Origin of the sequence: Paenibacillus sp. NPDC058898, assembly GCF_049316025.1 — a bacterium.
Classification (GTDB): Bacteria; Bacillota; Bacilli; order Paenibacillales; family Paenibacillaceae; genus Paenibacillus_AQ.
The window spans coordinates 113,831-171,501 of sequence record NZ_JBMOSM010000011.1 but is presented as its reverse complement, the minus strand read 5'-3'; the positions used below and the strand labels follow the sequence as shown (position 1 = coordinate 171,501).

Here is a 57,671-nt window from a genome sequence, read left to right as displayed (position 1 = left end):
CCCTGATGCTTGGTGGATCGTGCGAATGCCAGCACCGCGCGGTATATCTCCTCATACCCAAACAATAAAGCATACAGCGAACGGCCTGCCTTGATCCGAATGGACAGGTCGTCAAACTTGGGTAAGGTAAGTCCAGCCAGCGGCCTGGCTGGGGATAAGGGCTTCTGGGCAGGGCTTTCGCCCGACTCTGTTCGATGGACTTGACCCAGCGGAAACACGATTTGATTCAACCGGGTCAGCTCATGCATCCGAAAGAAGGGATCCTGTAGAATATGCTGTAGGTAAAAAGGGTGTCTCGCCACACGCCCCTCAATATAGTTCTGCTCATTAATGATCAGGGCTACCGTAAGCAGCGAACTGCTCTGATCCTGCCAGAACTGCTCCCAGAACGGTGTCATGAACGATGAAACATGAAAGTGGGGGAGCAGATGAAATAGGGGCTTACCTTTTTTTCTACTGTGTATATAGAGCAGCAGCTGGGGATAGGCGTCCTGGAAGATCAGTGCATTGCAGCGCTCCAGGAAGCGATACAGGTTGTTCTTAAATGTCGGATTCATAAGATCCGACATCAATCCACCCTTCAGATCACTCATATTCCACCCGGCATTACGCGATACCATGTGGGCCAGAAAGGCCCAATGCAGCTCAGGTTGTGATACATAGCAGTCCCAATAGGCTTGCGTACGGGTCACGTTGCTTCGGTTGGCTGCAGCTGTGGCCTCTTGAATATGATGAATCAACTCCTGCTTTTCTGGAGATAGCTGAACATCTGCACCGGCCTCATGAATCCGAATATCGTTATACCCTTGCATGGAAGGGAGCGGAAACGGGTAAACACTCTGCTGCAGATAGGGATGGGAGGAGAGGATATCCTTGAGCTGCCTGCGAATTGTTCTAACGGCTGTGTAGTCCCAACGCAATTCGTTGCTGCTTGTCCGGAGCTTTAAGGAGAATCGCCACGATGCGATCATCCCCGACCATGATTCGGTCAGGGCTTGCGGAATAGCTGCCGTCCATGACCATACATCCTTGCCCCGGTTTTTATTATCATTGACTCCGTTCGAGTGCATTCGGGGGTCACCTGCACTTTCTGAGGGTTAATCCCAGCCTGTGAGCATCATAATGTCAGTATGCTCTAAAATTTGACTTCCACTCAACATTTTGATTCACTAAGGGTGAAGGAACTCGACGTAAAGGGGAGATAATCAATGGAAAAAATCACTTCAGAAGCAGAATTTCAGGTTGCAATCCAGTCTCCGCGACTGACTGTTGCCGTATTTAAAGCAGACTGGTGCGGCGATTGCAAGTTTATCGATCCATTCATGCCGGAGGTTGAGACGAAGTTCTCAAACCAATTGACTCTGGTTGAGGTTGACGTCGATGCTGTCGGTGACGTGAGTCAGCAGCAAAATATTATGGGTATCCCCAGCTTTGTTGCATACTCCGATGGACGCGAGTTGGTTCGCTACGTTAACAAACTCCGCAAATCGCGCCAGGAGATTGAAGAATTCCTGCAGCGTGCCGTTGACGTATACAGTACGATTCATAAGTAAGAGTGACTATAGCACCGCCGCCTTGATCTATAACTGGCGGCGGTGTTGTTTTATATATCAGATAGAGGTAGGGTGAAGAAGTCAAGTACCTGTATCATGAAGGTTTTGCTCATTTTTGAACATTTTGTCACAATCGCTCAAGTGACCGTAGCGGTAGAATCAGGTATAATGAAATGTGGACTGTGTACGATGCGATCCCGTAAAGGTTTAAATAGTGAATGAATATGAGCAGCAGGTGAGATAAGTGAATGATAAACAATTAAAATGGCTGAGTTACATAACATGCTTAATTATGTTCTTCGCGACGTTCGGAGGCATGGTTGTGACAAAGACGGGCTCGGGACTCGGTTGCGGCCAGGAGTGGCCGCTGTGCAACGGTAAATTTGTTCCCGCTTACACGGTATCCTCCATGATTGAGTATTCCCACCGGGCTGTCAGCGGGATGGCGGGGTTGGCCGCGCTGGCTTCGCTGATTGCGTTCTGGAAGTACAAGCGGGATCGCCGGGATTTGATGGCTTATGTTATCGGGACCTCGGTATTCGTTGTAGTGCAGGCGATCATGGGTGCGCTTGCGGTTGTTAAACCTCAATCGGCTGCGATTATGGCGCTGCATTTTGGCTTCTCGCTGATTGCTTTTGCTAGCTCCGTCATGCTGGCTCTGGGGATGCGGCGGGTAGAACAGGTGAAGGGGCCCGTAGACTTGGAACGTCTGCCTCGGGTAAGCAAGGGTTTCCGTAATTTAGTCTGGGGCACAACCCTGTATAGCTATATCGTCGTTTATATTGGTGCATTCGTCAGCCACACCGATTCTAGAGAAGGTTGCTCGGGCTGGCCGCTGTGTAACGGAGAAGTGATCCCGGAGCTGAGCGGTGGAGTCGGCATCGCTTTTATGCACCGGGTGGCAGCGCTTCTGCTGCTGGTCGTGGTTGCGGTGATGGGGCATTTTGCATATTGGCGCAACCGCGACAACCGGGAGATACAGATGCTGGGCATCTCGGCAACCGTGCTCTGCTTGCTGCAAGTGTTTAGCGGTGCCCTCATTATGGCGACGATGCATAACGAGGAAGTTTACGTATTCTCCGCGCTGGGACATACCTTGCTGATCTCGGCCTTATTCGGCGTACTCTGTTACTTAAGTGTCAGGGTATGGCAGCTCGGCAAGCCGGTTAAAGCCGAAATGCGGCCGGGTCATAGCATGTCTCGTGAAAAGATTGTATAAAAAAGAAGCGAAAATCATTAAACGAAAAGATCGAATTTAAGGCAACATCGTTTATGCAAAGTCCCCGAACCAGCGTTCGAGGGCTTTGTTGTATAGTGAGGAGGGAAGTGGATGATAGCCAAACCTTCCGCTCGACCTGTCCGATATAAGGAGACGCTGGAAGCAGTATTGAAAAGGTTTGATCCCGCAACGGATTAGTTTATATTTATTAAGATTGACGAAGGCGATATCCTGGGGCATATCTGAAAGTCGCCCCATTCTGTGGGTTGTCTGGCCGTTTCGGGGGCATCCTATAAGAACAATCCTCTGGTCATGAATGCACGAATGAAATCGGGATACCCGGGATGAGTTATTCCCGCGTGAGGATATCGTGAAGACGGTTAAACGCGGTGGAATCACTATTTCGATAAATAGCGGTCAAGAATGAAGATTAATTTGATGACTCGAGGGGGTAACGCCATGCTTCGTGTGTTACTTGGGGAACATCCCCGGCACAATAACGGACTGCTTGAGGAAGCCATCGAATCGATGGTCAAGACAACCCGGCTGCTGCAGAAGGAAATGGAGAAAAATCAGGATCCGACGCATGACTTTCGCAAGCTTGAGATTTGGACCCGGGGGTTGATCGTTTCCCTGGATGAGCTGGAACAGAGCTGGAATGCGGCAAGGCATTTCAGTCAATCGGTCAAATCGGGTTACATCGATGACATGTCGATTCAGGAGCAAGGGGAATATCAACGATATGTGTATTTTTACAAAAACGGCTTCATACGGGTATTCTCGATCCTTGACAAGCTGGGGACGGTGCTCAACGATTTGTACGATCTTCATACCTCCAAGGTGAAGGCGCATTTCTCTTATTTTACGGTCCTGCGGCAGTTTAAATTCCTGAAAGCCCACGGAGAGCTGGCCAAAGAGCTGGAAGCGATCAAGGAGCGTTACAAAACACCGCTGAACACACTTCGGAAACGGCGCAACGCCGAAATCCATTACATGAATTCCGAGATGCAGGATGATTTATGGCAGCGTCATCAAGGGCTGTCGGACAAGATCGAGCTGGAGGATATCGATCAGCACCTGGACGATCTTAAACAAGGTATCGATATGGTATGCCGGACCCTGGCGGCCTCTTATCAGTATACGAACGAGCTTTGGGCGAAAAATGGAGTGAGGGCTTAGGCACAAAATCGCCATGAAATTCCTTTTGACAAAAACCTGAAAAGAATCTATACTAACTATTGCATTCATTAAATGTTATTAAATCAGATCAAATTAATCGGAAAAATTTCATATCGATGTTTTCTTATCGAGAGAGGCGGAGGGACAGGCCCGATGAAGCCCGGCAACCGACTCCAGCGTGTAATTGCTTAACGCAGTGACGCTTGGAGTGACATGGTGCTAATTCCTTCAAAGCTATAGGATATCCCTTGGCTTTGACAGATGAGAAAAGGCGTTGACTTTTACGTAAAGAGGGCCCTTTTTGATTCTACAAAAAGAGGCTCTTTTCTTTTGGGTAAATAGATATGAAGCTACGGAAAAAGGAGGGTTATCGGATTGATTGAGCTCAAGCAATTGACGAAGCAGTACGGAAAAGCCGGAACCTTAACCACTGCGTTGTCCGAATTGGATTTGTCGATTGAAAAAGGAGAAATCTTCGGAGTCATCGGACACTCCGGTGCAGGTAAAAGTACATTGATCCGTTGTATCAATTTGTTGGAGCGTCCCACCTCGGGCGAGGTGTGGGTGAACGGTAAGAACTTAACGTCGCTTGGCAAGAAGCAGCTTCAGACGGAACGCCGCAAAATCGGCATGATTTTTCAGCACTTTAACTTGTTATCTTCCGCGACGGTGTACGATAACATTGCGTTTCCGCTGCGTCTGATCAAGACACCAAAGGCTGAAATGGAACGCAAGGTATCCGAACTGTTGGCTTTGGTCGGCTTGGAGGCGCATCGGGATAAATACCCGTCCCAGCTATCAGGCGGGCAGAAGCAGCGGGTCGGCATAGCCAGAGCGCTCGCAAGCGATCCCGAAGTGCTGCTGTGCGACGAGGCCACTTCGGCGCTTGACCCGCAGACGACCGATTCGATCCTGCGCCTGCTGCTGGACATTAATAAAAAGTTTCATCTGACGATCGTGCTGATTACCCATGAGATGCATGTGATTCAGAGCATATGCGACCGGGTCGCCGTCATTCATCAGGGCGGCATTGTGGAGCAAGGGCCGGTAACGGAAGTGTTCCTGAAGCCGAAGCATGAAGTGACCCAGGAATTTATCCGCCAGGAGATGGACAGCGGCGAAGCGCTGCGGCTGGCCATTCAGGGCCAGGCGAACGGACCTTCGAGGGCGGTGCAGATTACTTTCCTTGGATCGAAAACGTACGAATCGATTCTGTCCCATACCGTTCATGAGACGGGCGTGAATTTTGCAATTCTGCAGGGCACGATCTCCACGATCAAAGAAACGCCGTATGGCCAGCTCATCGTCCGTTTCGAAGGGGAAGAGCGTGCCATAGAAGATACGATCCGGAAGCTGCTGGAACAAGGATTAGACGTGGAGGTGATTCATTAATGTTCGGGCTTGATTTTACCCAGATCGACTGGAAAGAGATATGGACGGCAACATTGGATACCCTTCGGATGCTGGGGGCTTCGGCATTGTTCAGTTTCATCATCGGGCTGCCGGTTGGCGTGCTGCTCTACATGGCTGCAAGATCTACATCCGGTTTGGTGCGCTTCGGTTACACGATCCTGTCGTTCATTGTGAACATCCTGCGTTCGGTTCCGTTCATTATTCTGATCGTTGCGATGATCCCGATTACGAAGTCGCTCGTAGGTGTTTCGTACGGCGTGCTGGGAACCATTCCGCCGCTCGTGATCGGCGCTGCGCCATTCTTCGCTAGGCTCGTAGAAACGGCTTTGAATGAAGTGGATAAAGGCGTGATTGAGGCGGCTCATGCCATGGGCTCCTCGACAAGCCAAATCGTATGGAGGGTTCTCCTCCCGGAGGCACGTCCGGGCCTGCTGGCGGGGATGACCATCACGATTGTAACCCTGGTATCTTATACCGCGATGTCCGGTCAAGTCGGCGGCGGCGGTTTAGGAGATTTGGCCATCAAGTATGGGTATTACCGTTATGAGACCGAGATCATGATTCTGGCCGTCGTATTAATGATAGTGCTGGTACAGTTGCTGCAAATGGCAGGAGATCGTCTGGTCCGACATTTTACAAGAAAATAACGGGTTGACTGAGGCATCAAGGAAGACAATATAAAAAATAATATATTTTCGGAGGGAGCGTTTTTAGAATGAAAAAATGGACATTGGCATTGATCAGCTTGACATTGGTTACGGTGCTGGCTGCGTGCGGCAGCAAGCCTGCGGATAAAGCAGCTGAGCCAGGGGGAACAACAGGAGGCGGCGCTCAAGAGGCCGTAACCTTGAAAGTAGGCGCTTCGCCTTCACCACACGCCAAAATTTTGGAGCATGTTAAACCAGCGCTTGAAAAAGAGGGCGTGAACCTGGAAATCGTGGAATTCACGGATTATGTTCTGCCAAATACGCAAGTGGACTCCAAAGAAATCGACGCGAATTTCTTCCAGCACAAGCCTTACCTGGATAACGAAATCAAAGAGCGTAAATTGAATCTTGAATCCGTGATCGCGGTGCATGTGGAGCCGCTGGGTGCTTACTCCAAAACCATTAAATCTGCGGATGAGCTGAAGGATGGAGCGGTTGTGGCGATCCCGAATGATCCTTCGAATGCAGGCCGTGCATTGACCCTGCTGTCCAAGAACGGAGTCATTAAGCTGAATGATGAAACCAAGCTGGAAGCTACTGCCAAGGATATCGTGGAAAATCCGAAGAACCTGGAGTTCAAGGAAGTTGAAGCCGCCATGCTGCCGCGTATGCTGGATGAGCTGGATCTGGCTGTCATCAACACGAACTACGCGCTTGAAGCGGGACTGGACCCAACAAAGGATGCACTCTTTATCGAAGACAAAGAGAACCCTTATGCCAACCTGCTGGTAGCTCGCCCGGACAACAAGGACTCCGACGCCATTCAAAAATTGGCCAAAGCGCTGACTTCCGAGGACGTGAAGACCTTTATCGAAGAAGAGTACAAAGGTGCTGTCATTCCGGCATTCTAATTCGAGCACCAAAGGCTCGATGATGCTGTAGATTAGTTCATCGTATCCGTGAAGAGAGGGCATTATCCAAAGAGACCTATCGGTCTTTATGGATAAGCCCTTTCTTTTTTTTTTGTGGCGGCCATCTATGCCGGGTTGCAAGTTGTTAGGCTTTATCAAATCTTTTATACTGAAGGAAGGATATCCATCTGAGGAGGGAAAGCCTTGAAGGGAAAAGTGGCGCTGATTACAGGCAGTGCGACAGGTTTGGGGAAAATGACGGCGCTGTCGTTAGCTCGGCAGGGATGTCATTTGGCTATAAATTATGTAAACAGCAAGGATGAAGCGGAGGCGCTCTCCCGTGAAATCGAGGGGTTTGGCGTGAAGTCTATTGCGATTAAAGCCGATATCGCCAGCGAGCGTGAGCTGTATTCATTGGTGGATCAGACGGAGGAGCAGCTGGGAAGCGTCGATATCCTGGTGAACAACGCAGGCCCTTTCATTCGGGAGCGTCGTCTGTTCTCAGAGTACAGCCGGGACGAAATCGTCCATATGGTGAATGGCAATTTAACCGGCGTCATGCTGCTGGACCACCGCGTTCTGCCTGCCATGCGGGAGAAGAAGTGGGGACGCATCATCCACTTCGGATTCGGACATGCGGGAGAAGCCCGCGCGTGGCCTCAGCGTTCAGCCTACGCGGCTGCTAAAGTGGGCCTGGTCTCCTTTACGAAGACGCTTGCGGTGGAAGAAGCACCGTATGGAATCACCGTGAATATGATCTGTCCTGGGGACATCCGCGGAGCCAATAAAGAGAAGACCATCGATGAAGTTTCGGGCATTCAAGATGGGCTGACCCCGCGCGGACGATCGGGAAGCGGGGAGGACATCGCCCGGGTGATCGAATATTTATGCCTGGATAATTCGGATTTCATTACTGGCAATATCATGGATATATCCGGTGGGCTGGACCCGATCCGCCCGTTGATTAAGCCGGAATAACAAACATATAAATGCGATTAAAGAATGGCTTACGCTTCGCTGAAAACTTATTCATTCTTTTATCTCAAAAAAAGAGTCTTGGTTCCACGAGGGAAACCAAGACTCTTTATAGTTAAAGAAGATTTAGAATACTTGAACTACTTCTTGAATGCCTTCTACTTCTTCAACCAGGGCGCGTTCAATCCCTGCCTTCAGAGTAATGGTGGAGCTAGGGCAGCTACCGCATGCACCCATCAATTTCAGCTTAACGATGCCGTCTTCAACGTCAACCAGTTCCACGTCACCGCCGTCGCGCTGCAGGAACGGACGAAGTTTATCAAGCACCTCAGCCACTTCATCATATACAGTGGTTTGCGTGTTTTCACTCATCTTGTTCAACTCCTTTCCTCCCTATATTATAGTACATAAACCGGCAAAATAAAATGCCAATCTTAAGGCAGGTCTAATCACAATGTCCATAATCATTGAGTTTTGCACAAGCAATTCCTATTTTGGCACGGATAAAGTTCTACAGACGCTTGAAGCCAAGTATGATTGTCAGGTCATCGAATACGGCTGCCTGACCAGCTGCGGCCAGTGCTACCTGATGCCCTTCGCTTATCTGGATGGCGAATGGGTCGAGGCTCCCACGGCTGAAGAACTGCTTGACGTTGTCATAGCGAAACTGGAAAGCTTTCAGGACAGCGAAGAGGAAAGCTGAGCCTGATTCCTGGCATATTCCTTCCATAAGGATCTACAAAGCGCCAGCATCCTGCTCAGTGCTAGTAGTGACGCTTGGATTTCCAGAGAACGCCGCTCTTCAGTATCCTTGGTACCCGGCCCAGAACCGAGGTGCTGCCCATGAGTCCAAAGCCTGCATGTTTGCCGAGGGAACCGAGGGTTCCCTTGAGCTTCAGCGGAGATACCTTTGGCGTATCATCCCGCCATAAAGCTTTCATGACATGTCCCACTTGCTCGGCTTGAGCCCCAGCGGCTTGGGCGCTTGGGACGAACGGGAGGCTGGCGCAGTCGCCGATCACGTACACTTCCGGATGGGAAGGAACCTGATACCACTCGTTCAGCATAATGCGTCCGCTGCGGTCTTTTGGCAGATCCAGATCCTGTACGACCTTTACGGGCTGAATACCCGCCGTCCATACAGCCAGGTCGGTTGCGATTGGCACATCCAGATTGTACACGGCGCCCTTCTCAACTCGGGATACGGAAACGCCGCTGTGGATATCCACATGGTGTTCCTCAAACCAGCGATGAATATAAGCAGACAAACGGTTAGGAAAAGAAGAAAGTACCCGTTGTCCTCGGTCCAAGATGGCGATATTAAGGTCAGGCCGGCTTTCACGAAGATCGGCAGCGAGCTCGATGCCGCTTAAGCCTCCGCCAATGATATGAACATGACCATAAGGTCTGAGGTTGTTCAGGTGCAAATAGGTTTCCCGGGATGCAGAGAAAGATTGCAGGCTGAACGTGAATTCTTCAGCACCCGGTACTCCATGATAACGGTCCGTACATCCCAGAGCAATGGCGAGTTGATCGTATTCCACGGGATCGTTGTTCGTCAGGTTAACAAGCCTCTTCTCTAGATCAATGGATGTGACTTCACCATATACAATTTGGAGGCGGTCATACACCGGGAATTTAACACGAACGGCGGTATCGGCTACGGTGCCTGCTGCCAGCGCGTAATATTCGGTTTTGAGTCCTTGGTATGGCATGCGGTCGATGAGCACGACCTCCACGTCCGGAGGAAGATAGCCGCTGAATAATTCTTGAATTAGGGCAAGACCACCATAGCCTCCGCCGAGAATGACGAGCTTTTTCATAAATTTCTTCCTTTCTCAAGAGATAAGAAGGTGAGCGCCGATTCGCAAGAAAAACGCCGCTGGAAGCGGCTTAGGTTACCCACGCTATATTATCTCTTTAACCTGTTTTCCGTTTTTTGGAACGTCTCTCGTTTGCTTAAATCCCTGCTGGTAAGATTTATTCGTAAACCTTGATCTCGTTGTAGAAGGTATCGCGTTCAACCGGAATCCGGCCAGCGCCTTGGATGAGCCAGACGAGCTCTTTGCGTGTCAGCCCTTCCGGTGTTAAGGCTCCTGCAGCATGGCTAATACGTTCCTTGAGGATCGTACCATGGACGTCGGAAGCTCCGAAGCTGAGAGCAACTTGAGTTAATTGCGCCCCGATATTAATGAAGTACGCTTTGATGTGATCGATATTATCGAGCATCAAACGGCTGATGGCAATGGTTTTCAAATCTTCGTAGGCCGAATTGCGGCGCATGATGCCTGCATTCTTATTCTTCGGCTGCATGGATAGGGGAATGAACACCATGAATCCGTTTGTTTCATCTTGAAGATCCCGAATTTGCAGCATATGGCGGATCCGGTCCTCGTGGCTCTCGATCGATCCGTACAGCATGGTGGTGTGTGTCTTCATGCCAAGCTTATGCGCGGTACGGTGAACGTCGAGGTATTGATCCACGTTCGCTTTGTCCACTTTCATCTTCTGACGATATTGGTCAGACAGAATCTCGGCGCCGCCGCCTGTTAAGGATTGAAGACCTGCTTTCTGCAGTTCCTGGAGTACTTCCTTTGTGCTAAGCCCACTAATGCGAGTGAAGAATTCAATCTCCGCCGCCGTATAGGCTTTTAGCGTTACTTCCGGGAAACGCTCGTTCAATGCCTTCAGGGAATCTACATAGTACTGGAACGGCACATGGTTATTATGTCCGCCAACGATGTGAAATTCACGAATGCCGGGATGAATATGCTGCTCGACATATTCAATCATCTCAGCGCCGGAGAGGGTATAGGAGCCTTCCTCGCCTTGATCTTTTCGGAAATTGCAAAAAGCGCAGTAGGATTCGCATACATTCGTGAAATAGAGACTCATGTTCTCTATGAAGTAAACTTTCTTCCCGTTCTTGCGCAAATTTGCTTCATTAGCCAGCTGCCCGAGGGTCAGCAGGTCATCGGTTTGGTACAAATACACACCGTCTTCAAGATTCAGGCGTTCGCCGCTTTGGACTTTCGCAACGATCTCGGCCATTCTCTGATCGGTAAATGGTGTCACAATTGTGGACATGTTCAATCCTCCTGTTCACACTTGATCTGCTTAGAAGATTCTGCAGAAAAGCGATCATAAAGTGAATCACTCCCCTAAGGGAACGGTCCGTTTATAGTGGTATAACAACAACATCAATAATGGGCTGAATAAATAAATAAGTTTGTGAAAAAATATACAACTGTGGACCAGCCATAACCTTTGCCGCTTTTTAGCTGAGGGATGTGACAATTATCCAACAGTTGCCGCCCATGTTCCTTCCCTATTATAAACCTGACCCCGCGGGGTAGCAATACAAATAGAGGAATTGAAAATAGGTTATTCATTACATGTCAAAAGCCATCATAACAACCTTGAGCGAATTCGCGAAGAGGAGTATACTTAAGAAGTGAACGAAAAGGAGGGTGACCTATGATTACAATCAGCGACTCAGCTGCAGAACGTTTAAAAGAAATGCTTGCTGAACAGGAAACGCCCAATATGTTCCTTCGACTGGGTGTCACTGCCGGCGGTTGCAGTGGTTTTTCATATGCAATGGGCTTTGACGATAATGAAACGGAAGCTGACGTATATATGGATCTGCAGGATATGAAGGTCGTTGTCGAGAAGGACGATCTGAAATACCTGAATGGTCTGGAAATCGATTTTGAGGAATCCGGCATGACCGGGGGCTTCACCATCCACAATCCGAACGCGACCGTAACGTGCGGCTGCGGTTCGTCATTCCGTACGGCAACGGATGCGGGCAAACCGAACGAAGAGCCTTGCTAATAAGGACTCTCTAGAGGGTTAAGCCTGAGTCCAACAGTGAAAGACCTCTCCAGACAATCTTGTCGGGGAGGTCTTTTTTGCGTTATCGGGAAAATCCGCTATAGACATAAGAACCCGAAAAAGCAGCCAACTCCGCGATAAGAAGAGGCTGCTTTTTCGGGTTCTTCATAGTTCAGACCGGGAAGAAGAAGGTATCGTTCAGCATCAGCACGATCATGCCGGCGGCCACAAGCGAAAATATGATGCAGCCCGCTCCGAGTCCTCTGCGCTTATCCTTGATGAACTTGAAGCCCATGGCAAAGATAAGAACGGTTACGGCTGCAAGTGCAATCGACATGCCGACAATGGCGATCCAGTATAAAACTTCAAACAATGCTGCCAAGGTGACAAAGCCTCCTTTATCGTTATCCAAGGTGATGGATTTATTACGGACAAAGCTCTGTTCTTACTATACGACAGATCACATCATTTGCAAAGGGAGGCTGTCATGAGGCCACAAGAACCCCAATTATTAGGCATACCATCACGGACAATCATCCAAGACAAAGTGCGGATAGGGGAATAGGATAACGTATGTCATGAATAAAAGGAGGCGAAAGCAGCATGGCGGGAAGACAACTGGCCAGCAAGTGGTTGAAAACGGAAGCGCTGCTGACCGATCCGCAGGTTGCTCCCTACATTCCGGCTACTCAGTCGTATGGAGGGGATACCCTGGTCTCAATGCTGGCAGAACACGAAATGGTCGTGATCAAGCCGATTGTAGGAACCGGTGGTAACGGAGTCATCCGAATACAGAAAGACGGAACGGGATACTTGGTAACCCATAAGAGGCGTACTGTTCATGTAGATACATTGAATTCCCTGTTATACGTACTGAGCAGAATAAGACTGAGACGGCGCTACTTGATACAGCAGGGTATTCATTTGGCTAATATTCAGGGACGTCCGCTGGATTACCGTGTAAAGGTAGTCAAGGATCGAGGAAGATGGAAAATTCGGGCCATGCTTGGGCGGCTTGCGAACCCAGGGCTTTTTGTGACGAATATTTGTAAAGGGGGGACGCTGCTTCGTTGTGGTCATGCACTCCGGCTGTCACTGCCCGATATTAATGCGATGGAAAAGCGCAATGAAATGCGCCACGTAACCAGGCAGTGCATAGGAATATTGGAAGCCCATTTTCCAGGGATCGGCGAACTGGGATTTGATTATGGATTAGACAATGAGGGCAAGATTTGGATTTTGGAGGTTAATACAAGACCAAGCTGAATTTTTGTTTAATATTCCCAAATGCAGCCGTTTAATGATTTTTTAATAGGGTAATAAAAAAATAACGATAATCTACCGATATTATAATTGATTAATTTTTTTTATAGTAGATTTCCCCAATATCCTGTGTATAACATTTATCCCCATAATCCACTTTGATATGACCCTGTTTTTTACACTTACCAACAAATTATACACAGGATTTCCACAAGAGGTTGTGGATAAGCGAACAGTTGTTCCGTTTTGGTATGTCTGATATGATAGATTCAGGAAATTTGAGGAAGGGGTGTGAGAGGGATGGCTATGTTGACGGATGAGATGCTTCTCGATTCCTATCATATGGCTATTGAGTTGAAGTTGGAGCGAGAGTTCATCACTCTACTGCTAGCCGAGATTCATAAACGGAACTTGGACACCGATTCCGGCAGCATCCTGCATTAATCAGATTTTTCGTATATAGAATAGATAACTTACGACATGATACGTATATAATGTGGGAGCTTTCAACCAAGTTCTACATATGGTTTGAAGAATAGAAAAGGTATCTTCGATTCCGGGGCGGTGCATACCCCCTCGGAATGAAGATACCTTTTTTTCTATGAATATAGATGTATATGAAGTTAGAATCCGGGCTGTCCTTACAATTTCATGTTACTGCTGTGGCCCGGAGCCAATCTGGCCTCAGGATCGAAGTAAACCTTGGCATTGTTTACGGCGGTAGGTGCTTCGCCAAATCCAACAGCGATCAGTTTGACCTTGCCCGGATAGGTGGTGATGTCGCCGGCTGCAAAAATACCGGGGATACTTGTTTCCATACGGGAATCCACCACAATGGAGTTGCTTTCGATGGCGATGCCCCATTCGGAGATCGGACCGAGGGAGGACACAAACCCGAAATTGACAATGACATCGTCCACTTCAATCTCTTGCGTCTCTTTGGTCTTAATATGCGAAAGCGTAACCTTCGTAATGGTATCATCACCATGCAATTCGGTGATCTCGGTTGGCGTAATGATGTTCACCTTCGATGCCATCAGCTGTTCAACACTATGCTCATGGGCACGGAATTTATCACGGCGATGAACCAGTGTAACTTGCTCGGCGATCGGCTCGATCATGAGCGCCCAGTCTACCGCAGAGTCGCCGCCGCCGCTGATGAGAACCTTCTTACCTTTAAAGCGGCTGAGATCGTTGACGAAATAATGAAGGTTGGACTTTTCGTATGCTTCTGCCCCTTCAATCTCCAGTCGACGGGGTTGGAACGCTCCTACACCGGCTGTAATGATGACAGCTTTGGCGTGGTGTTCACCCAGATTTGTTTTTACGACAAAATGATGTTCTTCGAGTTTTTCCACAGCCTGTACTTTCTCTTCAAGACGAATGTCCGTTTTAAAGAGCTCCATTTGGGCAGACAGATTGTTCACAAGCTCTTGAGCGGTTACTTTTGGAAAGCCTGCTACGTCATAAATATACTTCTCAGGATACAGCGCAGCTAATTGGCCTCCAAGCTGAGGCATGCTCTCGATAAGTTTTACCGAAGCTTGGCGCATTCCGCCGTAAAAAGCAGCAAACATACCTGCAGGTCCGCCACCGATAATCAAAAGATCCGTCATATTGCTGTCTTGTGGCATCGTTGTCATGCGGTAAGCACCTCCATAAAATGAGTTTATATTCGAATCAGACAGACGTTCTTGTCCGGATAAAGCTGATTCATGAATTCCTTACCTATTATAATCGTCCCGAACCGGCATGAAAAGACGAGAATTGAGTTAAAATACCTAACATTGGAATGGATGCGCTTACTTAGTAAGTAAGGGAGAAATGGCGGAATTATTTGCACATTATATGGCAAAAAATTTCTTGATATTTGCATGGTTTATGCATATGATTAACGTGATAACTTGCGTTCATTACAGGGTAGTCCCATATATTATCAACTGCAGCAGCAGTAAGGAAACTTAGTGTTTCAGCTGTTTTTGAACCTTAATGAACCTTCAGGTCAAATGATGAAACGGGCTCTGATAAGGGCTCTTCTCTTTTTTTGGATGCATTTTCACAGAATGTTAACATGTGTACCATACTGTATATATAAAGAGTAAGCTGGAAGGAGCAATAGAATGAGCAGCATACCGAAGATCGTAATCCTTGGCGCGGGTTACGGGGGCATATTGACAGCGCAGCGGCTGCAAAAAGAGCTGAATTATAATGAGGCTGATGTTACATTGGTGAATCGCCATGATTATCATTATATTACAACGCATTTGCATATGCCGGCAGCAGGAACAGACAGCATTGAGAACACCCGGGTATCCATTTCCAAGTTGATAGACGAATTCAAAATCGACCTGGTCAAATCCTCGGTTCAGGAAATCCGCCTCCACGATAAGAAGGTTATTCTTGAAGATGGAACGTTATCCTATGACTATCTTGTCATTGGACTCGGCGGTGAGCCGGAAACCTTTGGCATTCCAGGACTCGCAGAGCATGCGATGACGATCCGAAGCATCAACTCGGTACGATTGATTCGTGAGCATATTGAGTATCAATTTGCTTTATATAAAAATGAGCGCAGACCGCAAGAGCGCATTAACTTGGTGGTTGGCGGGGCCGGATTCAGCGGCATCGAGTTTGTAGCCGAGCTGGCGGACCGAATTCCAAGACTGTGCAAGGAATATGACGTGGATCCGACGCTGGTGAATATCTATAATGTTGAAGCCGCGCCTGCCGCGTTACCTGGGTTTGCACCGGAGTTGGTGGAGTACGCCATGAACGTTCTTGAGAAGAAAGGCGTTACCTTCAAAATGGGCATTGCGATCAAGGAATGCCTCCCAGGCGGAGTCGTTCTGAACAATGGTGAAGAGATCCGGGCGGCAACGGTGATATGGACCGGCGGCATCCGTGGGAACCGTCTGGTGGAAGCAGCTGGTTTCGAAACGATGAGAGGTCGCGTCAAGGTGGATGAATACTTGCGCGCTCCCGGATATGAGAACATTTATATTATCGGCGATAACTCCCTGATTTTTAATGAGGAAGGCAGACCTTATCCACCGACCGCTCAAATGGCGATGCAGCAGGGCGTGTGTTGTGCCCAAAATATCGTTGCGGCGATTCGGGACAAGTCCATGCGCAAATTCGAGTTCCACAATAAGGGCACGGTTGCTTCCCTCGGCCGGGGCGAAGGCATTGCGGTAGTCGGCGATAAGAAATATCAGGGATGGAAAGCGGCTCAGCTGAAAAAATTGGTTGATCTGCGCTACCTCTTCATTATTGGAGGGATTCCGCTCGTCCTGAAAAAAGGTAGGTTTCTATAAATGAGACACTGCAGCGTTCAAGTACGGGGGCTGCTCACAAGAGATGAGCTGGATCGATATAATGCGCTGATGGAGGTCGGCTCCTATTTGGAGTCGCAAGAGCGGTACGATCTGGCTTACACCATTCAGCAGGAGGTCGACATTCTCATACTTCCTGCAATTGAGCGGCTCAAGGATAAAGGACGTGCCCGGGACCGGGCAACGGCTGAATATCTTGAAACCTTGCGCAAGCAAGAGCAAGATGAGGACGATAGTGAGTAATAGAAGAAGGGATGCTCTCAGTGTTGAGAGCATCCCTTTTTTGACATATTAGAATTTATAAGTTTTTTGGGGTCCCCGCAAAGTATTTGGAATAAACATCGTAGCATAGGCTCCACTTTGTGGGGGTTTGTACATGCTTTTTATGTGCAGAAGGAATTATACCTTCATTAAATCTGTAAACGAAGCCTGATCGAGCAGGTTGCCGACATAGAACGGACCAAACTCGCCGAAACGCGCACTTACCTCGTCAAATCTCATTTCGTACACGAGCTTCTTGAACTGAAGCGCGTCGTCACTGAACAGGGTTACGCCCCATTCCCAATCGTCGAATCCAACGGAACCGGTGATGATCTGTTTGACCTTGCCGGCATATCCGCGGCCAATCATCCCATGGCTCTTCATCATCGATTTGCGTTCATCCATGCTCAGCATATACCAGTTGTCCGACAAATCCCGCTTTTTGTTCATCGGATAGAAGCAAATATGCTTCGATTTAGGCAGAGCCGGCTTCAGACGGGCAATGACATGCGGATTCTGCATCGGATCCTCATCGGAGGAGCCAGCCAGGTAGTTGCTCAGCTCGACAATGCTTACATACGAATATGACTTGATGGTGAACTGGGCGAACGTTGTTTTGTTAAAGGCGTTCTCGATCGCGTTCAGCTCTTCGAGCGTCTCGCGCAAAAGCATGAATACGAAATCGGCTTTCTGACCGACGATGGTATATACAGCGGTACTGCCTTTCTGGGCAGCTTCGACGGCATCCCATTCCTCGAGGAACGCATTCAGCTCGTCCAGCGCAAAAGCACGTACTTCTTCATCTGCAGCTTTCCAGGCCGGCCAATTGATGGTGCGGAAATCATGCAGCGCATACCAGCCCTCAAGCGTCATTGCAGCTTCGTTCATGTGATCACTCCTAAACGTTATGTTCGTTATTATAGAAGCGGATGGCCGCTTGCATTAACTTCCTATATTGTACTGTAAGCGCAGTCGGAAGGGCAAACGCCGACACAATGATTTCACGATTGTTCGTTGATCTGTGACATTATTTTTAGTAAACTAGCTATTAGCTAAAGCTTGGTGTGCTGTTTCTTGCTGCAATAAAGTAGAATAGCTGCTACGCGTAGGTGATAAAGAAGAGGTGAAAACAGCGATCATGCTTCAATTTATTCCTGTGCTCGTGCTGATGATTTTGTTTTTTGTCATGATGTTCGGTATCGGTTTTATCCTCAATATGTTGATGAAGACGACCTGGTTTCCTTGCTATCTGTTTGTGATTGTCATTTTGCCGGTCGTTGTATACAGCTTGTGGGATCGGGGCCAAATGTCGTTCTGGACTCACGTCGGATCATTCCAATTGGTGGATTACTTAACGGGAGTTGCAGGTCTGATTGGTGCCTACTTGAGCGGATGGACCATTAAGACATTGCGTATTAAAGGCTTTAGAATGTTTTAAGGCGCGTGGCGCAAATTGAATGTAGTGTTGATGGCGGCTCTGCAATACCCGGGGGCCGTCATTTATTATTTATGGAAGCATGCAAATGGCGGGTGCACGAATTCCAGAATTTTTGATGCGAAAGAACCGACTTCGAAACGACGGATTTATGATAGAATAGAGGAAGTCTATTTTTGGGCGACAGGGGGAGCATAAACGATGCGCATGACTAATTTTTTACATTTTACAGAGAACCACCGTTACTGCGTATACCGTGACTTCTGCTTAAGCGGCCTGGATGACAAAATGCTTGGTTCGATATATCAACCGATGGTTGGCGCGTTTGCGATCAGTCTGTACCGTCTTCTCGTATCGCATGTGCCGGTGGAGAAGGTGGGTTACTCGGCTATTGAACAGCAGCGAAGATTATTTCTGACATTAGGACTTGAGCCTAGTGAAAAAGGACGCCGCTTTCTCATTGAGCAAACCTCTAAGCTGGAAGCGGTAGGTTTACTGCAGACAAGCCGGATGTTTGTCCCGGAAACGGACGACCATATCTATGAATATGAGCTGCAAGCACCGCTCAGTCCAGCGGAGTTCTTCAACACCCAGCATCTGACGCTGCTGCTTCGCGACAAGGTGGGGAAATTCGCCGTTCTGTCGTTAAGAGAAGAGCTCTGGAGCAAGGAACCCCTTGAATGGTCCGGCATTTCCTTCAACAAGGAGAACATTTCGGTTCCCTTTTATGATATTTTTGAGCTGAACACGCATGTCATTGATTATGAACTGGAGCAAGCGCTGGAAGAGGTCGCGGTGTCACGGAAGTCAGTGGTGCCGCCAAATCCGCAAGGAGAGGGTCTGAACTATGCGGACATTATTCTCCGTTTCCCGCGTGAATCCCGCAATCGGGTCTTTGTGGAGCGTCTTCGCTACGACCATGAACAGATGGGCATTGTGAATTACGTGGTGCGCAAATATGATCTCAGCACGCAGGATTTGTGTCGCCTGCTGGATGAGGACGGCATATTTACCGAGCATGGTGAGGTCGTGCTGGATGATCTGCAGCACAAGGCCAGTCTTCACTTTAGGCAGGGAATGAAGATGCAGGAGAAGCGGCAGATTACCGCGGGCAAGGTCGTTGCCTTGCATCAGGAGATGACGGCCGATCCGGAAGAGCCAGCACAGGAGCATGCCGTAGAGATGGAATACTATGTAGAAGTTCCTGCCCAGTTCCAATCGAAATGCGATATTCACCAATATAATATGATGCTCCGGAACGAGCCTTATACCCGGCTGCTGCAGACTTTCTTTCCCGGCTCGGTCCCAGCGCAGTTCCTGGACATCTTCGAAAAGATCGACCTGAGCTATAAGCTGCCGGGTGAAGTCATCAACGTGCTCATTCATTATTTAATGTCACTCATGGCCGCAGGCGGCGAGCAGCGCATCAACCGTAATTTTGTGGAGGCCATTGCTTCCAATATGCTGCTGAAGCAGATTAACAGCTATGAGAAAGCTGTTCAGTATATACGTGATCAAGCCAAGATGAAAGGCAAGCAGAAGGCAACCACACAACGTACGCGTACATACGCTAAAGGCGGAAAGGTGAAGCCGGAAATTCCAGTGGCTCTGGAGTCCGATCAGGCGGAGGCCGTATCGGATGAGGAATTCGAAGAAATGATGCGATTTGCGGCAGAAATGCAGGCTGGCAACAAGAAGGGCGGATAAAGAAATCCTGCTGAAGAGAGGAGGGAACAAGAGATGGAGTCCCTTGGTGAACTGCTGGAAAGCATGAAAAGTCCTGCGCTCCGGCGCAGAACGGAACAGATTACGGAGGATTTGCTTAGGAATCCTCTGATTCAAGCTCTGCGGAGCGAATACCCGGAGATCGATGATCGGGTCATACGATTGAATTTAAGCAAACTGTATCAATATGCGGGGGATCAGGCCCACTGCAAGGAGTGTCCCGGCCTGAACCGGTGTCCGAATGATTTCGAGGGACATTTCAGCAAGCTGGATATCCAGCGGATGAACGGAACCGTGGAGATCTATGAGCGTAAGTCGCCGTGTTCCCTGCAGATTGCGAAGACCAATGAGGATCAGATCAAAAAACGGATTCGCAGCTTTTATGTCGATGAGCATGCCTTGAACGAAGGTTATGACAACATGGAGATTATGGCGAAGGACCGCTTGCGGGCACCGGCGGTGCACCAGGTCTTTAAATACATCCGGGATACGAAGGAGAATGGCTTGTCCCCGCGGGGCCTGTATCTCACCGGTTCGTTTGGTACGGGTAAAACCTACCTGATGGGTTACCTGATGCATGAGCTCGCGAAAGCGGGCCATTCGGGCGTTATCGTGTATATGCCTGATTTCGTGGAAGATCTGAAGACCATGATGCAGGACGGACAGAAGCTGAAGGACATGGTGGAGACGATGAAGCATTGCGATCTGCTGATCTTTGACGATATCGGAGCGGAGAATTTGAATCCGTGGGTTCGGGATCATGTCCTCGGTTCCATTCTGAATTTCCGGATGAACCGGCTGCCGACCTTCTATACGTCGAACTACCCGCTCGACGGGCTTGAACAGCATCTGAGCTTCACGAGCAAGGATGGGGAGGAGGCACACAAAGGACAGCGATTGATGAACCGAATTGCGCCTTTTGTCGATGTCGTTCATTTATTTGGTGAGAATCAGAGAGGGAAATTCTAGTATTGCAAGCAAACTTCCTATGGACAAGCTTTTCCCTTAATTGTAAAAAGTCTGATCCCGTTAGCGTGTGGAACGCGGCAGGATCAGACTTTTTATTGTGCACAAGGAGTCATCTAATTAGCCAACCAAGAACTTGATAATGACGAATCCGAAAAAGATGATGGTCATGAAACCAAACATTCCCACGAAGCCCATCATCAAATCGCCAAAGTCATTGCGTGGTTCTTCATTGATGTGCTCCCGTGGATCGTTAACGCGTACGTTTACATCCATGGTGCTTGCCTCCTCAAAAGGTGAACATGCCGTGCCAACACGAAAAACTTGACAGTCACCCGACTTGTTACTAGTAGTATACCCAATGCGCAAATCATTTGTAAAGATTGCATAAAAAACCCGTGAAATCCTCTTTCTTTAGGTGAGTATATTTCACTTTTTCCGACCGGTTGTGGTATACTAAATTCGTCGACCCATTCAACAATTATGGTCGTACTATATGTAAAATTATCCGTGAGGAGGAGAATATAATGGCTATCGTAAACGTTACCGATCAATCCTTCGTAAGTGAAGTGGAAGGTCAAGGAACGGTTGTAGTTGATTTCTGGGCGCCATGGTGCGGTCCTTGTAAAATGCTTGCCCCGATTTTGGAAGAGCTCTCCACAGATCTTGGTGATGCTGTGAAAATTGCTAAGGTGAACGTGGATGAGAATCCGGAATCCGCAGCACGTTTCGGCGTGATGAGCATTCCGACTATGATTTTCTTTAAAGACGGCCAGCCTGTCGATAAAGTGGTAGGTCTGAACTCCAAAGAAGCCTTGAAGGGCATCATTGCAAAACATCAATAAGCAGGATTGGTCATAGACTGCAATCTGCTTTCATAAAGCGCCTTCGGTGAAACCCGGAGGCGCTTTGTGTGGTTATTCATAGTGTTTGATATTTATGGTTAATACTATATAATCTCCTTGGAGAGGAGGGATAGCATGGACGATTTTTCCAAACAGCTTCAGGAGCAGGAGAGGGCGCTGGAGAATATCCGCCACAAGCTGGCATTGCTGCCGGACCAGCCCGGCTGTTACCTGATGAAGAATCATGAAGGCACGATTATTTATGTGGGCAAGGCGAAAGTGCTGAAGAATCGGGTACGCTCTTATTTTACCGGAAGCCATAACGGGAAGACCCAGATGCTTGTTTCGGAAATCCGCGATTTCGAATATATTGTGACCGGCAGCAACATGGAAGCCTTGATTCTGGAGTGTAACCTGATCAAAACCCATCAGCCGAGATTCAACGTGCTGCTGAAGGATGATAAAACCTATCCATATCTTAAAATAACGAATGAAGAGCATCCCCGTCTGGAAGTGACCAGAAGGGTGCTTAAAGATAAAGCCAAATACTTTGGCCCATACCCGAATGCGTATGCGGCACAGCAGACCAAAAAGCTGCTGGACCGGATGTATCCTTTGCGCAAATGCGGCGTCATGCCGAAAGAAGTGTGCTTGTATTATCATATGGGACAATGCTTGGCTCCATGTGTAAAGGAAATTCCAAATTCCGCATATGAACAGATTACCGGGGAGATTACGTCATTCCTGAGCGGTGGGCATGAAGAGATCAAAAAGGAACTGCAGCGCAAGATGCAGGAGGCCGCAGAGGATTTGTATTTCGAGCGTGCCAAAGAACTGCGGGATCAGATCATCCATATCGATACGCTAATGGAGAAGCAGAAGATTACGACGACGGATACGCGGGACCGCGACGTATTCGGTTATGCTGTGGATAAAGGCTGGATGTGCGTACAGATTCTGTACATGCGCCAAGGGAAAATGGTACAGCGCAACAAGTCCGTTTTTCCGTTCTACGGCGATGCGCACAGTGACTTTATGTCTTTTATTGCCCAGTATTACAGTGATAATCCTGCATTGCCGCAAGAAATTCTGCTACCTGAGCCTCTGTTAATAGGAGGCGAGGCTGATCCAGAGTCGGTTGCTGGAACGGCTGTGGATGAAGGTGTGTTAGGCCCAGAGGAAGCCGTGGATTCGGTGAGTACGCTTTCCGCAGGAACATCTGATGAGCAGCAGGCAGCCCTTGCCCAGGCCCAGGAGAAGCAGGCCGAAGCCGCTGGCATCGTGGATGCAGCCGGAGGAGCTGCCGCCCTGCAGGAATGGCTCGGCGTGAAGGTGCATGTGCCGCAGCGTGGTTTGAAGAAACAGATGGTGGGCATGGCGTCGGATAATGCAAAGGTGTCCTTAGACGAGAAATTCCGCTTGATTGAGCGTGATGAAGAACGCACCTCGGTCGCAGCAGCGAATCTGGGCGAAGTGATCGGCCTCCAATCGCTGAACCGGATCGAGGCATTTGATAACTCGAACATCCAGGGGACCAACCCGGTATCGGCCATGGTTGTATTCACCAATGGGAAACCGGACAAGAAGGAATATCGGAAATACAAGATCCGTACCGTGCTGGGACCGGACGATTATGATACGATGCGTGAAGTGATCCGGCGGCGGTATGAGCGCGTCTTGAAAGAGAATTTGCCACTTCCTGATCTGATTGTGGTCGATGGAGGGAAGGGACAGATTTCCGCCGCCAGCGATGTGTTGGAGAATGAGTTGGGGTTGTTTATCCCGGTCTGCGGGCTTGTAAAGGATGCCAAGCATAAAACAGCGCAGCTCATGGTCGGAGACCCGCCGGAGCCGGTTACGCTGCCCCGGGACAGCCAGGAGTTCTATTTGCTGCAGCGTATTCAAGATGAGGTTCACCGGTTTGCGATTTCCTTCCACCGCGAACAGCGCGGCAAATCGATGGTATCCTCCAAGCTGGATTCCATCCCGGGCATTGGTGAGAAGCGCCGGAAGCTGCTGTTGAAGCATTTTGGCTCGGTCAAAAAAATAAAAGAGGCTTCAGTCGAAGACTTCAAGCCCCTTTCAATCGGTGAGAAATTAGCAACGGAAATTCTTAAGGCACTTCGTGAGGAGGAGTCGTGACATACGGCTTCTCTTTTTTTGTTGGATTGAAACGGTAAATCGCATACGCAACAAGCGCAGGAAGCACCATGTAGAAAACACCAATCAGCAAGTTGGTGGTGTCCTTGAGCAAGATCAGGCTAATACCCATCAAGATGCTATTAAAGATGACATGGGAGAACATGGCCGCCAAATACCCATATTTCAAAAAGATGTAGCTGAACAGCAAGCCGATGATAACCAGTTCAATGGGCCGGGAAATTACAGGGTATATCGGATAAAGCGTATGCCCGAGCGCCCAGATGAGCGAGGTAATCAAACTGGCAACGAAAGTATTGCGGACGATCTTTTTCACCATTTTGATACCGAACAGTCGATAGACGGCCTCTTCGGATATGCCGGCCAGCCAGGCCATCAGCGGAAACAGCCAAGGATAGAGCATGTTATAAGGCGACTGTGTGGCATCCGTGGTGGACCATGTATTTAAGGTTAGGCCCAGAACGATAAAGATAATGGATTGGACCCCAAGCAAGATGAAAGCCCACATATATCCCAGCTTCATGCTGTCCAGTACATAATGACCGTATCCGGGTTCTTTGGCGCGCGGCCATGGATTGAGCCCGTCTTCTTTTTGCCATAGTCCGTTGCCCCCGACAAGGGAGAAATAGAGCAGGGCGGAGAATATGAGCGAATAGACCGCATAGAAAATCATCATCCCGACTATACCGGTTTGCGACATCCCCTCGGATTTGAAAACGGGAATCAGATTATACGTATTTAGCATCTGAATGATAAACAGCAGCACCGCTAGGAACAGGCCGCGCTTAAACGACGTATAGGCTCTGGTCTTTACGCTGTACACAATGGCAAGAATGCCAAGGATGAGGGTGAACAGGCCATACCCTGCGAGTGTCAGCAGCGTTGCATCCTGAGTCTGCTTGTTGACATAGGCGGAATGGGCGGACGGGACTGAGAAGGATGGATCATAGGAGCGTAATTTCCCATGTTCGAAGGTGAAACGGTGCTCCAATCGGGAATCGCCAATCTTGGATTCCGGGTCCACATATCGGAGCCGGGGTTCCCCTTCCCGTGTAACCAGCTCAAGGCGCGACAGGTCATAGCCCGCTCGCTGGAGCCAAGGTTCCGCGAGCGTTTGCTTCTCGGCTAATGACATGCCATCCTCGACGACAAGCAGCATCTGCCTTTGTACATCGCCCTTGTTCAGCTCAATCCGGTCATAGCTGGAGCGGGCGTAATCGTACGAGAAGCCGACGATGCCTGAATTTTGCATGTGCACGTCCACATTGAGGGCATCCCCTCCCGGCTCGCTGAAGCGAACGCGGTATACGTCATAGGGATATTTGGCTTCATAGGTTTTGTTGTATTCCGAAAGTTTCTTTTCCTTCGCCAGATATCCGTAAAGTTCCGATTTGGATTGATATGTAACCAATGTGTCATCCGTTTTTGCAGCCTTAAACTGCAAATGCTCCTGAGCAAAGCTTGAAGCCGCTTGCCGAGCCTGCTCCTTGGATATGATATTCGGAGATGCCATCTCGGTAGAATCCGGATTCGTCGACGGAAACACCTGAAATAATAGGAACAGAATCAGGCCGACTGCGGCAGGCGCGATGAGCTGTTTCAGATTGGGCTTCAGCTTCAAGGGCTCTCTTGCACGATTCATGAAATTCCTCCTCTAGGAAAGTTGATACTCCCACTGGTATTCGATATGCCTGATTAAGTACGCATAGAGTCAATATAACATAGTTATGAAAGTCATAAGCAGCTTATCCCAATATCCGGAATAATGAAACAAATCGATGAAAATGAATGAAAGGTTTCGAAAACGTTAGAGAACCCCATGCTTGTATTCTTGAATATGCCCAATTCGCGCTCTTTTAAAGATTTTTTGGGTGAAAAACGGCATTGGGTTACGTACCAGATTGCGTTATAATCACATCATGCTTCAAGGAACCGAATATTCCAGCCGAATTTCGTACTGAAAATGGGGGAACCATGTAATTGGGGTGAATTTCATTATTCCTAGAATAATGAATAGGGCGACCTGTGGAAATGCCCGAATCCGTCAGCTAACCTCGTAGGCTGCAGCACAGGAACCAGACCGTAAAGGGCACTGCGTTTTCCAGTGTCTTTTTTTCTTGATTTTTTTTAAGAAGGTGACCGATTGAACTCTAAATTTAACTGGCTCAGGTTGTCTCCGCCGCAGATTCTCGTGCTTGGTTTTGCGGCTATTATCTTCATCGGGACGGCGCTGTTAATGCTGCCGATTTCCACAAGTACAGGTGAACCGCTTGAATTTATCGATGCCTTGTTCACTTCGACATCGGCAACATGTGTAACGGGTCTGGTTGTGGTGGATACAGGAACGACATTCAGTTCCTTCGGCCAAGTCGTGATTATGCTGCTGATTCAGATCGGCGGGCTCGGATTCATGACGATGGCTACTTTATTTGCCTTGGCTCTGAAAAGACGCATATCGCTCAAGGATCGTCTCATTCTGCAAGAAGCGATGAATCAGTCCTCGATGGAAGGAATCGTAAGGCTGATTCGCAGAGTTTTGTTGTACTCCCTCATCATCGAGGCCTGTGGTGCCATCATTCTATCGATCCGCTGGGCGTTTGATATGCCGATCGGCCAGGCGATTTATTATGGCGTTTTTCATGCAGTCACGATGTTTAACAACGCCGGTTTTGATTTGTTTGGTGATTTTCGGAGTTTGACTGGGTATGTCTACGATCCTGTAGTCAACATAGTCGTGATGTTTTTGATTGTCTCAGGTGGGATTGGTTTTATCGTATTATCCGATCTGATTGATTTCCGAAAACAGCGGAGACTTTCCTTGCACTCCAAAGTGGTGCTCACCATGACGGCTACCTTGCTGCTGGTTGGATTTATCGTCATTCTTATATTTGAATTCACCAATCCGAGGACGCTCGGCTCTCTGAATTGGGGCGGAAAATTCTTCGGTGCGTTATTCCAGTCCGTAACGCCGCGTACAGCTGGCGCGAATACTATAGATATTACGGGGCTTCGACAGGCCACGCAATTTTTTATCGTGATTCTGATGTTTATCGGAGCATCCCCAGGGTCAACCGGTGGCGGTATCAAAACAACAACCTTCACCATTATGGTGGGGGCGGTTATCGCCATGATGCGCGGGCGTGAAGACATCGTCATGTTCCGTTATCGCCTGGCCCAGGAGCGGGTGCTGAAGGCACTGACCATTGCATTACTGGCACTGCTGCTCGTTCTAATCGTATCGATGATTCTGTCAACGACAGAGGAAGGGAGCTTCCTGGAGATCCTATTCGAAACGACATCCGCCTTCGGTACGGTGGGTCTCTCCATGGGTTTAACGCCTGAACTGACGGGATTCGGGAAGATTTTGATCAGTATTACGATGTTTGCAGGGCGATTGGGGCCTTTGACGCTTGCTTATGCACTGGGGCCAAAAAAGGGTAAAGAATTATATCGTCATCCGGAAGGCAAAATGATTATTGGATAAGGAGTACAGGAGAGACATGAAACCAAAGCAATTTGCAATCATCGGTTTGGGACGATTTGGCGCCAGCCTGGCGCTTGAACTGATGGAACAGGGATATGAGGTGCTCGGCATCGACCGCAGTGAAGAGGTTGTCGAGGATATGAGCGAGCTGCTGACGCACACGGTGGTGGCGGATGCTACGGACGAAGAGGTGCTTAAATCGCTCGGTATCCGCAACTTCGACTGCGGGATTGTGGCGATCGGGAACGATATTCAGATGAGCATCTTATCCGCCATCTTGTTAAAAGAGCTTGGTGTCGCCATGGTCGTTGCTAAGGCGATTTCGGTGCTGCACGGCCGGGCGCTGGAGAAGCTGGGCGTGGACCGGGTGATCTTTCCGGAAAGGGATATGGGGATCCGGGTAGCTCACCAGCTTGTCACGCCCAACCTGCTCGACTATATCGAATTATCCAAGGACTATCTGATTGTGGAGATGACGGTCACGGACTGCATGGACGGAAAAACGCTTAGCGAGCTCAATACGAGGGTTCGCTACGGTGTCAGCGTGGTGGCCCTGAATAAACAATCCGGCATCATCGTAGCGCCAACAGCCATGGATGTGGTGAACTCTGGCGACATTATGGTCGTTATCGGCTCCAATGATAATGTGGATCTCTTTGAGTCTGAGGTCGTGAATATGCTCGAAAAATAAATAAAGAAGAAAAAAACCTGACGACCCTATATACCGTCAGGTTTTCTTCGTTTTATCCTCCTCCAGCTTACGGAACAGGATTTCCGTTTCGTCAATCCAGCGGCTGGCTGCCTTGCTCAGCTCCGAGGCTTGGCCGTAGATCAGCGAAGTTGTTCGCCGGGTTTCAATGAGTGCCGGAATATGAATGTCGACAAGCCCGTTATCGGACAACAGCTGCGGTCTCAGATAGGATTTGGGCAGAAGCGCGGCTGCCTTGCAGGTCGGGATGAGCCTGACGATCGCTTCGAAGGAATCGATCTCCATCCGAATATCCGGCATAATGCCCCAGCGGTGGAACAGGTCATCCGTCAACTTGCGGTACCAAGTGCCGGTTGAGAAAATGATCATCGGCAAGCCTTGAAGCTGCTCGATGCCGACATCCTCGATCTCCGCCAGCGGGTGTGAAGACGGGATGACAAGCTCCAGATGGTCATCAAACAGCGGAATACAGTTTAAGCCGGGCTGGTTGATGGAGGAGGCGACAATGCCGACATCGACCCGTTTATCTCTTACATAAGAAACGATCTCATGGGTCTTGCCGGTGATCAGCTTGATTTCGGCCGCGGGATGACGCTCCATGAATGCGTTAACGAGCGGGGGCAAGGTGGTCTGCAGTGTGGTTAGGCTGGCCCCCAGGTTGATCGAGATCTGATCCCCCTCCCGGTAATGGGCCAACGTCTGCATGAATTTGATCTGCTGTTGGCGCTGCTCCAGGGCAAAGGTGTACACAATCTGTCCGATGGAGGTAAGCTCCAGCCGTTTGCCGCGGCGGTTGAACAGCTGCAGCCCGAGCTGGTCCTCCAGCTTGGCTATTTTCCTGGACAGGGCTGGCTGTGACAAGTTAAGCAGCTTGGAGGCTTGGTTTATGCTGGATTGCTCTACAACGACGGCGAACATGTCCAGTTCTTCAAACATGGAATTCCTCCTATATAAAATAGACATATGTGCAAAACATTGCTTATGCGTATAGATTATAACGATTAATAATTATATTGCAATTCCATTATAAGAAAAAAAGGAGTAACATGAAACATGACACAAGTTGTTCACACGATTGCCGAAATAGGCAGCTTTTTGTCGTTGCAACGGTTTTAGGACAGGGTAAGTGTAATTGTTCTGGAAATAGGAAAGATTGAAAATGAAAACGCTGCACATTGGAAAGGGGAACGTCGACTGATGAAAGGGTATTATTCCAGAAAGCTGCATTCTTTGCTCGGTGTCATACCGCTTGGAGCATTTTTGCTCAGCCATATGATTTCCAACTATAAGGCTTTCGAGGGTGGAAAGGAAGGCTTTGCAAGCGCGGTCCATTTTTTGAACAGCATGCCGCTGATATTTTTCCTCGAGCTGTTCCTGATCTGGCTGCCACTGCTATATCACGGTGTCTACGGGTTATACATTGCTTACCAGGCAAATAACAACGTGGGCAATTTCAACTATGAACGGAACATCCGTTTCACCGTCCAACGGATCACCGGTGTTATTACGTTCGTTTTTGTTATCTGGCATATGTACGATACGCGTTTCCAAATCATGATCGGCAAAATCACGCATGACGATTTGGGCGCGACCATGCATGGCATCATGAACAATCCGATTCTGTTTACTCTGTACGTCATCGGCGTTGTGTCGGCAGTCTTCCACTTCACAAACGGCCTGTGGGCGTTCCTCGTTAGCTGGGGCATCACCGTCGGTCCGCGCGCGCAGAAGGTATCCACATACATCTGCATGGGCTTGTTCGTATTGATGAGCGTGTTGTTCGTTCTGGCTATGACAGCATTCCGCAGTTCCGAATTCGAGGCGGCGACAGCAATGATCGATGTAGTTAAGACAGTCTTAAGTTAAGGGGAGTGAACGAAAAATGGCATCTAATATTATTGTAGTGGGTGGCGGCCTCGCCGGGCTGATGGCAACCATCAAAGCGGCAGAAGCAGGAGCTCACGTTCATCTATTCTCACTTGTACCTGTTAAACGCTCTCACTCCGTGTGCGCGCAAGGCGGCATCAATGGAGCCGTGAATACGAAAGGTGAGGGTGACTCTCCTTGGGAGCACTTTGACGATACGGTATACGGCGGCGACTTCCTTGCGAATCAGCCTCCGGTCAAAGCGATGTGTGAAGCGGCTCCGGGCATTATCCACTTGATGGACCGCATGGGCGTTATGTTTAACCGTACGCCGGAAGGTCTGCTCGATTTCCGCCGTTTCGGCGGAACGAAGCGTCACCGGACGGCATTCGCCGGCGCAACGACCGGACAGCAACTGCTCTATGCGCTTGACGAGCAGGTTCGCCGCTGGGAAACTGCGGGTCTTGTGACCAAGTACGAGAACTGGGAGTTCCTGAATGCGATCATCGATGACGAAGGCGTATGCCGCGGTATCGCTGCCCAGGATCTGCGCTCGATGGAGATTAAGGCGTTCAAAGCTGAAGCCGTTATACTCGCAAGCGGTGGTCCTGGTATTATTTTCGGAAAAACGACCAATTCGGTGATCAACACGGGAACAGCGGCCAGTGCCGTTTATCAGCAAGGCGTGCATTATGCGAACGGCGAGTTTATCCAGATTCACCCGACAGCCATTCCAGGCGATGACAAGCTCCGCTTGATGTCGGAATCGGCACGTGGTGAAGGCGGACGGATCTGGACCTATAAAGACGGCAAGCCGTGGTATTTCCTCGAAGAGAAATACCCTGCTTACGGAAACCTGGTGCCGCGTGACATTGCTACGCGTGAAATCTTCTCCGTCTGCGTCGATATGGGACTTGGGATCAATGGCGAGAACATGGTCTACCTGGACCTCTCCCATAAAGATCCGAAAGAGCTGGACGTAAAGCTTGGCGGTATCATCGAGATCTATGAGAAATTCATGGGCGACGATCCGCGTAAAATCCCGATGAAGATCTTCCCGGCAGTCCATTATTCCATGGGCGGCATGTGGGTCGATTACAACCAAATGACGAACATTCCCGGGCTGTTTGCAGCCGGAGAATGCGAGTATCAATATCACGGTGCGAACCGTTTGGGAGCGAACTCCCTGGTCTCCGCCATTTACGGCGGTATGGTGGCCGGACCGAAAGCGATTGAATATGTCAAAGGCTTGAAGAAGTCCGCTGAGGATGTTTCCTCCACCGTATTTGACCGCGTAGCGAAAGAGCAAACGACTAAGTATGAAGGCCTGCTCAAGATGGAAGGAACCGAGAATGCTTATGTGATCCATAAAGAGCTCGGCGAATGGATGACCAACAACATGACGGTGGTTCGCTACAACGACAAGCTTGAAGCTACCATCGGCAAAATCAAGGAATTGAAGCAGCGTTACCGCAATATCAATATGACGGATACCTCCCGCTGGAACAACCAGGGCGTGGCGTTCACACGCCAGCTGTGGAACATGCTGGAGTTGTCCGAGGCCATGACGCTGGGTGCACTTCTCCGTAACGAAAGCCGGGGCGCTCACTACAAGCCGGATTTCCCTGATCGTAACGATGAAGAGTTCCTCAAGACAACCAAAGCAACCTGGACGCCTGATGGACCACAGATTTCATACGAAGAAGTGGATGTTTCCTTAATCCCACCGCGTATTCGCGACTATTCGAAAGACAAGTAAGAAGGAAGGGGGATTTACGATGTCTCAAACGGCAGCCGCCTCAAAGAGCGTTAAGTTTATCATTACACGTCAGGACAATCCGGAGACGAAATCCTATACTGAGGAATTCGAAATTCCGTACCGTCCCGGCATGAACGTCATTAGTGCGCTGATGGAAATTCAGCGCAATCCCAAAAATGCACAGGGCCAAACCACCGCACCAGTATGCTGGGACTCCAACTGCCTTGAAGAAGTGTGCGGAGCTTGCTCCATGGTCATTAACGGCAAGCCGCGCCAAGCGTGTGCGGCATTGATCGATAAGCTGGAACAGCCGATCCGGATTCAGCCGATGAAGACGTTCCCGGTTGTAAGAGACTTGGTTATCGACCGCAGTCGTATGTTCACGGCCCTCAAGCGCGTGAAGGCGTGGATTCCGATCGATGGCACCTACGACCTTGGCCCCGGACCTAAAATGGCGGAGAAGAAGCGTCAGTGGGCTTACGAGCTGTCCAAATGTATGACATGCGGTGTATGTCTTGAGGCTTGCCCGAACGTCAACGAAAAAACAGACTTTATCGGACCAGCTGCCATTTCCCAAGTTCGCTTGTTCAATGCTCACCCGACAGGTGAGATGAACAAGGAAGAGCGTCTGGAAGCGCTGATGCAGGACGGAGGCATCGAGGGCTGCGGCAACTCGCAGAACTGCGTGCGTTCTTGTCCGAAGGGCATTCCGCTGACTACGTCGATTGCGGAAATGAACAAGGACACAACCAAACATCTGTTTAAGCGCTGGCTTGGCGTTTAATCGGTTTAGCTTCAACACCAAGGCGTCTGACCGGGGCATGGCTTCGGGCAGGCGCTTTTTTTGTTGTATGATATAAAACATGTGTTTATTAGGATATTGAAATGGAGATGAGTCACTTGATCATCGAAAAACCGATTACGATAAAGGATATAAGCGATGACCTGCTCGCTCTTGGCGTACGGAAGGGAATGACCCTGCTCGTCCATTCCTCGCTCAAAAGCGTGGGCGGATGGATTGTCGGTGGTCCGGAGGCGGTTATACTGGCCCTGGAAGACGTACTGGGTGATGAAGGGACACTGGTGATGCCAACGCAGTCTGCGAACTTAACCGATCCGAAGACATGGGGAAACCCTCCGGCCGACCCAAAATGGTGGGATTTGATCCGCGAGAGCATGCCTCCCTATGACCCAGATCTGACCGTTACATCAGGGATGGGGATCATTCCGGAAGTGTTCCGTAAACAAGAAGGGGTCATCCGAAGCCGTCATCCGCATGTTTCGTTTGCAGCACGCGGCAGGGATGCAAAGGCACTTATGCAATCCCATCCGCTCGATCATAGCTTGGGCGAAGCCTCACCGCTGGCACGCTTATATGAAGCGGGTGCTTACGTGCTTATGCTGGGTAGTGGCTATGGCAATAATACTTCCTTCCACCTTAGCGAATACCGCACGGATTGGGCAGGCAAGAAGGTGGTAACCGCCCACGCGCCAGTACGCAGGATGCAGGGAATAACAAAGTGGGAGGCATTCCAGGATATCAACTATCATTCCGACGATTTTGAAGCGATTGGAGCCTCGTTTGAAGCGCAATGTCCCGATGCATATAAGCATGGCCGTGTAGGAAAGGCAGACTGTGTGTTGGCAGAACAGCGGGCGATGGTGGATCATGCTGCGCAGTGGTTGGAGAAGAACCGTTAGATCTAAAGCAGTTGGACGGCTTTCGTTCGACTCGCTTTTTTGTCGCTATTTTTAACAAAAGATCAGGTTGAGATGAATGTAGTTTAAAGCGAGCAGGGGCCGACTACCAGCGACCTTCAGGTGCATAAATACCGTTACGAGGGTAATAAAGACGTAATGGTGCGGGCTGCCGTTTGAGGGCCACAAGCCAAAGGAGGGACTTGAAGATGTCATGGTGGATGTGGCTGCTCAATTTGACGGGCTTCCTGCTGTTGATTTATTTGTTCTACAGTATGGACAAGAAGTGGTCCAGCAGGCCTTTGCTGCTTGCTCCACTGCTCATTTATGTCCTGGTATCGGTTGAAGATTTGCTGGGGTGGATCGATCTGATGAACGTGGTGCCCGGTGAAGGCGGCATGCGCACTCTGATCCTGCTGTTTGCATTATGCTCCGTTATTTTTTATGTGCTGTATATATTCGATAGAATTGCAGACTCCGTCAATCAGCATGTTGATATGAAAACAACTTTGGTTCGGATTAGCATGGCGGCGGGGATGTGCATTTTGTTTTTCACGATGGTGTATATGTCGATCTATAAGCTGTTCGGAGGCATTTCCTTCGAAGGCGAGAATATCGGCCAGGATTTGCTAAGCCAGTTCATTAGCTTCCTGTATTTCAGTATGGCGACGTTTGTCACGGTCGGATATGGCGATATAGCCCCAGTCGATAACACGTCCCGGCTTGTCGTGGTGATGGAGATTGCCTTCAGTTTCATTACCGTTGCGTATGCGCTGTCCATGCTGGGGACGCTGCGTCGGATCTTTAAGCCCGGCGATGACGGCTTGGAGATGGATGACAGTGAAGAGAAGTCGAAGGCCAATAAACCGCATCGGAGAAAGCATTCATCCATGTAAAAAAGGCGCACCATTATCGGTGCGTCTTTTTATGTGCGACGGGCAGTCGTAACTTTAGCGAGTTAATCGCTACAAATAATCTGTTAAAAGCAGCGGTTACGCTACCTTAGGTAAGAACGAACCGAGAGCTTGGAAGGATGTTTTCTAGAGGGTGAGAGTCTCTCCTCAAGCACTCTGGCGCGACTTGAGAAACTTAATCTAGGGTAAGAATCGCGAGTGACGAACAACGGTGGCTTATCAAGTGAAGGTTGGCACAGTATGAAGCGGACTCTTGCAGAAGCTCCGAACAAAGCCTATGTTCCATCGGAACGGGATCGATAGGAGCATTACATAAACTTTTAAAAGCGATTAAAAAACACTGCGGAAAATTGCAACTATGAACCTAATTTTACAAATACATTCCACCCGTTTCCTTGTAAAATATTCTTTACAGGAAGGGGGGAATGGATGTAGCCAAAGGATGAGCGTCATGTTACTGCCATTGCACGTCAAATCAAGAATCAGGAAAGGAAGCTGAAACATATGAGAAGACGTACTGTTTCACTTATGATGACCTTGATCATGATCTTGCAGGTTTTCGGCGTGTCCACGGTTTTTGCAGGGGAAGGTCAACCAAGCGATAGTTCGGAAAGCCAAGGTTTAAAAGCGGAGTATTACATTAGCTCAGGAAGAGGACAATTTGATTTCAAAGAGCTGAAGATGACAACGGTCGATGCCAATATTGATTTTGATGATATCACACCGCTCTTAAAAGCGCTTACAGGACAGGATGAATATAATACGGTCCGTTGGACAGGGCAACTGGCGGCACCGATGACGGATGATTACAAGTTCTATATTAAGGGAGACAACGGATTCCGCTTATGGGTGGATGATAAGCTGGCCATCGACCATTGGGTGAATGATTGGGACAACGAGCAGACGAGTGCCTCCATTCATTTGGAAGCTGGCAAGAAGGTTAGCTTTAAATTAGAGTATTTTCAGGACTATGGCGGGGCATACATTCAATTGAAATGGTCCAACTCCACATTACAGAAGCAAGCGGTACCTGAAGAGGTATTTGCATTGCCAGCGGGGTATGTGAACCACAGTCCGAAACAAAGTATAATTCTGCAAGACGGCTTGCAAGCTGAGCTGCAGTTCAACAGTAAGTTGCAGGCGGTTCCTAAGGCGGCAGCGAAGCACTTCACGATAATCGCAGGTCGTCGCAGTCATATTCCGACGAGTGCCACCTTGAAATCAGATGACCCGTCTGTTCTTCAATTGAAGTGGGATGTTCCCATTTATAAGCCGGATAAATCCATCATCGTGACTTATGACGGGCAAGGCAAAATTAAGAAAGCGGACGGTCAGCCTTTATCCGCGTTCGTCGGGACGAAGGTAACGAATCACTCTGAATTTTTAATTAAATCCCCTTGGGCAGATGAAGTGGACAAAAACAATGTATTGCCTGAATATCCGCGTCCGCAGTTGGTTCGTGACCAGTGGCTTAATCTGAACGGTGAATGGGAGTTTGAGAGCGGCAGCAAGCAAACGGCGCTTCCAACGGGTAAGACGTTAAGTGAAAAAATCCTTGTGCCATTCGCCGTCGAGTCTCAACTCTCGGGACTTGAGCGACAGGAAGACAAGATGTGGTACAAACGTCAATTTACGCTGCCATCCGATTGGGATGGCAAGCAGGTCCAGCTTCACTTCGGTGCGGTTGATTTTGAAGCAACTGTATATGTTAATGGACACGAAGTTGGAAAACACCGCGGTGGATACACAGGGTTTAGCTTCGATATTACGGAGCAACTCGTGGCCGGCGAGAATGAATTAATCGTATATGTCAGTGATCCGACGGATGAAGGCGGATACACGATTGGCAAACAACGAAACAATCCAAGCGGCATCTGGTACACCTCAGTGTCCGGAATTTGGCAAACGGTATGGTTGGAACCAGTGGCTCCTGCGTCCGTTGATAAATTGGATATGACGCCAGATCTTGTGAGCAATTCCCTGAAATTGAAGGTAACCGGAAGTGAAGGGGTTACAGATGAAGCGGTTGAAGCTATTGTTTTGGAGGACGGGAAGGAAGTAGCCCGTGCGACCGGAGCTGTCGGTGAGGAATTTTCCATTCCGATCCCGAATCCGAAACTGTGGTGGCCGGATGATCCGTTCTTGTATGATCTGAAGGTGAACTTGGTGAAAGGGACTACGAAAGTTGACGAAGTATCCAGCTATTTCGGTATGCGGGAAGTGACGCTGGGCAAAGTTGACGGCATCACGCGTCCGCTGATTAATGGCAAGTTTATTTTCCAAATAGGGCCGCTGGATCAAGGCTATTGGCCAGATGGGTTATACACAGCGCCAACCGATGAGGCCATGAAGTTCGATATTGAAGCCGTGAAACGGCTGGGCATGAATATGATCCGGAAGCATATGAAAGTGGAGTCGGATCGCTGGTATTATTGGGCCGATAAGCTGGGTGTTGTCGTATGGCAGGACCAGGTGAGCAAATTTGGCGACTCGGAAGACAACCGCGCCCACTTAGAGAAGGAATTCCAAGAAATGATTGACCAGTTCCGCAATCATCCTTCAATCGTCGTCTGGACGGTGTTCAATGAGGGTTGGGGGCAGTATGATACGGAGCGATTAACCAATTGGGCGATGAATTACGATCCGACACGTCTCATTAATAATGCGAGCGGTTGGACGGATAAGAACGTGGGCCATTTCATCGATGCGCATAATTATCCGTCACCGACGATGCCGCAGCCAACAGATACACGGGCAGCCGTGCTTGGAGAATATGGGGGACTGGGTCTGAAAGTGCCTGGACATGAATGGAATTCCAATGTATTCAATTATGAGGAGCAGGAGAGTGTAGCAAAACTGACCAATCGCTATATCAGCTTCATTAAGCAGCTGGAAGAGCTGAAGGAATCAGGTCTTAGCGCTGCGGTGTATACCCAAATCACCGACGTTGAAATGGAGATCAACGGCTTGCTCTCTTATGACCGTAAGGTGGAGAAAGCGGATTTCAAACGTCTTGCGCAATCTCATAAAAAATTAATCGGTACCCCGAAGATACAAAATCCATAATGCTGTGCGATGGAATCATGGCTATTCATGCATGATTCCATCTTTTTGGTCAATTTGGTTTTGATTGCAGAAATAAGGGATCTCATGTCAGCCACTGGAAAGAATCCCCGTACGCTGTTTTAGGGTTGCCGCAAAGTATTTAGAATAAGCATCGAAGCGTAGGCTCCACTTTGTGGGGTTATTTTGCATGCAATGAAAGAATACGAAAGACCGAAATGCTTAAAAAAAGACTCATTATTCTAAATACAATCCGACCTTCGACTTTCTAAAATTAGGTAGTGAAGGAAAGAAAGAGGGTGAGCATATGGGTTCTGATATTCTTTTAGGAATGGAAGGAATCAAGAAGGAATTTCCCGGTGTGGCGGCTTTATCGGAAGTAGACTTTTGCTTGCGGAAAGGGGAGATTCACGCGCTGATGGGAGAGAACGGAGCGGGTAAATCCACCTTAATCAAAGTGCTGACCGGGGTTTATAAAAGGGACGCCGGGACGATCAAACTTCGGGAACGGGAGATTCATCCCAACTCCCCACAGGAAGCTCAACAACTCGGAATCAGTACGGTTTATCAAGAGGTTAATCTTTGCCCGAACTTGTCCGTTGCGGAAAATATCTTTGTCGGAAGGCAGCCCCGCAAATGGGGCATGATTGACTGGAATACGATGCACCGTCTTAGCGAAGAACTGCTCGCAAGGCTTGATCTGCATATTGATGTAAGACAGCAATTGTCCATGTATTCGGTTGCCGTTCAGCAGATGGTGGCCATTGCCCGGGCAGTGGATATTTCCAGCGGCATTTTGATTTTAGACGAACCGACCTCAAGCTTGGATGCGAACGAAGTCAAGCAATTGTTCTCCGCTATGCGCAGGTTGAAAGAGGAAGGTATGGGTATCCTGTTCGTTACTCACTTCCTTGACCAGGTGTACGAAGTAACGGATCGCATCACGGTACTCAGAAACGGAACGCTGGTCGGTGAATTTAAGACGGAGACGTTGCCAAGAACAGAGCTTGTTTCCCATATGATCGGCCGGGTATGGGATCCCGATGAGCAGTCAGAGGAAAAAGCCGATACACCAAATCAGACCAAGGTATTCCTTCAGGCGGAGGGACTTAGCAAAAAAGGCTCTATCCAGCCGTTTGACCTGACTATTCATAAAGGAGAGGTACTTGGTCTCGCCGGACTGCTTGGATCAGGCCGGACGGAGGTAGCGCGTTTGATATTCGGGATCGACAAGAGCGATACCGGGGTGCTGGAGCTCGAAGGAGAGAAGATCACCGCGATGTATCCACAGAAAGCGATTAAGCGCGGACTCGGATTCTGTCCGGAGGACCGCAAGGTAGAAGGGATCGTCGGCGAACTCACCATTCGTGAGAATATCGCCTTGGCCATGCAAGCGAAAAAAGGATGGTTTCCTTTCATTCCGGTCAAAAAGCAAAGAGATATGGCTCAGGAGTACATCGATATGCTCAACATCAAAACGCCTGGCACAGAGCAAAGGATCGATAACTTGAGCGGCGGCAATCAGCAAAAGGTGGTTCTGGCAAGATGGCTGGCGACTGAGCCCAAGCTGCTTATTCTCGATGAGCCAACCCGGGGCATCGATGTGGGTACGAAAACGGAAATTCGCAAACTGATCTTCCGGCTGGCCGTTTCCGGCATTTCTATCTTGATTATTTCCGCTGAACTGGAGGAATTGGTCAATTGCTGCAACAGGGTTATTGTCCTGCGCGACCGCATTCAAATCGGCGAAGTGACCGGTGCAGAGATGAAGGAGAACCGGATTATGCAGATGATCGCGGAAGGAGCTGAAGTATTTGCGAAATCTGGCAGCGTCGGTTCGTAAGGCGGCCCGTCACAAAATAGTGTGGCCGCTTCTAGCTCTTGTTATTTTGTACTTGATCAATTTGATCGTTGTGCCAGGCTTTTTCAAAGTCGAGATCATCGATGGCCACCTGTATGGCAATCTCGTGGATGTACTTAACCGCGGTACGCCGCTCATTATTATGGCTATCGGAATGACGCTCGTGATTGCAACAGAGGGGATTGATATCTCCGTCGGTTCCGTGCTGGCCATCGCCGGCTCAATGGCCATCTTCATATTGGAAGGCAGTCCCCTATGGGTGGCGATACTGACTGCGCTGGGGATTGGATTGCTCTGCGGTTTATGGAACGGGATGCTGGTATCGATTCTGGGTATCCAGCCGATGGTGGCAACCCTCATTCTGCTTACAGTCGGCCGGGGGATCGCGCAACTGATTACCAATGGACAAATTCTAACGACGACGAATGATCGTTATGAATATATCGGCAAAGGGCATCTGCTTGGGATTCCCTTTGCGGTTTACATCGTTGCCGCCGTATTCATTCTGGTGTATCTGCTGAAGACAAAAACAGCGTTCGGATTATTTCTGGAATCCACCGGGGCCAACCAAAGATCCAGCGAGTTCGCCGGTGTCAAGCCGCGAGTGATCTTTATGACGGCTTACGCGATTTGCGGATTGCTGGCAGCAGTGGCCGGTATCATCTACAGCTCCAACCTGAGCAGTGCAGATGCGAATAACGCTGGCTTATGGTACGAGCTTGACGCAATCCTGGCGGTTGTAATCGGCGGCACTTCCATGCGCGGCGGGCGATTTTTCCTCGGCGGCACCGTAGTCGGCGCGATTTTCATCCAAAGCCTGACCACGACGATCTATTCTCTTGGCGTTCCACCGGAATCGATCCTGCTTGTCAAGGCAATCGTTGTCATTCTTGTATGCTTGATCCAATCTGATGTGTTCAGACAAAAGCTAATTTCGATCAAAAGGAAGGTGACTGCGTCGTGAAATCGCTCCGGTTTCGAATTAGCAGCAACAATATCATTATATTGGCGACGCTGCTCCTTCTAGTCATGCTGTATGGAACAGGATCGGCGATGTACAATGGGTTCTTCTCCTTGCAAGTATTTCTAAACTTGTTTATTGATAATGCGTACTTAATCATCGTAGCAACAGGCATGGCTTTCGTCATTATTACCGGCGGCATCGATTTATCGGTAGCCTCCGTAGTCGCGCTGGTCAGCATGATGTCCGCTACGCTGCTTAATCAAGGCATGAACGCATATCTGGTCATGGCCATTTCGCTGTTGATCGGGATAACGTTCGGCGCCGGCCAGGGGTATCTCATCAACAAATTCGGGCTCCATCCGTGGATCGTTACGCTCGCCGGGATGTTTCTGGGCCGGGGGATCGCTTATTTGATCGGAACGGAGAGCATCGTCATTTCCGACGCAATCTATACACAAATTTCCAGTTATAAAATTCGCTTGTCCGGGGACAGTTTTATTTCGATCAGTGTCGTGATCGCCCTGTTATTCGTTCTCACAGCGATATTCGTCGGCCGTTACAGCGGTTTTGGCCGGGCCGTTTACGCACTCGGCGGCAGTGAACGCTCGGCTGTACTGATGGGCCTTCCGGTAGCCGGTACCACGATTGCTGTCTACACGTTAAGCGGTTTTTGCTCCGCGCTTGGCGGCATCGTATTTACTTTTTATATGCTGTCAGGCAACTCCCTGCATTTGATGGGGATGGAGATGGATGCCATAGCAGCCTGCGTCATCGGTGGGATATTGCTGACCGGCGGGTTCGGTTATTTGGTCGGTCCGATGCTGGGCGTGCTCTGTACTGGAATGATTCAGACGATGATTATCTTTCAGGGAACGCTCAGCTCGTGGTGGACGAAAATTGCCGTCGGATTCCTCCTGTTTCTCTTCATGGCCTTGCAAAGACTGATTGTGATGAAGAAGGAAAAGGCGGCCGGAGGCAAGATCAAGATAGTTCGGAAAATAGCAAGGAATGACGTAAAAATGTAAATACATCCAAAATTCAAATCGTTATAGTGAAGTTGCATCAGAACTTAATCTTATAGGGGAGGAACAAGGAACATGAGAACAAACAGAAGAAGTCTTCTGCTCACCTTGCTTATGATGGTGATGGTTGTTTCCATCTTTGCGGGCTGCAGCAGTAACAATCCGGGGAAAGACGCAAATGGGGGAAACAGCACTCCTGCGAACGAGCCTGCGAATGCAGCGCCGACGGATAAACCTGCGGCAAAGAAAATCGTCCTGGGCTTCGCGCAAATCGGCGCAGAGAGCGGCTGGCGTGATGCCGAGACTGCATCTATTAAGGAAACGTTTGATAATGACCCGAACTTTGAATTGAAATTCTCCGATGCGCAGCAAAAACAAGAGAATCAAATCAAGGCGATCCGCTCTTTCATCGCTCAAAAAGTAGATGCCATCGGACTCGCTCCGGTTGTTGAATCCGGCTGGGAAACGGTGTTAAAGGAAGCCAAAGACGCCGGCATTCCGGTATTCCTGCTTGACCGCAGCATCACGGCAGGCAATGAAGATCTGTACACCTCCTTTATAGGCTCCGACTTTGTACTTGAAGGCCAAAACGCGGCCAAATGGATGCTTGACGAGTTAGGCGCAGACGCGCAAGTAAATATCGTACAGCTTGAAGGCACCGTCGGCGCGAGTGCGGCGAATGATCGTAAGAAAGGCTTTGAAGAGGCGATTGCAGGCCATGCGGGGTACAGAATCGTTTACTCTCAAACCGGCGATTTTACTAGGGCCAAAGGCAAGGAAGTTATGGAAGCTTATCTGAAAAAAGATAAGAACATTCAAGTCGTATATGCTCACAACGACGACATGGCGCTTGGCGCAGTTCAAGCCATCGAAGAAGCAGGCCTGAAGCCGGGTACCGACATCAAAATCATCGGCGTCGATGGCATTAAAGGAGCCTTTGAAGCGATCGCTCAAGGAAAAATGAACGTTACGATAGAATGCAATCCGCTGCTTGGACCACAATTGAAGCAAGCGATACTGGATTTTAAAGAAGGCAAAGAACTTCCGCGATGGATTAAGTCTGAAGAAGACGTATATTTCGGACAAAAAGCGATCGATGCACTTCCAAACCGTAAATACTAGCGTTCTTTACATTATTGTTAACGAATAATATCAATGTGAAGCTGCGAAAGAGTGAGTGGCTCTTTTGCATTTTCACATTTTGCTTTATGATAAGGATCAAACCTTTTGACATATTTTGATAGAATGGGCTGATGCTTTTGCGTATTGGTTTCATTGCCAATCGAAGCATACGATTCAAACTGCTCCTATATTTCATCTTTATAATTTCGCTGTCTATCTTAACCTTAGGCTTTTTGGGGAGTTATCTCTATAAGAAATCGATTGAAGAAGAGATGAATTCCCATACGATCCAGATGATGAATCAAGTCAAAAATCATATCGAGGCCTATTTGAAAGAGATGGATAACATCGTCGATTATTTGGCAGGTGAAGAAGCAGTTATTGAATTTATGCGGGCAGGCGAACAAGATCGGGCAAAATTGGCTGAAACCGGAGCCGAGGTGCAGCGGAGGGAAGCGATCTTCGAAAGGCAGCGTTCCGAGATTGCGGGTATCCTGACCGTCAGCCGGAATAATGCCTCTGCTAGCAATACGATGGAGCGAATTCAGCGCGACCCGCTGACGGAAGAGCATTGGTATCAGGCCGCGGTTAGCAATCCGGATACCCTCCACTTATTCAGCCATCCGATCGGACGGAATATCAAACTCATGCAAAACATAAGCGCAGATCAGGTACTGTCCGCTGTGAAGGCGGTGAAAGACCCGGTAACGGACGAAATCATCGGAGTTGTGATGATCGATATGAAGCTTGATTTCATCCGGAGCATCGTCGAATCGGTGTCTCTTGGCAAGAGCGGATTTATATTTATTATGGATGAAATGAACGGGGTCGTATATTCACCGGTAAATCGAATCGTCTATCGAATTTCAGGCGAGTGGCTGGGTGGTACGACAGGCAGTCTGGTTAAGCCGATCTTTGGTCGTAATTACCAAATCATCTATAACACATTCCCGGATATCGGTTGGAGAATCGTCGGGGTCATTCCACTCAGCGAATCACTTAAAGTCGTGTCTGATTTACAAACTGTTACCGTGATCATTGCGATGGTGACCTTGTTTTTTGCTTTTATCGCTTCATGGTTCTTTACCAATTCGATTGTACGACCTGTCGGTAAGCTGCGCAGCTTGATGCGAAAAGTTGAAGAAGGGGAATTAAATTTAAGGTTTCCCGGCAGGACGAATGATGAAATCGGACAGCTCGGCAACAGTTTCAATAAAATGGTAGAAGAAATCGAAAATTTGATCAACATGGTTTATATGGAACAGAAAGAAAAACGTGAAGCAGAATTGAAAGCGCTTCAAGCTCAAATCAAACCACACTTTCTCTACAATACACTGGACACCATTCAATGGATGGCGCAGGATCGAGATGCCCAGGATATCGTCGAATTGATCGTTGCCTTGACGAATCTTTTTCGGATCGGTCTTAGCAAAGGAAATGAGATTATTCCGCTAACGGATGAGCTGCAGCATGTCGAAAGCTATTTGGTGATCCAGATGGCGAGATATGAAGATAAACTGGATTATGAGATCCTGATTTCCGATGAAATCAAGCGATACCGTGTTTTGAAAATTATTTTGCAGCCGCTCGTGGAAAATGCGATATACCATGGGATCAAGACCAAATCAGGCAGGGGGAAAATCGTGATCCGCGGCTTTAAGGATGACAGTGGCTTGCGATTGATTGTTGAGGATGACGGGGGGGGCTTGCCGGAAGATAAGCTGATCCAGTTGAGGGAAGATATGCGATTTACACGGCAAACCGGCAGGGAACGGGGCTATGGGCTATTTAATGTGAACGAAAGAATCAAATTGTCCCATGGTCCCGAATACGGAATATCCATAAACAGCGTTCCGGGACAAGGAACTGTCGTTGAAGTAAGGCTGCCATTAGTGAATACTTAAATGGGGGATATGGTCGTGTGGAAGCTGTTAATCGCCGATGATGAACCGAAAATTCGCAGAGGGTTAAAGAAAGTTCTGCCCTGGGAGGAACTGAACATCCAGGTAGTTGGGGAAGCCGAGGACGGCCGGCAAGCACTTGATTTGATCAATCATTTGAAACCGGATATTTTGTTTGTCGATATCAATATGCCCTTTTTTAACGGACTCGATTTGTTAGAGAAAATGAAGCAAGCGCTGGAGCGCTGCGTAGTGATCGTGATTACCGGCCATGACGAGTTTGCCTATGCCCAGCAGGCTTTAAAGTTGAAAGTTTTCGATTATATTTTGAAGCCGGTGGTAAGGAACAAGCTCGAATCGGTAGTGGCCAGGGCCATTGAAACATTAGAGAATACCAGGCAATATGAGGAGCATCACAAATGGGTGGATTACCAGCTTAAATCCAATTCAATCCTTATTCGCGATAAGTTTCTGGTGAAATGGATCGATCATTTGATGGGTGAGGATGAGGTGCGGAAGAACCTTGATTTTTTTGGGCTGCAGCTCGGACCAACGCTCGGCATCGTGCTGCTGAAGGTGATGAGCCATCTGGATACTGGCGCCACACACCGCGCTTGGGACCGGGAACTGCTGGAATTCGCCGCAAGAAACGTGACCGAGGACGTTGTCCGATCTGAATCCGCAGTTGTCTTGAACGATGCGAAAGGTCAAATCATCGTACTCGTTACGATAACTGAAGTTATGGATTGGCCGGCGCTGGGCGATAAAATTCAACAAAGGCTCGAAACGATTCTCGAAAAGGTGGTTTTACTTGATCAAAGTGCAGTAGACGATGGAATTGCCGGAGTTCCGGCGGCATACCGGAGATTGGGAGATGAGCTGACAACGAAAGGAAGTTTATCCCCGGTCGTTGTGCTGGCCAAAAGGTTCATCGACCGCAATTATCACCAGCCGGAGCTGTCCTTAAGCGAAGTGGCGGACGGGGTGCAGGTGAGTCCTGCGTATTTAAGCAAACAATTGAAGCGGGAGTTGGGATTGTCCTTTATCGATTATTTGACCAAAGTCCGGATTGAAAAGGCCATTCAGTTGATGAACGATCCTGCAGCAAAAGTATACGAGATCGCCGAAATGGTCGGTTATAGCAGTCAGCATTATTTCAGCAACACCTTTAAAAGAATTACCGGCACCGCCCCGTTGATATACCGGAAAGGTCAACGATGATGAGACGTTCATTGTGGAGCTGGGGCAAATTGTTTGTGATCGCTCTGTTGTGTATTTTAATTTGGCACTACATACAGGGTAGCGGCAGGGAAGCCGGTAACGACGTTCGATACTTGATCGGCGTTTCCCAACCGAATCTGTCGGAGCCCTGGCGGGTGGTTATGAATGATGAAATCCGCAAGGAGGTGGAGCGCCGAGGGGATGTGCGCGTGATCTTTACAGATGCCGCCCAGAGCAGCAGTCAGCAGGCGGATGATGTGAAGAATCTGCTTGAGTACGGTATCGATCTGCTCATCGTTTCGCTTGACGATCCGGTGGCATTAACGCCGACGATTAGTGAGGCTTACCGCAAAATTCCCGTCATTGTCATGGGTCGGGGCGTAACCGGTTACGATTATACGCTTTATATCGGAACAGATAACGAGATGATCGGCAAGAAAGCAGGCGAATTTGCCCTTGAAACATTGGGCCCGGCCGGCGGGAGCATAATCGAGGTGCAGGGGCTAAAAGGATCGCCCAGCGTTGAAGAGCGCAGCAAAGGGTTTCGCGAAGCGTTGGCGGAAAGCTCGAACATCGAAATCACTGCAACGTTCAATGCGGATTGGCAACGCGACAAAGCCGAGGATCTGCTGTCAGAGTGGTTCGCTGCAAATCGCGGGGTCGATTTGGTGTTCGCGCATAATGAAGCGATGGCGCTCGGCGCTTATCGCGCCGCACATCATGCAGGCTTGGAAAATATCGATATCATAGGTATTGACGGGGTTAATTCGGAAAACGGCAGCTTCAAGTTAATCTCGGAAAACCGGTTGACGGGCACATTCACAAGCCCTACCGGCGGCAAAGAAGCAGTCAATTATGCCATTGACATTTTGAACAAAGAGAAAGGCATTCCGAAGAAAGTGATTTTGCGGAGTCAAAAAATTACTGCCCAGACGGAACTTTCGGTAAAAAATTCAAATCCGGCTAAAGATCGAAGCGATCTGGAGAAGCCTGAAACAAAGAAACAGGATGAGGGGAAGTCTATTGTGCTTGGCTTTGCCCAGGTCGGTACCGAAAGCAGCTGGAGGCTGGCGAATACGAAATCGGTTATCGCCGCCGCCAAGGAGGCGGGTATCGAGCTTCTTTACGATAATGCGGAGCAATCGCAAGAAAAGCAGATCGAAATTATCCGCCGGTTCATTAAACAAAAAGTAGATGTCATCGCCTTCTCGCCGAAGACCGAGACCGGCTGGGAGGACGTGTTGCAGGAAGCGAAGGAGGCCGGTATTCCGGTCATACTGTCCGACAGGGAAGTGAATGTAAGCGACGATACGCTCTGGACGGCTTATATCGGCTCGGACATGATCGATGAGGGACGAAGAGCGGCACGCTGGCTCGCCGGCGAACTGACTGGGCAGAAACGTTATCACATCGTTGAACTACAAGGCACAGAGAAATCTGCACCCGCGGTAGGCCGTAAGAAAGGCTTCGAGGAAGTGATCCGTCAGCACGACAATTTCGAAATACTGGAATCGTATAGTGGAGATTACACCTTCGAGGACGGCAAGGAGATGATGGAGAGCGCACTGCAGAAGCATGGGAGTCTTTTTGATGTCGTATACTCGCACAATGACGACATGGCGCTTGGTGCCATCCAAGCGATAGAAGAATACGGACTTCATCCGGGGAAGGATATGGTCATCATTTCAATCGATGCGACGCGCCCGGCGTTCCAAGCGATGGTTACGGGCAAATTGAATATGGCCGTCGAATGCAACCCGCTGCTCGGACCCCAGCTCATGAAAGCGGTGCGGGATTTAATGGAGGGCAAGGAACTGCCGATGAAGATCATCACCTCAGAAGGCGTGTTTTCCCAGGAAACAGCAAAGCGAGAGCTGCAAAATCGGGAATTTTAACAAGCAGAAAACGACACAAGCCCAAAGAAATAGGGCACGTGCGGTTCGATAAGGGGGGAGCCATGAGAGTGGCTCCCCTACTTTATATTAGCAAATGGAAAGTGAGCGAAGTCTTAGTTAAGACTAAGGTTTCATCAGCTTTTTCAGAATGCCGAGCCCGTTCTTGGAAGGGTAGCGGAATTTAAAATCGAACCGGTTGGTTTGCTTGAGCACGCTCTTCTTATGGGAGAAGGTATGGAAGCTGTATTCCCCGTGGTAGGCGCCCATTCCGCTCTCACCGACACCTCCGAATGGAAGGAAGGGAGTGGCCAGATGCATCAGCGTATCGTTAACACATCCCCCGCCAAAAGAAACCGAGGAGAGTACATAATCCTGAACGTCTTCATTCTCCGTGAACAAGTAAAGGGCGAGCGGTTTGGGACGGTGATTAATCGCCTGGACAGCTTCGTGTATATTCTCGTAAGTCAGAATTGGGCACAGGGGGCCAAAAATCTCTTCTTCCATGACTGGCATATCCCAAGTGATATCGTCCAGCACGGTGGGCTCGATGAGCAATTTTTCCTTTGAACTGTTCCCGCCATGGCGCAGGGTTCCGTTGTCCAGAAAGCCGGACAGCCGGTCAAAATGCTTCTCCGAAACAATGCGCCCATAGTCGGGATTGGTTAGCGGGTTCTCGCCGTAGAACGAAGTGATGGCGTCTTTCAGGTGCGCGATGAACTTCTCCTTCACCTTGCTGTGTACGAGAACATAATCCGGCGCGACGCAGGTTTGGCCGGCATTTGTATATTTGCCGAATGCGATACGTGAAGCCGCCAGGGCCAGGGGGGCATCCTCGTGAACGATACATGGGCTTTTGCCTCCAAGCTCTAGCGTCACCGGGATCAACTGTTTGGCTGCGGCTTCCATGACAATTTTGCCGACATGGGTACTGCCGGTAAAGAAGATATAATCCATCGGCTGCTCCAGCAAGCTCGTGCTTACCTCGGGTCCTCCCTCCACCGAAGCTACATATTGCGGCTCAAACGTCTCCGTGATGATGGACGTAATGAGTCCGGATACGTTAGGTGTCAGCTCGGAGGGCTTTACAATTGCGGTGTTTCCGGCGGCCAAAGCTCCGATCAGTGGAGAGATGGCCAATTGCCAAGGATAATTCCAGGGAGCAATAATCAGTGCCGTCCCGTAGGGCTCAGCGTAGACCATTCCCTTGCTGCCTACATGCGTCAGTGCGGTTTTGACACGCTGCGGCTTGGCCCAGCGCTTCAGATTCTTTATGACAAAGGAAAGCTCCTTATAGACAATCCCGATCTCAGTCGTGAAGGCCTCCTGCTTGCTTTTGTTCAAGTCTTTACGAAGGGCCTCCATGATATCGTTTTCCCTGGCAATCAGTACTTGGCGGAGCTTGGTCAACTGCTGCAGTCGGAAATCCACTTCCTTGGTGATGTCTTTATGAAAAAAACGCCGCTGATCTGAAACTAATGCTGTGATTGAATCGTTATCAGTCATACGTAAACCCCTTTCTCTTGCTATTCCATATATATGAATAACCGTAAGGCCGTTAAAACTTGTACTCTTTTATTATTATATAGGAGGAAGTCCACCTATGAGAAATCCATCCTCGTCTACTCCCCATGGCACAGTCCAGGACGGGGCAAAGCGAGACGTCATGCAGACGAAGATGACGCGCCGCCAATTTCTGAAGATCGGTGTTTCCGCCGTGGTTGGTGTTGGCGCTGCAGGCGGAGCTTACGCGTCTTTATGGGAGCCTCATCAATTGGACATTACGAGACGGACATTGGCGCTTCCTTCACTGCCTAAGGCTTTTGATGGGATGAAGGTCGTTCAGTTTAGCGATTTGCATCTGGGCTTTCACACCGGGGCAAAAGACGTGGCCCGTGTGGTACAAGCGATTCAAAATGAGAAACCGGACATGATCTGTTTCACAGGGGATATGGTGGACGGTAACACAGAGGATATGAGGGCCGCCATTCAACCGTTCACCGAGCTGAAGGCCCCTCTCGGCTTATTTTCTATATTGGGTAACCATGATTACAAAGATGTGGAGACACTGATTTCTATGGAGGAAGAGGCCGGATTTCAGGTGCTGCGGAACACCGCCGTGAAGCTAAGGCGGGATGGTGCTGTCATCGCAGTGGCAGGTTTGGATGATGCATTCTGGGGCCAGCCGGATCCGGCAGCAGTCATTCAAGATTTACCAGACGGAATGTTCAAGCTGCTGTTGATGCACGAGCCGGATTATGCTGACACAACTGCAGCCCATTCATTCCATCTCCAGCTGTCGGGACACAGCCATGGGGGCCAGATCCGCTTGCCCTGGATGGGAGAGGTGATCACGCCGCCCGGGGCAAAGCGTTATGTGCAAGGCCTATATACCATCGGTTCACATGGAATGCCGCTCTATGTAAATAGGGGAATCGGCACGACGCAGCTGCCTTTTCGTTTCTTATGCAAACCGGAGCTTACCGTGCTCACTTTGCGCTCAATGGCATGAAGGGAATGAAATCTGTGATCTGAACATGTCAAGAGGAGAGGTTCACTTGGAATTTGTTACACAAATGAAATATACCTGTTATCAAACTCTAACAGCCGCGGGTTAAACTTATCACATGACCCCCTTTTGAGAATATATATTATGTTTTGGACCCGGTAACGGGTCCACTTTTTTTTGCCTATTTTGCTGTGCTTCCTATGTAAATGCAAAAAAACAGAAGGAGGGTGTACCCCCTTTAAAGAGGTACGGTCACCTTCTGTTTTTGTTCGAAATATACCCACTCCGTGTATCCGATTTCTTTGAGCACTTTGGCCACTTCGTCAAATTCATCTCCGACCCGTGACGGTTTGTGGGCGTCGGAGCCGAAGGTGACGTCAACGCCGTGATGGTGCGCGACCTCCAAGATGGCGCTCGATGGATACCAGCCGCCGCACAGCTTGGTTTTGCCGGAAGTGTTGATCTCGATCGCCAGGCCTGATTCCGCGATGACTTTCAACGTTTCCTCGATCGCTTCGTCGGCCTTGATTTCGGAGAACAGCGGATAATTGCCCTTCATGGCATCCATATGGGCGATGATCTGGAACATTCCGCTTCGCGCGGATTGGCGGATCAGATTGAAGTATTCCTCTTTATCGGCAACCTGCTGCTGCTGCGTCAGGTTCTTCCAGCGGTTTTTATTGAAGATGCTGACATCCCTGACGTGATGGATGGAGCCGATGATGTAGTCAAAAGGGTAGGCATTTAATGCCTGCTGATAAACTTTAGCATGATTCGGAAAATAATCGGATTCAATGCCCAGCAGGACTTTGATTTTACCTTCATATTCCCGCTTTAAGTCCAGAACTTCTTGTACGTACTCCGCAAAGTCCCTTTTTGCCATGGAGATGGCTGGAAAGGGCTGCTCTTCCGGGCTTCCAAAGTATGGAGTGTGGTCCGAGATTCCAATCACCTGTAAATCTGCCGCAATCGCAGCCTCGATATAATCTCGAATGTTGCCGTCTGCGTGGCCGCAGCGGAAATGATGGGTGTGCAGATCAAATTTCATGTTGACCTCCTTCATATCGCTTGTTTGGTTATTATTCTAGGTTTGATGTGGCGTTATTCGCTGCTGATGAACTGTGTCTCGGGCATGCCCTTCAGATCACTGAGGAATTGACGCATAGCGGAGCTGACGTATCGTCCGCTCTTATAGATTACGCCGACAGGGTGGCTAACTTCAAGCTCGCTCAGGGGAACAATCTGCAGGGTGCCGTTGCGCAGCTCCGTCGCGACGGACTGCTTCGATATAATGGCTGCGCCCAAATTGATCTCGACCATCCGTTTAATTTCTTCACTGCTTGACAGTTCCATGACAACCTGCGGCTCAATGCCGTGCTTCTTCATTACGTCATCTGCGAAGCGGCGGCCGACGGTGTCACGTGTTAGCAGAATAAGGGGGGTTCCACCCAGCACATCCATGCTTGCCGTGGAGAGTTTGGCTAGCGGATGCTGAGGGGATACGACAAGCTCAAAGGTATCGTAGTACAGAATGGATGTGCTCAAGTTGGGATTGCGCTCGATCAGATAACCGATCCCGATGTCGATGAGCCCGTTCTCTACGCTGTGATAGATTTGTGATGAGGCCATGGATTGAATGGTTGTTTTAATATGAGGGAATTGATCCTGGAAGTAGGAAAGTACCCGTGGCAGGATCTGAATCGCTATGGAAGTGGTTGTACCCAGCTGAATATGACCCTGGGGAGTTTGATCAAGGTCGGATAGCCGCTGCTTCAGCTCATCCACGATCCCGAGGATCTGTTCGGCATGGTCCACGAAGACCTGCCCCCGGTCGGTTAACGTCACGGGCTGACTCCGGTCCACCAGCACCGTTTTAAATTCTTCTTCCAGGCTCTTGATCTGGGCGGATACCGCCGGTTGTGTCAGATTAAGAAGCTCTCCCGCTTTGCGAAAGCTCATCGTTTTGGAGATGGTAATAAGCGTTTCCAATTGGCTGATGTTCATAGCCTTCCTCCTTACTTGATATATTCTTCCGCTCATCTATCGCGTGCAATCTGTATTATTTAAATTATAGGTTATTCTTCCCGGTGGAGCAATGAAGGGAGCAAACCTGGTGGTTTTCGGCCGAAAAAATGAAAAACATTTTAATTTCCATTTAATTATTATTAAAAGATGGGGAAACCTTCCGATAATAGTAAAGTAGACATAGAACAAAGGTGAGACCAAAGGCCCGTTTAAGCGAAAGGAATATCTTCGTACTAAAGCGTTTCAAGCGATAGCTGACATGGCAAGACAGTTGTTGGAATGAGGACTGTCGCTATTTTGTGATGATTTATTACAAGGTATCCATTATAATGTTTAAATATATAGGTGGGACTTTGGGACCCTGACCAACAACCCAGTGAAAGGGGCGTAATGAGGAATGAAAGCGGAAGTCATCAATCCTTTTTTAGAGTCCGCACGACACGTGATCGAACAAGTCATACAGGTTTCACCTTCCACGGGGAATCTTGGGGTCAAAGAGATCGGATATTTGGAGAATCATATCTGGATCCAAATCGGCATGACAGGCCAAATGAACGGTGACATTGTATTTGGAATTCAGGAGCAGGTAGCCCTGCAGATGGTATCGGTGATGATGGGCGGCTATGTCATTACCGAGATGGATGAGATGGGACAAAGCGCGATTTCAGAACTCGGCAACATGATCAGCGGCAATGCCAGCACCATTTTATCGAACCAGGGCGTCAGCGTGGATATTACGCCTCCCAAAGTAATGAGATCGGATAGCACATCCACTCTTATTCAGAAGAAGGCACTTTGTATTCCGCTGAGAATGGAAGGAATCGGAGAGCTGGATATTCAAGTCATGATTTCATAAAATAGGAGTAAACCCAATGGCCGTGTATGTAAGGCTCTTTAATGATAAGGAATCAAGAGCTGTGCCGGCGAAGAAAGGGATATGAAATCATGCTGAAAAATAAAGTTATCGTCGTTACGGGAGCATCCAGCGGAATCGGCGCCTTGATCGCGGAGAAGCTTTCTGCGGAAGGAGCATACGTGGTTCTGTGCGCCCGTTCGGCAGAACGTCTGCAGGAGGTGGGTGCGCGAATACCAGGCCCCCATGAGCTTGCAACCATGGATGTTCAGAGCCCCGAGCAGGTGCAGTCTGTCATGGAAGGCCTTCTTAGCCGCCATGGCAGAATCGACGTGCTGATTAACAATGCCGGCTACGGCAAGTTCGAAGCTGTTATGGACATGCGTCAAGAAGAGTTTCAGGACATGATGGACGTCAATTATATGGGCATCGTGCGCTGTACGCAAGCCGTGCTGCCAGGGATGCTGAAGCGGGCTGACGGCCAAATCGTCAACATTGCGTCCATGGCCGGAAAAATCGGAACGGCCAAATCCACCGCCTATTCGGCCACCAAGCATGCCGTGCTTGGGTTTAGCAATTCACTCCGGCAGGAGCTGCGGAACACGGGCATAACCGTATCTACTGTAAACCCTGGCCCCATTGATACCCCGTTCTTTTCCTTGGCAGATCCGACAGGCGGTTATGTCAATAATGTGAGCTGGTTCATGATGAAGGCCGAGTATGTTGCGGAACAGGTCGTGAAGCTGGTGAAAAAGCGCAAGGAAGAACTCAATCTTCCGAGGCTGGCCTCACTGGGCATAAGGCTGTACCAGTTGTTTCCAAGGTTTGCAGACCGCGTGTCTTACAAATGGATGAATAAGAAATAACGGCTGCGGCGCTACAACGCTTCAGTTTCGGCAACAAGCTCCTGAAGCAGCGCAGTGGCTTGTTTTGTTTTTTCTGTATCTGAGGAGAGCAGTGTGATTACCTGATCCAAGCGTTGCTTGTAATTGGCCGGCTTGATGGGAAAGGTTTCGATCATGGCTACCGCACGCTTCTCATTGATGCAGTACAACTCATTTTTGGCAAACAGCACTTGATTCAAGCACGAAATGCAGCGGAAGCAGTGACCGGTAACATAAGTGATATCATCGCTGGCAGCTGTTTTATCCGCAAACATCAAGGAGAAGGAGGCTTCGAAGGTAAAGAAGCCAACCATCGCATCCTTTAATGTTTTTGGATAAGGAACCGTTTTGGCTTTCAAGGTCTGTATTCGGTTATCCGAATCTGAGAGTATACGACAAATCGCAAGTTCCCCCATATACATCACATTCAGATAGGCATGCGGATGTCCGGTTTGGTAATGGGCTGACACCAAGCCTGCGGAACAGTCGTCGATGATGCCGGACACGCGGTGTACATCACGGAATAAGAAATCCACATGATAACCCTCGATCACTAACCATCCGCCCCCGTTAACCCAGGCACCCCATTCGCCTAATGAAGTGATAATCCCATCCCGATGCTCGTCATCTAATTTCTGCGCCACCCTAGCGATGTTCTCCACCTTAAATCCTTGTGATTCATCGTAATAAATGCCGATATCGATATCGGAATCCGGTTTGGCGGTTCCTTTGGCTCTGGATCCCCCGAGTACGACCCCTATAACGCCGGGCACCTCCCGAAGTTCTTCTGTTATCCGCTGGATTATACGATCAACTTGTGAAGTCATGTACCTTCTCCTCCTTTATATGTTTTATACGGAATCGATTTTACCCTTATGTATACCTTAGCCTCATGGCTTCAATTTTCTCCCGGGTCCATTGAACCGCTTCAGCAGGCGAGATGATGGTTGCTTCCTCTCCGAGACGCCACACATAGTCCGAATAGAAGCTGACGTCGGTCGCTGGTATTTCAAGCTGAACGACTCCGCTGCCATCTTTGTTCTTATCGATGTGGGGACCGAGGCGAGTATCCGTTTCAAGCAGCCAAACCCCCTTAGTAGTTAATTGTACCTCAAACGGCTTCATTTCCCCATTACCGGTTTCCGGTATGTCACGCAGCGTTTGGTTAGCGATATCTTCACGGATCGCGATGGACGCATTGGGACTGGCCGCAATGATCCGGTCGACTCTGAACTGTCTGATATCCTCTTGAGTGAAACAGTAGGCCGGACAATACCAGTAGCCCGAGCTTGCATACAAACCGATAGGCTGAATATGCCGCTGGCTGCTTCCGGCGGATGAACGATAGGAGATGGTGACCGCTTGCCGAACCATGACGGCTTCCATTAGCGTTTGTAAAATCTCGGTGGACATCGCACGGAATGGACTGTGAATCATAACGCGATCCTTAAGACGGTCGATCTGCTCTTTGATATCTGCCGGCAAATAATGATAGAACTTGTGGAGTGCCGTGGCGGCTCCGTCACCGAATGGCAGGGTGCTGAAATAGCTTAAGGATTGGCAGGCAAAAAAGATGGCGATCGCTTCGCTTTCCGTGAAACTGATCGGCGGCAGCATCCGCTCCTGCAGCAGTCTGTAGCCGCCGCCTCGACCTTGCACAGAGTAGATGGGAACGCCGAGCCCGCTCAGCTCATCCAAATCTCTTGAAAGGGTCCTGACGGAGAGACCGAATTCATCGGCCAGTTCTTTTACGGTAAACGATTTTTTTGCATTGATCATCATCATTAATTGAATCAGGCGCTGGGATTTCTGCATAGAACTACCTCCGTCTCATATCATTCATTTTATCTTATTCTCTAAATAAGACAATATTTGTCTTATTTAAGGGATATGATGTTCTCAAGCAGCAAGGGTTCACGATGAATCCTTGGGACAGGGTCCATCATGGGAGGAGAATATAGGATGAAACAAGACAAGTTTAAAGAAGAGCTGGGATTTGTTTTTATTCATGGAGCAGGATTGAACGGAGGAGTATGGGATTTCGTTGTGGAAGGGCTGGGTCATCCGTGTTTGAAAGTGGATTATCCATTGCGGGATGGGGCAGAGATATCTGGACATCATTTGGCGCTGGAGGATTACGTAAACCATATGGCGGAGCAGGTGAGAACGTGGGGGACGAAAAAGTTTGTCATTGTTGCGCATTCCTTGGGCGGGGTTTTGGCTATCGAACTGGCATCCCGGTTCACCGGCCGTGTTGCCGGGTTTGTTGCCATCGGTGCGGCCATTCCTAAGCGCGGCGGTTCGTTTGTTTCGGCGCTTCCGTTTCCCCTCAGGGTCATCATGCCGCTCATTCTAAAAATGGCTGGCACGAAACCGCCCGAATCTGTACTGCGCAACGGGCTGTGCAGTGATCTGCCGGAGGAAGTGGCTTCCCGAATCGTAGCGGAGTTTGTTCCAGAAGCTCGCAGAGTCTATACGGATCGCGTTCAAGCGTCTATTCCCGATGTGCCAAAGCTTTATGTGAAACTCACCCAAGACAAAGAGTTCGGATTATCCATGCAGGAAAGCATGATAGCCAATCTGTCTGCGGATGGGGTGGAAAGCCTCAGCACCGGCCATTTGCCAATGCTGAGCGATCCCCGTGGAGTCCGGCGGATTCTGGAAAGCTTCGTAAATCAAGTGAAAGCAAGCCGTCACCCGGTTATCTCATCATAATCTGATCCCGTCTCGGGCCGACAGAGATCGTCTTGATGGGAACGCCAATGGATGATTCAATGAACTGAACATATTGCTGCGCGGCTTCCGGGAGCTCGTCATAGGATCGAATATGCGACAGGTCGGATTTCCAGCCCTTCAGCGTTCTCAGAACAGGCTTCGCAGACTGCAAATCGGCCGTAACCGGAAAATGGTCAATGATGCTTCCATCCTTTAACTCGTAACCAACGCATACGGGGATGTCATCCAGATACCCCAGGACATCAAGGTTGGTGAGAACGGCTTCGGTAGCTCCCTGCACCATACAGCCGTATCGAGTGGCTACCGTATCCAACCATCCCATTCGTCTTGGCCGGCCGGTCGTTGCACCGTATTCTCCTGCGTCCCCGCCGCGGCGGCGGAGCTCATCCGCTTCATTCCCATGCAGTTCGGTCACGAAGGGACCAGCACCAACACAGCTTGAATAAGCCTTAACAACGGCAATGACTTGGCTGATGGCGTACGGCGGCAGTCCTGCCCCGACCGGTGCATAGCCTGCCAGCGTGGAGGAGGAGGTCGAGAACGGGTAGATCCCGTGATCCGGGTCGCGCAGTGCTCCTAGTTGGCCTTCCACGAGGATGGGGTCGCCTTTCATATACGCTTGCTGCAGCAGCGTGGTCGTATCCTCGATATACGAAGACAGGAACTGGAATGACTCCAGCAGTTGCGTGACCATCTCATCAACGCTTAGCGGGTCTCTCCCGTACAGATGCTGCAGCTGCACGTTCTTAATGGCGAGCATCTGCTCGAGCCGTTCACGAAGTCGCTCGGGGTGGAACAGATCAGCGACCTGGATGCCAAGCTTGGCATATTTATCCGCATAGAATGGCGCGATCCCGCGTTTCGTAGAGCCGAATCCCCGGGCACCTAGCCTCTCTTCTTCCAGTTCATCCAGCAGCCGATGGATAGGAAGCACGACTTGGGCGCGCTCCGATATAAACAGCTTGGGGGCGGGAACGTTCCTTGCTTCCAGCTCCTGCAGCTCTTTGATCAATACCTCCATATCCAAAGCCGTTCCCGGACCGATGATATTCGTTACATTGGGATAGAATACACCCGACGGCAGCATATGCAGCGAAAACTTCCCATAATCGTTAATAATGGTGTGCCCTGCATTGCTCCCTCCCTGAAATCGAACGACATACGACGATTGCGCCGCAAGAACATCCGTCATTTTTCCTTTGCCTTCATCTCCCCAATTGGCTCCTACAATGGCTGTGACTGTCAAAACGTGTTCGCCTCCTACGGTCTTTTTCTTTTACAGGGCTCATTATATGAGTTGTAGCATTATAAATAAAATTGATATTAGTAATAGTAGACATTAGATTAATTTATGTTATACGATTCTGTAGAGAAGAATACGGGTAACGGATGAATTTTTTAGCTATATCTTTCAATACAGGTTCCCGTTATCATTTGATAAAATCGAGGTTATCATGATGGAAATCA

General features: G+C 49.2%; 54 protein-coding genes and 2 riboswitches (2 of these 56 running past the window's edge). Of the genes, 38 read left to right on the top strand and 16 right to left on the bottom strand.

Annotated features, from left to right (window positions below; translation table 11 throughout):
- Positions 1-1,070, bottom strand: the 5' portion of a protein-coding gene (locus ACOZB4_RS25410) for a DUF2515 family protein (RefSeq protein ID WP_379407321.1). It extends 322 nt beyond the left edge of the window; 1,070 of the gene's 1,392 nt are visible here — the first part of the coding sequence; the start codon lies at positions 1,068-1,070; its stop codon lies beyond the left edge, outside the window.
- Between the two features lie 138 nt (positions 1,071-1,208).
- Between ACOZB4_RS25410 and ACOZB4_RS25405 the strand changes: the two genes are divergently transcribed.
- The 7 genes from ACOZB4_RS25405 to ACOZB4_RS25375 all read left to right on the top strand — a co-directional run bounded on the left by ACOZB4_RS25405 (position 1,209) and on the right by ACOZB4_RS25375 (position 7,900).
- Positions 1,209-1,553 (top strand): thioredoxin family protein, encoded by a 345-nt coding sequence (locus tag ACOZB4_RS25405; RefSeq protein ID WP_379407320.1) that lies wholly within the window; start codon positions 1,209-1,211, stop codon positions 1,551-1,553.
- A gap of 244 nt (positions 1,554-1,797) precedes the next feature.
- The gene (locus tag ACOZB4_RS25400; protein ID WP_379407319.1) at positions 1,798-2,772 is read left to right on the top strand and encodes a COX15/CtaA family protein; all 975 of its coding nucleotides are present in this window, start codon (positions 1,798-1,800) and stop codon (positions 2,770-2,772) included.
- A 459-nt stretch (positions 2,773-3,231) separates the two neighbouring features.
- Positions 3,232-3,951, top strand: a complete 720-nt coding sequence (locus tag ACOZB4_RS25395) for a Cthe_2314 family HEPN domain-containing protein (RefSeq protein WP_379407318.1) — start codon at positions 3,232-3,234, stop codon at positions 3,949-3,951.
- 121 nt (positions 3,952-4,072) lie between these two features.
- A riboswitch (SAM riboswitch) is annotated at positions 4,073-4,219 on the top strand.
- Positions 4,220-4,326: 107 nt separating this feature from the next.
- Entirely contained in the window at positions 4,327-5,343 is a 1,017-nt protein-coding gene (locus ACOZB4_RS25390; protein WP_076324847.1) for a methionine ABC transporter ATP-binding protein, read from the top strand.
- Positions 5,343-6,011 (top strand): methionine ABC transporter permease, encoded by a 669-nt coding sequence (locus tag ACOZB4_RS25385; RefSeq protein WP_076324846.1) that lies wholly within the window; start codon positions 5,343-5,345, stop codon positions 6,009-6,011. Before ACOZB4_RS25390 ends, ACOZB4_RS25385 begins: the two co-directional genes overlap by 1 nt.
- A 68-nt stretch (positions 6,012-6,079) precedes the next feature.
- Positions 6,080-6,922, top strand: a complete 843-nt coding sequence (locus ACOZB4_RS25380; protein ID WP_379407317.1) for a MetQ/NlpA family ABC transporter substrate-binding protein — start codon at positions 6,080-6,082, stop codon at positions 6,920-6,922.
- A 204-nt stretch (positions 6,923-7,126) separates the two neighbouring features.
- Entirely contained in the window at positions 7,127-7,900 is a 774-nt protein-coding gene (locus ACOZB4_RS25375; protein ID WP_076324844.1) for an SDR family oxidoreductase, read from the top strand.
- A gap of 123 nt (positions 7,901-8,023) precedes the next feature.
- Here ACOZB4_RS25375 and ACOZB4_RS25370 read toward each other — a convergent pair whose 3' ends face one another.
- The gene (locus ACOZB4_RS25370; protein ID WP_006212609.1) at positions 8,024-8,269 is read right to left on the bottom strand and encodes a NifU family protein; all 246 of its coding nucleotides are present in this window, start codon (positions 8,267-8,269) and stop codon (positions 8,024-8,026) included.
- 82 nt (positions 8,270-8,351) lie between these two features.
- Here ACOZB4_RS25370 and ACOZB4_RS25365 point away from each other — a divergent pair, with 82 nt between their 5' ends.
- The gene (locus tag ACOZB4_RS25365; RefSeq protein WP_379407316.1) at positions 8,352-8,600 is read left to right on the top strand and encodes a YuzB family protein; all 249 of its coding nucleotides are present in this window, start codon (positions 8,352-8,354) and stop codon (positions 8,598-8,600) included.
- Between the two features lie 61 nt (positions 8,601-8,661).
- Here ACOZB4_RS25365 and ACOZB4_RS25360 read toward each other — a convergent pair whose 3' ends face one another.
- Entirely contained in the window at positions 8,662-9,720 is a 1,059-nt protein-coding gene (locus ACOZB4_RS25360; protein WP_379407315.1) for an NAD(P)/FAD-dependent oxidoreductase, read from the bottom strand.
- A 157-nt stretch (positions 9,721-9,877) separates the two neighbouring features.
- Entirely contained in the window at positions 9,878-10,984 is a 1,107-nt protein-coding gene (gene mqnE / locus ACOZB4_RS25355) for an aminofutalosine synthase MqnE (RefSeq protein WP_098748869.1), read from the bottom strand.
- A 390-nt stretch (positions 10,985-11,374) separates the two neighbouring features.
- Here mqnE and ACOZB4_RS25350 point away from each other — a divergent pair, with 390 nt between their 5' ends.
- Entirely contained in the window at positions 11,375-11,734 is a 360-nt protein-coding gene (locus ACOZB4_RS25350; protein ID WP_076324840.1) for a HesB/IscA family protein, read from the top strand.
- Between the two features lie 172 nt (positions 11,735-11,906).
- Here ACOZB4_RS25350 and ACOZB4_RS25345 read toward each other — a convergent pair whose 3' ends face one another.
- On the bottom strand, positions 11,907-12,116 hold the full coding sequence (locus ACOZB4_RS25345; RefSeq protein WP_076324839.1) for a hypothetical protein: 210 nt from the start codon (positions 12,114-12,116) through the stop codon (positions 11,907-11,909).
- A 221-nt stretch (positions 12,117-12,337) separates the two neighbouring features.
- Between ACOZB4_RS25345 and ACOZB4_RS25340 the strand changes: the two genes are divergently transcribed.
- Complete coding sequence (locus ACOZB4_RS25340) at positions 12,338-13,000, top strand: YheC/YheD family protein (RefSeq protein ID WP_379407314.1); 663 nt, start codon at positions 12,338-12,340, stop codon at positions 12,998-13,000.
- Between the two features lie 297 nt (positions 13,001-13,297).
- Positions 13,298-13,441 carry a sporulation histidine kinase inhibitor Sda gene (locus ACOZB4_RS25335; RefSeq protein WP_098748866.1) on the top strand — a complete coding sequence of 48 codons (144 nt, stop codon included), beginning with the start codon at positions 13,298-13,300 and terminating at the stop codon, positions 13,439-13,441.
- 197 nt (positions 13,442-13,638) lie between these two features.
- Here ACOZB4_RS25335 and ACOZB4_RS25330 read toward each other — a convergent pair whose 3' ends face one another.
- Positions 13,639-14,640 carry an NAD(P)/FAD-dependent oxidoreductase gene (locus ACOZB4_RS25330; protein WP_379407313.1) on the bottom strand — a complete coding sequence of 334 codons (1,002 nt, stop codon included), beginning with the start codon at positions 14,638-14,640 and terminating at the stop codon, positions 13,639-13,641.
- Between the two features lie 477 nt (positions 14,641-15,117).
- On the opposite strand from ACOZB4_RS25330, the gene ACOZB4_RS25325 reads away from it, so the two are divergent.
- Both ACOZB4_RS25325 and ACOZB4_RS25320 read left to right on the top strand, forming a co-directional pair.
- The gene (locus ACOZB4_RS25325; RefSeq protein ID WP_379407312.1) at positions 15,118-16,311 is read left to right on the top strand and encodes an NAD(P)/FAD-dependent oxidoreductase; all 1,194 of its coding nucleotides are present in this window, start codon (positions 15,118-15,120) and stop codon (positions 16,309-16,311) included.
- The gene (locus ACOZB4_RS25320; protein ID WP_076324835.1) at positions 16,312-16,572 is read left to right on the top strand and encodes a hypothetical protein; all 261 of its coding nucleotides are present in this window, start codon (positions 16,312-16,314) and stop codon (positions 16,570-16,572) included.
- 156 nt (positions 16,573-16,728) lie between these two features.
- Here ACOZB4_RS25320 and hemQ read toward each other — a convergent pair whose 3' ends face one another.
- Complete coding sequence (gene hemQ / locus ACOZB4_RS25315; protein ID WP_076324834.1) at positions 16,729-17,478, bottom strand: hydrogen peroxide-dependent heme synthase; 750 nt, start codon at positions 17,476-17,478, stop codon at positions 16,729-16,731.
- Positions 17,479-17,728: 250 nt separating this feature from the next.
- Between hemQ and ACOZB4_RS25310 the strand changes: the two genes are divergently transcribed.
- The 3 genes from ACOZB4_RS25310 (at position 17,729) to dnaI (ending at position 20,719) form a co-directional block, all read left to right on the top strand.
- Positions 17,729-18,028: a YuiB family protein gene (locus ACOZB4_RS25310; RefSeq protein ID WP_339273692.1), complete on the top strand. Its 300-nt coding sequence runs from the start codon at positions 17,729-17,731 to the stop codon at positions 18,026-18,028.
- A gap of 198 nt (positions 18,029-18,226) precedes the next feature.
- On the top strand, positions 18,227-19,732 hold the full coding sequence (locus tag ACOZB4_RS25305; protein WP_076324833.1) for a DnaD domain protein: 1,506 nt from the start codon (positions 18,227-18,229) through the stop codon (positions 19,730-19,732).
- A 33-nt stretch (positions 19,733-19,765) separates the two neighbouring features.
- Entirely contained in the window at positions 19,766-20,719 is a 954-nt protein-coding gene (dnaI, locus tag ACOZB4_RS25300; protein ID WP_379407311.1) for a primosomal protein DnaI, read from the top strand.
- A gap of 117 nt (positions 20,720-20,836) precedes the next feature.
- Here dnaI and ACOZB4_RS25295 read toward each other — a convergent pair whose 3' ends face one another.
- On the bottom strand, positions 20,837-20,992 hold the full coding sequence (locus ACOZB4_RS25295) for a hypothetical protein (protein ID WP_006212594.1): 156 nt from the start codon (positions 20,990-20,992) through the stop codon (positions 20,837-20,839).
- Positions 20,993-21,243: 251 nt separating this feature from the next.
- Here ACOZB4_RS25295 and trxA point away from each other — a divergent pair, with 251 nt between their 5' ends.
- Together trxA and uvrC are read left to right on the top strand one after the other, a co-directional pair.
- Positions 21,244-21,561: a thioredoxin gene (gene trxA / locus ACOZB4_RS25290; RefSeq protein ID WP_076324831.1), complete on the top strand. Its 318-nt coding sequence runs from the start codon at positions 21,244-21,246 to the stop codon at positions 21,559-21,561.
- 135 nt (positions 21,562-21,696) lie between these two features.
- Positions 21,697-23,703 (top strand): excinuclease ABC subunit UvrC, encoded by a 2,007-nt coding sequence (gene uvrC / locus ACOZB4_RS25285; RefSeq protein ID WP_379407310.1) that lies wholly within the window; start codon positions 21,697-21,699, stop codon positions 23,701-23,703.
- Here uvrC and ACOZB4_RS25280 read toward each other — a convergent pair.
- Positions 23,675-25,363: a CPBP family intramembrane glutamic endopeptidase gene (locus ACOZB4_RS25280; protein ID WP_379407309.1), complete on the bottom strand. Its 1,689-nt coding sequence runs from the start codon at positions 25,361-25,363 to the stop codon at positions 23,675-23,677. The genes uvrC and ACOZB4_RS25280 overlap by 29 nt on opposite strands.
- A gap of 291 nt (positions 25,364-25,654) precedes the next feature.
- Positions 25,655-25,799, top strand: a riboswitch (cyclic di-AMP (ydaO/yuaA leader).
- A gap of 65 nt (positions 25,800-25,864) precedes the next feature.
- Between ACOZB4_RS25280 and ACOZB4_RS25275 the strand changes: the two genes are divergently transcribed.
- Positions 25,865-27,205 (top strand): TrkH family potassium uptake protein, encoded by a 1,341-nt coding sequence (locus tag ACOZB4_RS25275; protein WP_379407308.1) that lies wholly within the window; start codon positions 25,865-25,867, stop codon positions 27,203-27,205.
- A gap of 16 nt (positions 27,206-27,221) precedes the next feature.
- Positions 27,222-27,896 (top strand): potassium channel family protein, encoded by a 675-nt coding sequence (locus tag ACOZB4_RS25270; RefSeq protein WP_076324827.1) that lies wholly within the window; start codon positions 27,222-27,224, stop codon positions 27,894-27,896.
- A 36-nt stretch (positions 27,897-27,932) separates the two neighbouring features.
- Here ACOZB4_RS25270 and ACOZB4_RS25265 read toward each other — a convergent pair whose 3' ends face one another.
- Entirely contained in the window at positions 27,933-28,850 is a 918-nt protein-coding gene (locus ACOZB4_RS25265) for a LysR family transcriptional regulator (RefSeq protein WP_076324826.1), read from the bottom strand.
- A 261-nt stretch (positions 28,851-29,111) separates the two neighbouring features.
- Between ACOZB4_RS25265 and ACOZB4_RS25260 the strand changes: the two genes are divergently transcribed.
- The 13 genes from ACOZB4_RS25260 (at position 29,112) to ACOZB4_RS25200 (ending at position 47,200) form a co-directional block, all read left to right on the top strand.
- Positions 29,112-29,780, top strand: a complete 669-nt coding sequence (locus tag ACOZB4_RS25260; protein ID WP_339267964.1) for a succinate dehydrogenase cytochrome b558 subunit — start codon at positions 29,112-29,114, stop codon at positions 29,778-29,780.
- Positions 29,781-29,796: 16 nt separating this feature from the next.
- Positions 29,797-31,539, top strand: a complete 1,743-nt coding sequence (gene sdhA, locus ACOZB4_RS25255) for a succinate dehydrogenase flavoprotein subunit (protein ID WP_076324824.1) — start codon at positions 29,797-29,799, stop codon at positions 31,537-31,539.
- A gap of 19 nt (positions 31,540-31,558) precedes the next feature.
- The gene (sdhB, locus tag ACOZB4_RS25250; protein ID WP_076324823.1) at positions 31,559-32,323 is read left to right on the top strand and encodes a succinate dehydrogenase iron-sulfur subunit; all 765 of its coding nucleotides are present in this window, start codon (positions 31,559-31,561) and stop codon (positions 32,321-32,323) included.
- Between the two features lie 116 nt (positions 32,324-32,439).
- Positions 32,440-33,240: an aminoglycoside N(3)-acetyltransferase gene (locus ACOZB4_RS25245; protein WP_076324822.1), complete on the top strand. Its 801-nt coding sequence runs from the start codon at positions 32,440-32,442 to the stop codon at positions 33,238-33,240.
- A gap of 206 nt (positions 33,241-33,446) precedes the next feature.
- On the top strand, positions 33,447-34,133 hold the full coding sequence (locus tag ACOZB4_RS25240) for a potassium channel family protein (RefSeq protein WP_379407307.1): 687 nt from the start codon (positions 33,447-33,449) through the stop codon (positions 34,131-34,133).
- Between the two features lie 522 nt (positions 34,134-34,655).
- On the top strand, positions 34,656-37,217 hold the full coding sequence (locus tag ACOZB4_RS25235) for a sugar-binding domain-containing protein (protein WP_379407306.1): 2,562 nt from the start codon (positions 34,656-34,658) through the stop codon (positions 37,215-37,217).
- A gap of 304 nt (positions 37,218-37,521) precedes the next feature.
- Positions 37,522-39,057 (top strand): sugar ABC transporter ATP-binding protein, encoded by a 1,536-nt coding sequence (locus ACOZB4_RS25230; protein WP_422759694.1) that lies wholly within the window; start codon positions 37,522-37,524, stop codon positions 39,055-39,057.
- On the top strand, positions 39,029-40,039 hold the full coding sequence (locus ACOZB4_RS25225; RefSeq protein WP_379407304.1) for an ABC transporter permease: 1,011 nt from the start codon (positions 39,029-39,031) through the stop codon (positions 40,037-40,039). The genes ACOZB4_RS25230 and ACOZB4_RS25225 overlap by 29 nt, the downstream gene beginning before the upstream one ends.
- Positions 40,036-41,064, top strand: coding sequence for a galactofuranose ABC transporter, permease protein YjfF (yjfF, locus tag ACOZB4_RS25220; RefSeq protein WP_076324818.1), 1,029 nt, complete (start codon positions 40,036-40,038; stop codon positions 41,062-41,064). Before ACOZB4_RS25225 ends, yjfF begins: the two co-directional genes overlap by 4 nt.
- A gap of 72 nt (positions 41,065-41,136) precedes the next feature.
- Positions 41,137-42,183: an ABC transporter substrate-binding protein gene (locus ACOZB4_RS25215; RefSeq protein WP_379407303.1), complete on the top strand. Its 1,047-nt coding sequence runs from the start codon at positions 41,137-41,139 to the stop codon at positions 42,181-42,183.
- A 131-nt stretch (positions 42,184-42,314) separates the two neighbouring features.
- Positions 42,315-44,087, top strand: a complete 1,773-nt coding sequence (locus tag ACOZB4_RS25210) for a sensor histidine kinase (RefSeq protein ID WP_379407302.1) — start codon at positions 42,315-42,317, stop codon at positions 44,085-44,087.
- A gap of 15 nt (positions 44,088-44,102) precedes the next feature.
- A complete protein-coding gene (locus ACOZB4_RS25205) occupies positions 44,103-45,305 on the top strand; it encodes a response regulator transcription factor (protein ID WP_422759693.1) in 1,203 nt (400 codons plus the stop codon).
- Positions 45,302-47,200 carry a substrate-binding domain-containing protein gene (locus ACOZB4_RS25200; RefSeq protein WP_379407300.1) on the top strand — a complete coding sequence of 633 codons (1,899 nt, stop codon included), beginning with the start codon at positions 45,302-45,304 and terminating at the stop codon, positions 47,198-47,200. Before ACOZB4_RS25205 ends, ACOZB4_RS25200 begins: the two co-directional genes overlap by 4 nt.
- Before the next feature lie 123 nt (positions 47,201-47,323).
- Here the strand turns inward: ACOZB4_RS25200 and ACOZB4_RS25195 are convergent, their stop codons facing one another.
- Positions 47,324-48,703, bottom strand: coding sequence for an aldehyde dehydrogenase (locus tag ACOZB4_RS25195; RefSeq protein ID WP_379407299.1), 1,380 nt, complete (start codon positions 48,701-48,703; stop codon positions 47,324-47,326).
- A 97-nt stretch (positions 48,704-48,800) separates the two neighbouring features.
- Between ACOZB4_RS25195 and ACOZB4_RS25190 the strand changes: the two genes are divergently transcribed.
- A complete protein-coding gene (locus tag ACOZB4_RS25190) occupies positions 48,801-49,709 on the top strand; it encodes a metallophosphoesterase (RefSeq protein ID WP_379407298.1) in 909 nt (302 codons plus the stop codon).
- Between the two features lie 235 nt (positions 49,710-49,944).
- On the opposite strand, the gene ACOZB4_RS25185 is transcribed toward ACOZB4_RS25190, so the two are convergent.
- Positions 49,945-50,754, bottom strand: coding sequence for a histidinol-phosphatase (locus ACOZB4_RS25185; protein ID WP_379407297.1), 810 nt, complete (start codon positions 50,752-50,754; stop codon positions 49,945-49,947).
- A gap of 53 nt (positions 50,755-50,807) precedes the next feature.
- The gene (locus ACOZB4_RS25180) at positions 50,808-51,710 is read right to left on the bottom strand and encodes a LysR family transcriptional regulator (RefSeq protein WP_071222421.1); all 903 of its coding nucleotides are present in this window, start codon (positions 51,708-51,710) and stop codon (positions 50,808-50,810) included.
- 418 nt (positions 51,711-52,128) lie between these two features.
- On the opposite strand from ACOZB4_RS25180, the gene ACOZB4_RS25175 reads away from it, so the two are divergent.
- Together ACOZB4_RS25175 and ACOZB4_RS25170 are read left to right on the top strand one after the other, a co-directional pair.
- Positions 52,129-52,587 carry a chemotaxis protein CheX gene (locus ACOZB4_RS25175; RefSeq protein WP_076324811.1) on the top strand — a complete coding sequence of 153 codons (459 nt, stop codon included), beginning with the start codon at positions 52,129-52,131 and terminating at the stop codon, positions 52,585-52,587.
- A gap of 89 nt (positions 52,588-52,676) precedes the next feature.
- Positions 52,677-53,450: an SDR family oxidoreductase gene (locus ACOZB4_RS25170; RefSeq protein WP_339267951.1), complete on the top strand. Its 774-nt coding sequence runs from the start codon at positions 52,677-52,679 to the stop codon at positions 53,448-53,450.
- Positions 53,451-53,461: 11 nt separating this feature from the next.
- On the opposite strand, the gene ACOZB4_RS25165 is transcribed toward ACOZB4_RS25170, so the two are convergent.
- Positions 53,462-54,295, bottom strand: coding sequence for a nucleotidyltransferase domain-containing protein (locus ACOZB4_RS25165; protein WP_379407296.1), 834 nt, complete (start codon positions 54,293-54,295; stop codon positions 53,462-53,464).
- A 46-nt stretch (positions 54,296-54,341) separates the two neighbouring features.
- On the bottom strand, positions 54,342-55,283 hold the full coding sequence (locus tag ACOZB4_RS25160) for a helix-turn-helix transcriptional regulator (protein WP_379407295.1): 942 nt from the start codon (positions 55,281-55,283) through the stop codon (positions 54,342-54,344).
- A 147-nt stretch (positions 55,284-55,430) separates the two neighbouring features.
- On the opposite strand from ACOZB4_RS25160, the gene ACOZB4_RS25155 reads away from it, so the two are divergent.
- Positions 55,431-56,183, top strand: a complete 753-nt coding sequence (locus tag ACOZB4_RS25155; protein WP_379407294.1) for an alpha/beta fold hydrolase — start codon at positions 55,431-55,433, stop codon at positions 56,181-56,183.
- Here the strand turns inward: ACOZB4_RS25155 and ACOZB4_RS25150 are convergent.
- Entirely contained in the window at positions 56,170-57,450 is a 1,281-nt protein-coding gene (locus tag ACOZB4_RS25150) for an adenylosuccinate synthase (RefSeq protein ID WP_379407293.1), read from the bottom strand. The two genes, ACOZB4_RS25155 and ACOZB4_RS25150, sit on opposite strands and share 14 nt — an antisense overlap.
- A gap of 211 nt (positions 57,451-57,661) precedes the next feature.
- On the opposite strand from ACOZB4_RS25150, the gene ACOZB4_RS25145 reads away from it, so the two are divergent.
- A protein-coding gene (locus ACOZB4_RS25145; protein ID WP_379407348.1) for a LysR family transcriptional regulator crosses the window boundary here: on the top strand, positions 57,662-57,671 show its start. 875 nt of this gene lie beyond the right edge of the window; the window shows 10 of its 885 coding nt (coding positions 1-10); the start codon lies at positions 57,662-57,664; the stop codon falls past the right edge of the window.

Excerpts from the sequence above, each read along its gene's own strand:
- ACOZB4_RS25235 (WP_379407306.1), top strand. The coding sequence starts at position 34,656 with ATGAGAAGACGTACTGTTTCACTTATGATGACCTTGATCATGATCTTG.
- ACOZB4_RS25360 (WP_379407315.1), bottom strand. The coding sequence starts at position 9,720 with ATGAAAAAGCTCGTCATTCTCGGCGGAGGCTATGGTGGTCTTGCCCTA.
- ACOZB4_RS25170 (WP_339267951.1), top strand. The coding sequence starts at position 52,677 with ATGCTGAAAAATAAAGTTATCGTCGTTACGGGAGCATCCAGCGGAATC.
- ACOZB4_RS25165 (WP_379407296.1), bottom strand. The coding sequence starts at position 54,295 with ATGACTTCACAAGTTGATCGTATAATCCAGCGGATAACAGAAGAACTT.
- hemQ (WP_076324834.1), bottom strand. The coding sequence starts at position 17,478 with ATGAACGAAGCTGCAATGACGCTTGAGGGCTGGTATGCGCTGCATGAT.
- ACOZB4_RS25260 (WP_339267964.1), top strand. The coding sequence starts at position 29,112 with ATGAAAGGGTATTATTCCAGAAAGCTGCATTCTTTGCTCGGTGTCATA.
- mqnE (WP_098748869.1), bottom strand. The coding sequence starts at position 10,984 with ATGTCCACAATTGTGACACCATTTACCGATCAGAGAATGGCCGAGATC.
- ACOZB4_RS25380 (WP_379407317.1), top strand. The coding sequence starts at position 6,080 with ATGAAAAAATGGACATTGGCATTGATCAGCTTGACATTGGTTACGGTG.
- ACOZB4_RS25370 (WP_006212609.1), bottom strand. The coding sequence starts at position 8,269 with ATGAGTGAAAACACGCAAACCACTGTATATGATGAAGTGGCTGAGGTG.
- ACOZB4_RS25240 (WP_379407307.1), top strand. The coding sequence starts at position 33,447 with ATGTCATGGTGGATGTGGCTGCTCAATTTGACGGGCTTCCTGCTGTTG.
- ACOZB4_RS25330 (WP_379407313.1), bottom strand. The coding sequence starts at position 14,640 with ATGACAACGATGCCACAAGACAGCAATATGACGGATCTTTTGATTATC.
- ACOZB4_RS25350 (WP_076324840.1), top strand. The coding sequence starts at position 11,375 with ATGATTACAATCAGCGACTCAGCTGCAGAACGTTTAAAAGAAATGCTT.
- ACOZB4_RS25325 (WP_379407312.1), top strand. The coding sequence starts at position 15,118 with ATGAGCAGCATACCGAAGATCGTAATCCTTGGCGCGGGTTACGGGGGC.
- dnaI (WP_379407311.1), top strand. The coding sequence starts at position 19,766 with ATGGAGTCCCTTGGTGAACTGCTGGAAAGCATGAAAAGTCCTGCGCTC.
- sdhA (WP_076324824.1), top strand. The coding sequence starts at position 29,797 with ATGGCATCTAATATTATTGTAGTGGGTGGCGGCCTCGCCGGGCTGATG.
- ACOZB4_RS25200 (WP_379407300.1), top strand. The coding sequence starts at position 45,302 with ATGATGAGACGTTCATTGTGGAGCTGGGGCAAATTGTTTGTGATCGCT.
- ACOZB4_RS25365 (WP_379407316.1), top strand. The coding sequence starts at position 8,352 with ATGTCCATAATCATTGAGTTTTGCACAAGCAATTCCTATTTTGGCACG.
- ACOZB4_RS25230 (WP_422759694.1), top strand. The coding sequence starts at position 37,522 with ATGGGTTCTGATATTCTTTTAGGAATGGAAGGAATCAAGAAGGAATTT.
- ACOZB4_RS25160 (WP_379407295.1), bottom strand. The coding sequence starts at position 55,283 with ATGCAGAAATCCCAGCGCCTGATTCAATTAATGATGATGATCAATGCA.
- ACOZB4_RS25310 (WP_339273692.1), top strand. The coding sequence starts at position 17,729 with ATGCTTCAATTTATTCCTGTGCTCGTGCTGATGATTTTGTTTTTTGTC.
- ACOZB4_RS25340 (WP_379407314.1), top strand. The coding sequence starts at position 12,338 with ATGGCGGGAAGACAACTGGCCAGCAAGTGGTTGAAAACGGAAGCGCTG.
- trxA (WP_076324831.1), top strand. The coding sequence starts at position 21,244 with ATGGCTATCGTAAACGTTACCGATCAATCCTTCGTAAGTGAAGTGGAA.
- ACOZB4_RS25405 (WP_379407320.1), top strand. The coding sequence starts at position 1,209 with ATGGAAAAAATCACTTCAGAAGCAGAATTTCAGGTTGCAATCCAGTCT.
- ACOZB4_RS25305 (WP_076324833.1), top strand. The coding sequence starts at position 18,227 with ATGCGCATGACTAATTTTTTACATTTTACAGAGAACCACCGTTACTGC.
- ACOZB4_RS25395 (WP_379407318.1), top strand. The coding sequence starts at position 3,232 with ATGCTTCGTGTGTTACTTGGGGAACATCCCCGGCACAATAACGGACTG.
- ACOZB4_RS25190 (WP_379407298.1), top strand. The coding sequence starts at position 48,801 with ATGAGAAATCCATCCTCGTCTACTCCCCATGGCACAGTCCAGGACGGG.
- ACOZB4_RS25385 (WP_076324846.1), top strand. The coding sequence starts at position 5,343 with ATGTTCGGGCTTGATTTTACCCAGATCGACTGGAAAGAGATATGGACG.
- ACOZB4_RS25295 (WP_006212594.1), bottom strand. The coding sequence starts at position 20,992 with ATGGATGTAAACGTACGCGTTAACGATCCACGGGAGCACATCAATGAA.
- uvrC (WP_379407310.1), top strand. The coding sequence starts at position 21,697 with ATGGACGATTTTTCCAAACAGCTTCAGGAGCAGGAGAGGGCGCTGGAG.
- ACOZB4_RS25270 (WP_076324827.1), top strand. The coding sequence starts at position 27,222 with ATGAAACCAAAGCAATTTGCAATCATCGGTTTGGGACGATTTGGCGCC.
- ACOZB4_RS25155 (WP_379407294.1), top strand. The coding sequence starts at position 55,431 with ATGAAACAAGACAAGTTTAAAGAAGAGCTGGGATTTGTTTTTATTCAT.
- ACOZB4_RS25280 (WP_379407309.1), bottom strand. The coding sequence starts at position 25,363 with ATGAATCGTGCAAGAGAGCCCTTGAAGCTGAAGCCCAATCTGAAACAG.
- sdhB (WP_076324823.1), top strand. The coding sequence starts at position 31,559 with ATGTCTCAAACGGCAGCCGCCTCAAAGAGCGTTAAGTTTATCATTACA.
- ACOZB4_RS25175 (WP_076324811.1), top strand. The coding sequence starts at position 52,129 with ATGAAAGCGGAAGTCATCAATCCTTTTTTAGAGTCCGCACGACACGTG.
- ACOZB4_RS25210 (WP_379407302.1), top strand. The coding sequence starts at position 42,315 with ATGCTTTTGCGTATTGGTTTCATTGCCAATCGAAGCATACGATTCAAA.
- ACOZB4_RS25180 (WP_071222421.1), bottom strand. The coding sequence starts at position 51,710 with ATGAACATCAGCCAATTGGAAACGCTTATTACCATCTCCAAAACGATG.
- ACOZB4_RS25320 (WP_076324835.1), top strand. The coding sequence starts at position 16,312 with ATGAGACACTGCAGCGTTCAAGTACGGGGGCTGCTCACAAGAGATGAG.
- ACOZB4_RS25335 (WP_098748866.1), top strand. The coding sequence starts at position 13,298 with ATGGCTATGTTGACGGATGAGATGCTTCTCGATTCCTATCATATGGCT.
- ACOZB4_RS25215 (WP_379407303.1), top strand. The coding sequence starts at position 41,137 with ATGAGAACAAACAGAAGAAGTCTTCTGCTCACCTTGCTTATGATGGTG.
- ACOZB4_RS25185 (WP_379407297.1), bottom strand. The coding sequence starts at position 50,754 with ATGAAATTTGATCTGCACACCCATCATTTCCGCTGCGGCCACGCAGAC.
- ACOZB4_RS25265 (WP_076324826.1), bottom strand. The coding sequence starts at position 28,850 with ATGTTTGAAGAACTGGACATGTTCGCCGTCGTTGTAGAGCAATCCAGC.
- ACOZB4_RS25195 (WP_379407299.1), bottom strand. The coding sequence starts at position 48,703 with ATGACTGATAACGATTCAATCACAGCATTAGTTTCAGATCAGCGGCGT.